General features: G+C 48.8%; 41 protein-coding genes (2 of these 41 cut by a window edge). 20 read left to right on the top strand and 21 right to left on the bottom strand.

Going from position 1 to position 57,671, the window contains the following annotated elements:
- The 3 genes from H6629_06380 to tsaE all read left to right on the top strand — a co-directional run.
- Window positions 1–780 carry the 3' end of a zinc-dependent metalloprotease gene (locus tag H6629_06380; GenBank protein MCB9067419.1) on the top strand. It extends 1,905 nt beyond the left edge of the window, so only the last 780 of its 2,685 coding nucleotides appear in the window; its start codon lies beyond the left edge, outside the window; the stop codon is at window positions 778–780.
- A 251-nt stretch (window positions 781–1,031) separates the two neighbouring features.
- Entirely contained in the window at window positions 1,032–2,591 is a 1,560-nt protein-coding gene (locus H6629_06375) for a response regulator (protein ID MCB9067418.1), read from the top strand.
- Between the two features lie 164 nt (window positions 2,592–2,755).
- Window positions 2,756–3,202 carry a tRNA (adenosine(37)-N6)-threonylcarbamoyltransferase complex ATPase subunit type 1 TsaE gene (gene tsaE, locus H6629_06370; protein MCB9067417.1) on the top strand — a complete coding sequence of 149 codons (447 nt, stop codon included), beginning with the start codon at window positions 2,756–2,758 and terminating at the stop codon, window positions 3,200–3,202.
- Between the two features lie 66 nt (window positions 3,203–3,268).
- Here the strand turns inward: tsaE and H6629_06365 are convergent, their stop codons facing one another.
- From H6629_06365 to H6629_06355, 3 genes are all read right to left on the bottom strand, one after another.
- Complete coding sequence (locus tag H6629_06365) at window positions 3,269–5,311, bottom strand: T9SS type A sorting domain-containing protein (protein MCB9067416.1); 2,043 nt, start codon at window positions 5,309–5,311, stop codon at window positions 3,269–3,271.
- A 114-nt stretch (window positions 5,312–5,425) separates the two neighbouring features.
- Window positions 5,426–6,772 (bottom strand): T9SS type A sorting domain-containing protein, encoded by a 1,347-nt coding sequence (locus H6629_06360; protein ID MCB9067415.1) that lies wholly within the window; start codon window positions 6,770–6,772, stop codon window positions 5,426–5,428.
- 34 nt (window positions 6,773–6,806) lie between these two features.
- The gene (locus tag H6629_06355) at window positions 6,807–8,147 is read right to left on the bottom strand and encodes a T9SS type A sorting domain-containing protein (GenBank protein MCB9067414.1); all 1,341 of its coding nucleotides are present in this window, start codon (window positions 8,145–8,147) and stop codon (window positions 6,807–6,809) included.
- A 122-nt stretch (window positions 8,148–8,269) separates the two neighbouring features.
- On the opposite strand from H6629_06355, the gene H6629_06350 reads away from it, so the two are divergent.
- The 5 genes from H6629_06350 to H6629_06330 all read left to right on the top strand — a co-directional run bounded on the left by H6629_06350 (window position 8,270) and on the right by H6629_06330 (window position 18,456).
- Entirely contained in the window at window positions 8,270–10,243 is a 1,974-nt protein-coding gene (locus tag H6629_06350; GenBank protein ID MCB9067413.1) for a hypothetical protein, read from the top strand.
- A 69-nt stretch (window positions 10,244–10,312) separates the two neighbouring features.
- Entirely contained in the window at window positions 10,313–12,862 is a 2,550-nt protein-coding gene (locus tag H6629_06345; GenBank protein MCB9067412.1) for a tetratricopeptide repeat protein, read from the top strand.
- 376 nt (window positions 12,863–13,238) lie between these two features.
- Complete coding sequence (locus H6629_06340) at window positions 13,239–17,012, top strand: tandem-95 repeat protein (GenBank protein MCB9067411.1); 3,774 nt, start codon at window positions 13,239–13,241, stop codon at window positions 17,010–17,012.
- A gap of 26 nt (window positions 17,013–17,038) precedes the next feature.
- Window positions 17,039–17,581: an RNA polymerase sigma factor SigZ gene (gene sigZ / locus H6629_06335; protein ID MCB9067410.1), complete on the top strand. Its 543-nt coding sequence runs from the start codon at window positions 17,039–17,041 to the stop codon at window positions 17,579–17,581.
- Between the two features lie 80 nt (window positions 17,582–17,661).
- On the top strand, window positions 17,662–18,456 hold the full coding sequence (locus H6629_06330) for an arsenite methyltransferase (GenBank protein ID MCB9067409.1): 795 nt from the start codon (window positions 17,662–17,664) through the stop codon (window positions 18,454–18,456).
- Window positions 18,457–18,555: 99 nt separating this feature from the next.
- Here the strand turns inward: H6629_06330 and H6629_06325 are convergent, their stop codons facing one another.
- The 7 genes from H6629_06325 to H6629_06295 all read right to left on the bottom strand — a co-directional run bounded on the left by H6629_06325 (window position 18,556) and on the right by H6629_06295 (window position 26,075).
- Window positions 18,556–19,407, bottom strand: a complete 852-nt coding sequence (locus tag H6629_06325) for a DUF3298 domain-containing protein (GenBank protein MCB9067408.1) — start codon at window positions 19,405–19,407, stop codon at window positions 18,556–18,558.
- A 24-nt stretch (window positions 19,408–19,431) separates the two neighbouring features.
- Window positions 19,432–21,507: a methionine--tRNA ligase gene (gene metG, locus H6629_06320; protein ID MCB9067407.1), complete on the bottom strand. Its 2,076-nt coding sequence runs from the start codon at window positions 21,505–21,507 to the stop codon at window positions 19,432–19,434.
- 279 nt (window positions 21,508–21,786) lie between these two features.
- Complete coding sequence (locus H6629_06315) at window positions 21,787–22,632, bottom strand: hypothetical protein (GenBank protein ID MCB9067406.1); 846 nt, start codon at window positions 22,630–22,632, stop codon at window positions 21,787–21,789.
- Between the two features lie 231 nt (window positions 22,633–22,863).
- On the bottom strand, window positions 22,864–23,967 hold the full coding sequence (locus tag H6629_06310; GenBank protein MCB9067405.1) for a DNA polymerase III subunit: 1,104 nt from the start codon (window positions 23,965–23,967) through the stop codon (window positions 22,864–22,866).
- Between the two features lie 28 nt (window positions 23,968–23,995).
- A complete protein-coding gene (locus H6629_06305; GenBank protein ID MCB9067404.1) occupies window positions 23,996–24,397 on the bottom strand; it encodes a biopolymer transporter ExbD in 402 nt (133 codons plus the stop codon).
- Between the two features lie 4 nt (window positions 24,398–24,401).
- A complete protein-coding gene (locus tag H6629_06300) occupies window positions 24,402–25,046 on the bottom strand; it encodes a MotA/TolQ/ExbB proton channel family protein (GenBank protein MCB9067403.1) in 645 nt (214 codons plus the stop codon).
- A gap of 39 nt (window positions 25,047–25,085) precedes the next feature.
- Complete coding sequence (locus tag H6629_06295) at window positions 25,086–26,075, bottom strand: hypothetical protein (protein MCB9067402.1); 990 nt, start codon at window positions 26,073–26,075, stop codon at window positions 25,086–25,088.
- Window positions 26,076–26,434: 359 nt separating this feature from the next.
- Between H6629_06295 and H6629_06290 the strand changes: the two genes are divergently transcribed.
- Together H6629_06290 and H6629_06285 are read left to right on the top strand one after the other, a co-directional pair.
- Window positions 26,435–28,771, top strand: a complete 2,337-nt coding sequence (locus tag H6629_06290) for a TonB-dependent receptor (protein MCB9067401.1) — start codon at window positions 26,435–26,437, stop codon at window positions 28,769–28,771.
- Between the two features lie 19 nt (window positions 28,772–28,790).
- Window positions 28,791–29,663 carry a DUF4249 domain-containing protein gene (locus H6629_06285; protein ID MCB9067400.1) on the top strand — a complete coding sequence of 291 codons (873 nt, stop codon included), beginning with the start codon at window positions 28,791–28,793 and terminating at the stop codon, window positions 29,661–29,663.
- A 101-nt stretch (window positions 29,664–29,764) separates the two neighbouring features.
- Here H6629_06285 and H6629_06280 read toward each other — a convergent pair whose 3' ends face one another.
- The 4 genes from H6629_06280 to secD all read right to left on the bottom strand — a co-directional run bounded on the left by H6629_06280 (window position 29,765) and on the right by secD (window position 34,454).
- Window positions 29,765–31,042, bottom strand: a complete 1,278-nt coding sequence (locus tag H6629_06280) for an adenylosuccinate synthase (protein MCB9067399.1) — start codon at window positions 31,040–31,042, stop codon at window positions 29,765–29,767.
- Window positions 31,043–31,265: 223 nt separating this feature from the next.
- Window positions 31,266–31,601, bottom strand: coding sequence for an STAS domain-containing protein (locus H6629_06275; GenBank protein ID MCB9067398.1), 336 nt, complete (start codon window positions 31,599–31,601; stop codon window positions 31,266–31,268).
- Between the two features lie 12 nt (window positions 31,602–31,613).
- Entirely contained in the window at window positions 31,614–32,555 is a 942-nt protein-coding gene (gene secF / locus H6629_06270) for a protein translocase subunit SecF (GenBank protein ID MCB9067397.1), read from the bottom strand.
- 15 nt (window positions 32,556–32,570) lie between these two features.
- On the bottom strand, window positions 32,571–34,454 hold the full coding sequence (gene secD / locus H6629_06265; protein ID MCB9067396.1) for a protein translocase subunit SecD: 1,884 nt from the start codon (window positions 34,452–34,454) through the stop codon (window positions 32,571–32,573).
- Window positions 34,455–34,852: 398 nt separating this feature from the next.
- Between secD and H6629_06260 the strand changes: the two genes are divergently transcribed.
- The gene (locus H6629_06260) at window positions 34,853–35,584 is read left to right on the top strand and encodes an RNA methyltransferase (GenBank protein MCB9067395.1); all 732 of its coding nucleotides are present in this window, start codon (window positions 34,853–34,855) and stop codon (window positions 35,582–35,584) included.
- Between the two features lie 62 nt (window positions 35,585–35,646).
- Here H6629_06260 and H6629_06255 read toward each other — a convergent pair whose 3' ends face one another.
- Both H6629_06255 and H6629_06250 read right to left on the bottom strand, forming a co-directional pair.
- The gene (locus H6629_06255) at window positions 35,647–37,428 is read right to left on the bottom strand and encodes a peptidase M14 (protein ID MCB9067394.1); all 1,782 of its coding nucleotides are present in this window, start codon (window positions 37,426–37,428) and stop codon (window positions 35,647–35,649) included.
- Window positions 37,429–37,592: 164 nt separating this feature from the next.
- A complete protein-coding gene (locus H6629_06250; GenBank protein MCB9067393.1) occupies window positions 37,593–38,678 on the bottom strand; it encodes a hypothetical protein in 1,086 nt (361 codons plus the stop codon).
- A 274-nt stretch (window positions 38,679–38,952) separates the two neighbouring features.
- On the opposite strand from H6629_06250, the gene H6629_06245 reads away from it, so the two are divergent.
- Window positions 38,953–40,863 carry a T9SS type A sorting domain-containing protein gene (locus H6629_06245; protein MCB9067392.1) on the top strand — a complete coding sequence of 637 codons (1,911 nt, stop codon included), beginning with the start codon at window positions 38,953–38,955 and terminating at the stop codon, window positions 40,861–40,863.
- 117 nt (window positions 40,864–40,980) lie between these two features.
- Complete coding sequence (locus tag H6629_06240; protein MCB9067391.1) at window positions 40,981–42,756, top strand: M2 family metallopeptidase; 1,776 nt, start codon at window positions 40,981–40,983, stop codon at window positions 42,754–42,756.
- Window positions 42,757–42,846: 90 nt separating this feature from the next.
- On the opposite strand, the gene H6629_06235 is transcribed toward H6629_06240, so the two are convergent.
- Window positions 42,847–44,307, bottom strand: a complete 1,461-nt coding sequence (locus H6629_06235) for a HAMP domain-containing protein (GenBank protein ID MCB9067390.1) — start codon at window positions 44,305–44,307, stop codon at window positions 42,847–42,849.
- Complete coding sequence (locus H6629_06230) at window positions 44,304–45,029, bottom strand: response regulator transcription factor (protein ID MCB9067389.1); 726 nt, start codon at window positions 45,027–45,029, stop codon at window positions 44,304–44,306. Before H6629_06230 ends, H6629_06235 begins: the two co-directional genes overlap by 4 nt.
- Before the next feature lie 610 nt (window positions 45,030–45,639).
- Between H6629_06230 and H6629_06225 the strand changes: the two genes are divergently transcribed.
- Together H6629_06225 and H6629_06220 are read left to right on the top strand one after the other, a co-directional pair.
- Window positions 45,640–46,704: a cyanophycin synthetase gene (locus tag H6629_06225; GenBank protein MCB9067388.1), complete on the top strand. Its 1,065-nt coding sequence runs from the start codon at window positions 45,640–45,642 to the stop codon at window positions 46,702–46,704.
- A 128-nt stretch (window positions 46,705–46,832) separates the two neighbouring features.
- Window positions 46,833–48,056 carry an ATP-grasp domain-containing protein gene (locus H6629_06220; protein ID MCB9067387.1) on the top strand — a complete coding sequence of 408 codons (1,224 nt, stop codon included), beginning with the start codon at window positions 46,833–46,835 and terminating at the stop codon, window positions 48,054–48,056.
- Between the two features lie 80 nt (window positions 48,057–48,136).
- Here H6629_06220 and H6629_06215 read toward each other — a convergent pair whose 3' ends face one another.
- Genes H6629_06215 through H6629_06205 form a run of 3 tightly spaced genes read right to left on the bottom strand, consistent with a single transcriptional unit; the run spans window position 48,137 to window position 49,671 of the window.
- Window positions 48,137–48,688, bottom strand: coding sequence for an HDIG domain-containing protein (locus tag H6629_06215; protein MCB9067386.1), 552 nt, complete (start codon window positions 48,686–48,688; stop codon window positions 48,137–48,139).
- A 16-nt stretch (window positions 48,689–48,704) separates the two neighbouring features.
- On the bottom strand, window positions 48,705–49,337 hold the full coding sequence (locus H6629_06210) for a DNA-3-methyladenine glycosylase 2 family protein (GenBank protein MCB9067385.1): 633 nt from the start codon (window positions 49,335–49,337) through the stop codon (window positions 48,705–48,707).
- Between the two features lie 16 nt (window positions 49,338–49,353).
- A complete protein-coding gene (locus H6629_06205; GenBank protein MCB9067384.1) occupies window positions 49,354–49,671 on the bottom strand; it encodes a cupin domain-containing protein in 318 nt (105 codons plus the stop codon).
- A gap of 302 nt (window positions 49,672–49,973) precedes the next feature.
- On the opposite strand from H6629_06205, the gene H6629_06200 reads away from it, so the two are divergent.
- The 5 genes from H6629_06200 to H6629_06180 all read left to right on the top strand — a co-directional run.
- A complete protein-coding gene (locus H6629_06200) occupies window positions 49,974–51,362 on the top strand; it encodes a sigma-54-dependent Fis family transcriptional regulator (GenBank protein ID MCB9067383.1) in 1,389 nt (462 codons plus the stop codon).
- A 46-nt stretch (window positions 51,363–51,408) separates the two neighbouring features.
- Window positions 51,409–52,050 (top strand): outer membrane beta-barrel protein, encoded by a 642-nt coding sequence (locus H6629_06195; GenBank protein ID MCB9067382.1) that lies wholly within the window; start codon window positions 51,409–51,411, stop codon window positions 52,048–52,050.
- A gap of 199 nt (window positions 52,051–52,249) precedes the next feature.
- A complete protein-coding gene (locus H6629_06190; GenBank protein ID MCB9067381.1) occupies window positions 52,250–53,161 on the top strand; it encodes an HDOD domain-containing protein in 912 nt (303 codons plus the stop codon).
- A 41-nt stretch (window positions 53,162–53,202) separates the two neighbouring features.
- Window positions 53,203–55,464, top strand: a complete 2,262-nt coding sequence (locus H6629_06185; GenBank protein MCB9067380.1) for a response regulator — start codon at window positions 53,203–53,205, stop codon at window positions 55,462–55,464.
- Window positions 55,465–55,846: 382 nt separating this feature from the next.
- Window positions 55,847–57,671 carry the 5' portion of a response regulator gene (locus H6629_06180; GenBank protein MCB9067379.1) on the top strand. 479 nt of this gene lie beyond the right edge of the window, so only the first 1,825 of its 2,304 coding nucleotides appear in the window; it begins with the start codon at window positions 55,847–55,849; the stop codon falls past the right edge of the window.

The following is a 57,671-nucleotide window of genomic DNA, read 5'->3' as shown; positions in this document are numbered from 1 at the left end:
GAGCTGTGGCAAAATATGGGCAAACATTTTGAGAAAGACGGCGAGCGCTACCCGAAATTGCGGCAGGTGTTTTTTCAGGGGATCAACGAATATGCGCTGGCGGGGCTGACGGCCAGCAAATTTATCGGCGGGATTTACCATCGCCGCGATCACATCGGCGATCCGGGCAATCGCCCGCCGTTCGAAGTTGTGCCGGCCAAAAAGCAACGCGAAGCGCTGGATTTTTTGGTGAAGACATTTTTCTCACCCAATTCGTTCGAATTTTCGCCGGAATTGCTCAACAAACTGGCGCCGGATCAGCAGTGGGATTTTGAAGGAACGCCATTTTTGCTCTACCGGCTGGATTTCCCGATTCATGGCTATGTTCAATTATTACAATCGCTTACGCTGTTCCGTTTATATGAACCGTTGGCACTCGTTCGCCTGCAGGATAACGAAGTAAAATTCACCAATGGCGAAACATTTACGATGGCGGAGCAATTCACCAACATCCGTGAGGCGATCTGGCAGGAACTCGCCAACGGGCAAAATGTCAACAGCTATCGCCGGGAATTGCAGCGCATCCATTTGTATGTGCTGGATGAAATTTTGATCAAGCTGCCCGTATTTTTTCCGCACGATGCGGTGACGCTGGCGCGATTTGATCTGACCGAAATCCGTAGCGATATCACCACAGCGCTATCCGCCAGCAATCTGGATGTTTACACCCGGGCGCATTTGCAGGAATCCGCTGCCAAAATTGACGCGCTGCTGAACGCGCAGATGGAACGACGGTTTTAGGGGAATAAGGGTAAAGGATAAAGGATGAAGGATAAATGGAGAAAGTTGAACTTTTTTGTGTAACACGGCATTAGAAAATCTGTGCGAATTTGGCTTTGCCGCAAAGACGCAAAGTTATCAAAGGGAAAAAAACTTCGCGAACGTTACGTCCTTGCGACAAAAAAGAAAAAATCCGCAACATCCGCGAAAACCCGCGGCAGAATCGCAACAAAATAAACGATGGAACGAATCCATAAACCCAGGGAAAACAAATGAATAAAGCCAAAATATTGTGGGTCGATGACGAAGTTGAATTTCTGCAACCCCACATCCTTTTTCTGCGCGACAAGGGATACGATGTTGAAACCGCCACCAACGCGGAAGACGGCATCGAGCTGATCCGCAATCAAAAAGTGGATTTGCTGCTGATCGACGAAATGATGCCCGGACTCGACGGGTTGACCGCTGTTTCGCAAATCAAACAGATCAACCCGGGTTTGCCGATCATCATGATCACCAAAAACGAAGAAGAAAGCCTGATGGAAGACGCCATCGGCGCGCAAATCACCGATTATCTCACCAAGCCGGTGAACCCGAGCCAGATTTTGCTGGCTGCCAAAAAAATCCTCGAATCGCGCAATATCTCGCAGAAAAAATTCACCCGCGATTACATGCAGGAACTCAACAAAATCAACCTGCGGTTGATGGACCGGCTGGAGCCGGAGGACTGGATCGACATTTTTTTGAAGCTATCGACCTGGGATGTGGAACTGGATGCCGTGCCGGACAAAAATCTGCGCGAAATTATCCAGAACCAGCGCCGCGAATGCAACGTGGAATTCGGGAAATACATCGAGCGAAATTACCTCGACTGGGTGAACGCGCCGCGCGATGAGCGACCGACGCTGTCGCACGATATCATCACCAAATATGTGTATCCGGAGCTGAAAGCAGGCAAAAAAGTGGCGTTTTTTGTGATCGATTGTTTGCGGCTGGATCAATGGCTATCGCTCGAACCTTATTTTTATGATTATTACAAAATCCAGAAAGATTACTATTACAGCATTTTGCCGACGGCGACGCCGTATGCCCGGAACGCAATTTTTAGCGGATTGCTGCCCAGCGATCTGGAAAAACGCTACCCGGAAATGTGGGCGCAGGGAGAAGATGATGACAGCAGCCGCAACCGTTACGAGAAGGAATTGCTCTACGATCATCTGCGGTTGTTGGGGCTGAAACTGGACGCTGAACCGCGATATCTGAAGATTATTTCCGCGGAAGAAGGCTACAATTTGGAAAAGAATTTGTCGTCGCACATGAACACGCCGCTGCTGAGCGTGGTGGTCAATTTTGTGGATATTCTGGCGCATAGCCGTTCGGATCTGCCAATCCTGAAACAGATCGCGCCGGACGAGCCGTCCTATCGTTCGCTCACCTGCTCGTGGTTCGAGCATTCGCCGATTTATTCCGTGTTCAAACAGCTGGCGGAGCAGGATGTCACTATTTTTGTCACCAGCGATCACGGGAGCATCCGCTGTATGCGCGGCACCAAAGTGCTCGGCGACCGGGAAACATCCACCAATTTGCGTTACAAATACGGGCGCAATTTGAAGGCAGACAACAAACACGCTTTTTTCATCCACGATCCCGAGGAAGGCAAGTTGCCCAAACGCAACATTAACATGAATTACATTGTGGCGAAGGAAGATTACTACTTCGTTTACCCGACCAACTACCACAAATATTTGTCCTACTACCGGGACAGCTTCCAGCACGGCGGTATTTCGCTGGAAGAAATGGTGCTGCCGGTAATCAAGCTGCAACCAAAGTGAAATGAATTAAAAAGGTAAAAGTAAAAGTTAAAAAAATTAGAAGTCTTTGTTGAAAAAATATTGATGAGATAACCTTAGCTTCAAAGCATTCGCAGTGGTGACAACCAGCAATCGGTTGTCATTCCTGCGAATGCAGGAATCTTCTACGTTCAACTGAACTTAAAATGAGCAAAACAATCCTCAAAAAAACCGTGAATTCCCCCGCGGAAACGGACGAACTGGCCGCTGCTTTTGCCGGACAACTGAAACCCGGCGATGTTGTCGCGCTGTATGGCAATCTCGGTGCGGGAAAAACCCATTTCGTGAAAGCCGTTTGCCGCAAATTGCAGGTGGAAAACGTGGCGACCAGCCCCACTTTTACCATCGTAAACGAATACCAGTGCGATGACGGGCAATTGGTCTATCACTTTGATTTTTATCGAATTGAGCACGTTGCAGAATTGGTGAATCTGGGGCTGGAAGATTATTTTTTCAGCGATAATATTTGCTTCATCGAATGGCCGGAAAAAATCGGTGATCGCCTGCCGAAACAGCGTTACGAAGTGTATTTGGACTTTGTCGAAAACCAGCCAACAACCCGGCTTATCCGGGTTGTTGCTGTTGCGAATTAAAAAATATTGTCTGAGAACCAGAATTCAAAATTCAGATGTATCTTACCGAAATACAATCATTTTTCCCTATTTCAAAATCATCATTTTGCGGGTGAGGCGCACGCTGTTTTCCGCCGTCAATCGATAGAAATACACGCCGGAAGCCAGATTTTTCGCATCGAAATTCAGCGAATAGTGGCCGGCGGCGTAATTTCCGGCGGCGATTGTCGCTACTTTGCGTCCGGTGATATCGAAAACACCCAACTCAATTTTTGCGGATTGCGGCAACTCAAACGCGATGGTCGTGCCCGGATTGAACGGATTCGGGTAATTTTGTGCCAGCGCAAAACTGCGCGCAACGCCGGTTCCCGGCTCAATTGCCAACGGTTCGGTGTATATTAAAACAACTGTATCGCTAATTGCCGGGGATAGCGGATTGCCTTCCGGATCGACCAATTCCAGTACCAGCTCGTTGTTGCCGACTTCGAGCGTATCCAGCCACAATGTATCGGTATTGACCACATTTGCCAGTGGGGAGCCGTTCAATAAAGCGCGAATATAGCCATCGCCATTGGTAGAATCGACCGTAAAATTGGCAACCGTAAATGTAACAGGAACAGGCAGTTGCGTCCACTCGCTGCTGTCCGACGGGCTGGTAATTGCAAAGCTCACCGGCAACGCCTGATAGCCGAGCGAGCCATCGGGATTCAGGTTTTGCGCGTAAATCGCTCCGCCGTCGTTGCGCTCATCGTCCCACGCGCTCATTAGCACATTGTGCGAACTTACCGCGCCAACCAGCGATCCTTTGGAACTGGCGGCATCGGACAACAGCACCGGTTCGTTGCCAACAACATTGCCGTTGCGATCGGTGATCATCGCATACAAATTCATCAAACTGAATGATCCGGACGGACGCCGCAGATAGGTCACATAAATTTCATCGCTGCCGGCGATTGGCGTAAGTCCCTGTATTTCGGGATCTGCAACAGCTAGAAACATTTTGCCGTCGTCCGGCCACAGCCGTTCTCCCTGCGCGGAAAATTTTTGCCCGTAAATCCCGAACACCGATTGCAGCCCGTTTTCCTCAATCCAATATGCGAACAGTTCACCGGTGGCGGGCATAAATGCCAGCGCCGGGGAAATATGGTGCATGCTGCCGAGCGTGCTCGCGCTGATGCCGTTTTCCGCAAATACCGCCGTGCCGGACGAATCGATGTGATGCACAAATGCCTCGAACAAATTGTTGCCGTCGCGATCCGCGTACCAGCTGTAAAACGCGCCGCCGTTGTGATCGCTGATAAGGTGTGGCCACTCGTATCCGGGCAATCCGCTCAAACCGGTGTAAACGCCAACATTGGCGGCATCCCATTTCGGGTTGCCGTCTGCGTCAAATTTTTGGGTAAAAATATCGTTGGTGATCGGGCTGAAAAACGGTCCGGTGTAATCGGTCCAGATGACGATCACATCATCGCCGAGCGCCGGAACTGCGTCGGGATAGGAGAGGTTGTGGCTGGCTGCGGGCTCGATGGTTTTCTCCGTTTCGCCCCACATTTTTTGCCCGTCATTGGACAATTTTTGCATCCCGATATGTTGCTGCGTATCCGAACCCGGCCACACAAACACGTAGTTGCCCGCATCTGTGACCGTCACTTTCGGCGATGCGTTAAAGTCCCCGATGGTGGACAGCTCAACACCGTCCGCGCTCCACACAAAATTCCCGTCGCTGTCGATTTTGTAGGCAAATACGTCCAGATCGGCGCCGTTGCGGACATCCGCAAACACCACGATGGCGTTGTCATCCGCGTCCACTGCCATGTCGTAATCGGTCACGAACGTCATCGACGGTTCATCGCTGACCAGCATGCCGTTGGCTTGCCATTGCGGTTCGCCTTTTTTGTTGATGCGCTGGAGGTAAATTTTATACATCCCGTTGCCGCCGCGCGAATCATACCAACTGATGAACGCGCCGCCATCGGAAGTTGCGCCGATTTTCGGCAGAATTTGTTCGCCCGCGGTATCCGCGATGGCGGTGTTACTGCCCGGCGTATTCACCCACTGCGCAAAACCCGGTAGCGAAAAAAGCAGTGTAATTCCAATAAATACAATTGCTTTGCTGAATGATTTTTTCATGACCTGAACCCGTTTAATTAGCGTAGCTGTTTCTGAAATTTGGCGAGTTTACGAAACCCGGATCAATTACCAAAATACAATTTCGGTGAATGCGCGATTTCACTAACTGCAAATTTATTGTAACAGCAGCATTTTTTGCGAGAGCCGCACGCCGTTTTCTGCGCGCAATTGATAGAAATACACACCGGAAGCCAAATGTGCCGCATCAAAATTCAGCGAATGCGAACCGGCGGCGTATTTCCCGGCGGCGACCGTTGCCACTTTTCGCCCGGCGATGTCGAAAATTGCCAGCTCGATTTCTGCGGATTTCGGCAAATCAAAGGCAATTGTGGTGGACGGATTAAAGGGATTCGGGTAATTCTGGTGCAGCGCAAATCCCTCCGCGACGCTCGCCGGCGGCTCGCCGATGCCCACCGCTTGCAAATCCCGCAATAAAACCGTATCGCCCGGCGCAATCTGGTATAGTTTGGTTGTGGTGGTGGCAAAATAAGTTTCACTATTGGGTAGCTTGTAAAAGCCTGTTACGGTTTCGGGAAAATGAACCAGTTCAGAAAATGTTTGAGCATAATCATCGCTATATTCAATAATATTGCTGTTTTTGGGTATGCGATACACCCTGCCCGATACAGTTGGGTCTGCAATAAATGAATAGTAAACCGGCAGCGGCGTCATAAACTCCCAGCTATCGCCAAAATCTGTGGAGCGAAGAAATTCATTCCGGCTTGGTGCGTCGTTTAAAGCAACGGCATAAAGATGTTGCTCATCTTTGTCAAATGCGATTCTCCGGAATTCCTTAGTTGCGTTGGTATCATTGATTGCGGTAAACGTAACGCCACCGTCTGTGGATTTTTGCAATCCATTATCCCAGTCAAAACCGAAAACAACCTGGTCGTTGAATGGGGAAATTTCTACCAGTGCTTTTTGAAAAGGATTGTTGTAATCGAAATCCCAGTGATGACCGCCGTCTGTGCTTTTCATAAAATTACCGCCGACACTGCCATAAACGAGATAGGGATTTTGCCGGGAAACGCGGATGATGTCTACATAACCGATCCAAAGAATCGGCACAATCGAATCTGGTAAAAACACAACCGGGCTTGGGCTTCGATCGTTTTCTGTGGCAAACCAGTAGGACAAATGACCTCCGGCAACATACTGTTGCGGATCATTGTTTCTGAAACCCAAACTGGTAACGCCTTTTCCCCGCGACCCCATAAACGGATCATCCGATGAATAATCCTCCAAAAACAAGCTGTCTGCACCGGTTGTCAAATTCCATAAATAAATGTGGTTGTAAGTGGCCGTTGCGTTTCCGCTGGAAAAATGTCGGTATTTCCGGTAAATCAAAACGGTGTCACCGACATTTGTTTGCAGACCGCTCAGTTCGGTAAAGGTATAGTTTTGTTGCCCGAAAACCGGCACCATCAACACCGCGAGAAAAACCAGTATCATCCGTTTCATGATACCCTCCTGTAAAATTTTGTGATAGGTTGGTTTACTTCAGCAGCAGCATTTTTCGGGCAATCTGCGTGCTGGATTTTGTCTGCAATCGATAAAAATATACTCCAGTGGATAGATTTTCAGCGTTGAATGTTACGGTGTGCGAACCGGCGGCGTATTTCCCGGCGGCGACCGTTGCCACTTTTCGCCCGGCGATGTCGAAAATTGCCAGCTCGATTTCTGCGGACTTCGGCAAATCAAAGGCAATTGTGGTGGACGGATTAAAGGGATTCGGGTAATTCTGGTGCAGCGCAAATCCCTCCGCGACGCTCGCCGGCGGCTCGCCGATGCCCACCGGATCGAGCATTTTCAGCACGGTCGTATCCGTCGGGGAGATTTCGTAAATTTTGGATGTGGTGGCCGCGTAAAGCAGGTCGCTGGCAGGTTTTTTGTACAGATTGAGAATTTCGCCGGAAAGCGTGCGATATGGCAAAAACGTTGTGCCGCCGTCCGTGCTGCTGTGAATGGAATCATCGCGCCAAGAATACAGCGTTTCCGGATTATCGGGATCGGGAATTACAAAAAATGGCGCGTTATTATGGTAAACAAACTGCCAGTTTTCACCCGCATCGGTCGATTTCCAAATACGCTCATAATATCCTGTTGCTGCGTACAGCACCAGGCTATCATTGGTAAAGATGACGTTAAGATTTCCGTCCAACCCAACAAAGAATGGTTTAACCACGTAATAACTATTTCCCCCATCGGTCGATTTTACCATATCGTCAAATTGCGACGGACCAGTAGCAGAACCGAACAGGATATTTTCATCGAACGGCGAAACGCGTAAATTGCTTATTTGGTTTATAATTTTCGGGTCGCCAAATGAATCCGATTCCCAACTGTAACCACCGTCATTGCTGCGGAAAAAGCCAAAGCCATACCATCCTTCGAGATAAACCCGCTGCGGATTTGCTGTTGATACCTCAACATTCTCACCCACACCAAGCCAAATCGAAAAAGTTGTATCCGGGAGAAAGACCTGTATAACCGGATCAATATCTGAAAAAGCGCCGGTGGCGATATAGTTTGACGGATCATTATTGATCCACTCAATATCTTCTAAAATAAGGGCCTCAAAATCACCGAACGTATTGATGCCATAATAACTTTCAAGAAACAGCGTATCGCTAGCGTTGGCTAAGTCCAGATGAAACATGTCGTTACGCTGGTAATCCCAGAAGCCGTCATCCACCTCCTCATACACCCGGTAAAACAAATGGGTGTTGCCGAGGCTGTCTTCCATGCCCCGGAGACCGGTGAAATAGCGACCGTTTTGTCCGGATGCGATTGAGAGCGCCCCGAAAATTATCAGGAAAATCGTTTGGCGAAGCATTATTCCGCTCCTAAATTTTTGCTTTACATTCTTTGATTGGGCAGATCTAAATTACGGTAGATTTTCGATGTGTTCAATAAATAAATCACAAATAAAGTTGAAAACGGTTCAGGGAGTTCGGGATGAATTTTTCAGATAAACAATTGAGCGAAATTGTTCAGCAATTGGTTGGGCAACACGGCGAGGAACAGCGGCAGCGCATCGAAACCGGTGTGCGACAGGCCGCGCAACGCTGGCGCGAGAGCGACGGCGATTTTCCGGCTTTCGCGGAATTTTGCGGGCAGCATTTTGTGTCCGACAGCGCATTGCTGGACGAGGTGTTCACCCGGTTCCAGCGCAATCTGGAATCGCTGATGGGCAATTTGCACAAAGCCTATCGCCAGTTCAACTGGCCACTGCATGTGGACACCGGCGACCTGCTGAAAGTGGATCAACTGTTCGCCAATTTCGACATGTTCGCGCATGTGGTTTCGGACATGTTCGCTACCAAACTGGCGTTTGTCGCGCTGCTCAATTTTCCGCTGGAAACGCTGGAAAACAAAAGCCGCGACGGCGAAAACTGGAGCCGCCGCAAATGGGCGGAAATCCGGCTGGCGGAGCTGTTCGCGGACCGCGTTCCGGGTGAAGTAAAGCAAAAACATACAACAGCTTACACCGCAGCGGAAGAGTATGTGTATCACTATAATATTTATGCCGGAAACTTACGCGATGCGGACGGAAAACCGCTGTTTCCGGAAACGCTGAAGCTGATCAGCCATTGGGGATTGCGCGACGAAATTAAAGGGCAATACGCCAATCCCGACGGGCTGGCGAAACAGGAATTGTTGCACACGGTGATGGAACGGATTATCGCGCAGGAAATTCCCCGGCAGGTGGTGGACAATCCCAAAGTGGTCTGGCATCCGCACAGCAACGCACTGTTCGATCCGCACGGGAAACAACTGGACGCCGCGCCGGAAGCCAACGCCCGATACGAAACGCTGCTGAAAACCTTTCACGCGGAACAATTGATCGATCCGTACACGCCGGATACGCCATCGCTGATCGACCGCAGATTTCAGCAAAACCGGGAAATTCTGGAAGACGAAGTGGAAGCGGTGCTCATCGAAGTGCTCTCTGCGCCGGTGCTCAAAAACATTGCACAATTGATTTCCCAACGATTGAAACGTGACCTGCAACCGTTCGATATCTGGTACACCGGACTGAAATCCGGCGGCGATATTCGCGAGGACGAACTGGACGAGCTGGTCAGCAAACGCTACCCGAATGTGGACGCGTTCCAGAAAAAAATGGACGGCGTGCTGGAATCGCTCGGATTTACGGCATCGCGGGCGAAATATCTGCAAAATTACATCGCGGTGGATGCATCGCGCGGTGCCGGACATGCGCTGGGCGCAAAAATGCGCTGGGATAAAGCGCACCTGCGCACCCGCGTTCCCCGCGGCGGGATGGATTACAAAGGATTCAACACCGCAATGCACGAACTCGGACACACCGTGGAGCAGGTGTTCACGTTGAACGATATCGATTTTTACACGCTGGAAGGCGTACCGAACACCGCATTTACCGAAGCGTTCGCATTTGTTTTTCAGGGTCGCGATCTGGATGTGTTGGGCAAAACCGCCGCATCTGCCAAAAGCGATACCGCCGTGTTGCACGAGTTGTGGCAAACCGCGGAAATTGCCGGTGTTTCGCTGCTGGATATGCGCATCTGGCGCTGGCTGTATGCCAATCCCGGTGCGGACGCGGCAGCGCTGAAAACTGCGGTGATCGAACTCGCCACAAATATCTGGAATGAATTTTTCGCCCCGAATTTCGGCGTAAAAGATAGTCCGCTGCTGGCGATTTATTCGCATATTTTTTATTGCGGCATGTATATTCCGGATTACGCGATCGGGCACATCATCGCGTATCAGATCAATCATTTTTTGCGCGATAAAAATCTGGCCATCGAAATGGAGCGGATGTGCAAACTCGGGCGCATCGCACCACAAGTGTGGATCCGTCAGGCGGTTGGCGAAGCCGTTTCCGCAAAACCGATGATCGCAGATGCCGAAACAGCGATAGCCGCACTGAAACAGCAAACAAACGCCTGACCGCGCAACAATTTTCGTTTTGCTGCGTTAATAAAATTTGTGGTTGGATAACAATTTCAAAGGAATTTTATGCACATTCGATGGCTACTGCTGAGCATCACCATTTTCGGTGCGTTCCTCGCCTGCAGCGACGGCGACGCCCGGAAAATTAAACTCGCGGATGTGGCGGATGGCGAATCTGCCGCAAATGCCCGTGCCAGCGTGGTGCGCCTCGCCGAAAATGAGCAGCGTGCCATTGCCATCGTCGCATTTCATAACAATTCCAAAGATCACTCGTTGAACTGGCTGTGTCGCGGACTGGCGGATATGCTCCGCACGGAACTCAGCCAATCGCCGTATCTCAGCGTTTTCCAGCTTGCCCAAACCGGGGAAAATCTTATTGCAACCAGCGATTCCGCCGCATCAATCGCCAGCGAATTGTTCGCTGCGCGGGAGGCACAGGCGGAAATTTTGCTCACCGGAAAATTCAGCCGCGAAGCCAACCGACTCATAATCCACACCGAAATGATTGATGTCCTTTCCGGACAAGTCGTTCGGCGTGTTGCCGTTCAGGGCGAAAGTTTGGAACGCATTTTTTCGATGGTCGATGAGCTTTCCCAAAAAGTGCACGGCGACCTGCGGGATGGCACCGGGGAATTCGCCGATTCCCGGTTGGAACTGGCAGATATGACCCGGTCGATCGAGGCGTTTCGCTGCTATTCCGAGGCATTGGCGAATCGCGATAAATTGCTGTTTGTGGAAGCGGAACAATGCCTGAAAGACGCCATTGCATATGATAGCACATTTGCGATGGCCTATTTGCGCATGGCGCAAATCAAACGCTCGCTGATGGATTCGGATGAGTTCAAATATTATTTCGGCAAAGTGAAGCAGTATTCGCACAAGCTCGGCGAATCGGATTTGGTGTTTGTTGAGTTACTGGAAGAATCTTTCAAACGGGATTATCGTGCCTATTCCCATACGCTGAAAAATGCTGTAAAACGCAATCCCTCAAACATCGAGCTGCGATTGGAACTGGCGCAATTTTATGCAAATATCGGCAATCTGAACGATGCACTGATGTCTTTCGAAACGGTTTTGGCAAAAGATCCCGGTCACGCGAACACCCTAAATTTGATGGGTTACCTGTTTGCTAAACGCGGCGATTTTACAACTGCGCTGCAATATATCGAAAAATACAAAGCCGCCCGCCCGGATGAACCGAATCCATTCGACAGCAAAGGCGAAATTTTGATGCGTGCCGGTCGGTTGGACGAAGCCGTTGAAGAATTTAACGTGGTGATGCGCCGCTGGCCGCAGTTTTTCTTCACTGCGCTGCGACTCGCCGAAATTGCTGTAGAAAAAGGCAATATGGCAGAAGCGCTGCACTATTCGGATTATTCAGTCGAACATGCACCCAGCACTCAGGTGAAACTGCATACCAAAGTCTATCGCGCGCTGATTTATTGGCGATTTGGTCAACCGGAGGTTGCTGCCCGCATCTTTAGCGAGGTGCTAAATGCACAGCCCACCGAAGTTTACCCGATGATGCTGGCGGCAGAGCTATACAAAAGCCTCGGCGATAGCCTGCAAGCGGAGCGATTGGAGCAAACCGCTTTCCGGCATTTTGAGGCAAAATTGCTCAACCAGCCACCCGATGTGGAGTTGATCAACAGTTTCCTGAGTTTCAGTTTTTCAACTCAAAGCATTCCGCCGGAAAAACTGGTAACGTTGCTGGAGCATATTGAGCCGAAAATGGCGGCTTCGGATCTTCAGACACTTTTACGTTTTTCTCTGGGATATAACTACCTCCGCGCCGGAAACCGCGACGCAGCGCACCGCCTTTTTGCCGATCACGGCGAAGTGCTGATCGATCTGTTCACCATGAAATACAACAACGGTTGGGGCAGCGGTTGGAAATACATCATCGAAACAATGGATTACGAAGCAACCGTGAAGCCGGAAAATAACCCGTTTATCCAGCGATTATTGGAAATTGCCCGCTCCACCGACCGGAAAGATTTACAATATTTGAGCAAATTGCTCCGCGCACGGATTTACGAGCAGCAGGAAAACATTCCCGCTGTGCAAAAAGAATTTCGCGATTTGGGCATGCCAATGGAATACCAATGGGATCTCGCCGGACCATTTTCAGGCAAAACGGAATCGCCATTCAATTACGCTTTTCCGCCGGAAATGCGCCAAAAAACCCAGTCCGATCATATTTTTAACGGAAAAGCGCACCCCTGGCAGCCCGCAAACGACGGCTATCTGGATGGATACGTCAATTTGCAGGCACAATTTCAGCCATACACCTGGGCGGTTGCCTACGCTTGGACTTATGTTTACGCATCTGAAGAACAGAAAGTGCAAATCCGTTTGGGCACAGATGAAACCTGCAAACTATGGCTGAATGACGATTTGATTTGGCAACATTATTTGAAAGAAGATGCCAAGCTGGATCGCGATTTAGTAACCGTTGTGCTACGTCCCGGGTACAATAAATTGCTGCTCAAAATCACGAATACAGATTTTGATTGGGGCTTTTATTTACGCATCACCGGCGAAAACGGTGACGGGTTACCGGGCATCAGCTTCCATTCGCCAGCGGATGTTCATCAAAATTTATCTGCAAATTGAATACCGACACGAGAATTACTGTTTTTCCCTCCACATTTCCTCGCAAAAGTGATCATTTTTTTTACACTTTTTGATAGTCTTCTTAAAGGGCTTCTCGAATGATTTCTAACGATTTGAAATTCAGACGCAAGTGATATCTTTATCAAACCAACTATTTAGGTGATACGACAAATTTATTATTGCCGATAATAGTATGTTGGTAGGATATTTGCTACAATCAAATTGGCTAAAATCTTTGATAACCTAAATGGAATCATTGCTTTGGCTGGATGGGTTTGGTATATTTTCCTTAATTCAACAAAGTACACAGGAGTGGTTGATGAAGGCATTGGGATATTGCTTAACATTAATTTTTATGATGACCGTTGCAGGAGGCATGACAAATAGTGTGTTTGCCCAAAAAGCAACGGCTGAGCGCATCGCTCAAATTACACCGCCACAGTCGGTTCTGGAATATAAGGACGGTGCCCGGCAAGTAACACTTTCGGGCGATTTGCTGTTTATCACCAATTTTTGGGCAGGATTACAAGTTGTTGATATTTCTGATATTAGAAATCCAAAACAACTCGCCGTTTTTCCGTCGGAAGATGAATCCTACGCAACATTTGTCCGCGATAACCGGGCATATGTTGCCAACCATTCATCGGGTGTGATCATCTATGATTATAGCGATGCCACACATATCCATCGGATTGCAGGCATCAAATTACCCGGAAACGCATATGATGCATTTGTTGAGGGGCAGCAGTTATATGCGGCAATGGGCGATTCCGGATTTGCAATCGTAGACATCGCCGATGTAACGGCGCCGGTCATCCGGCACATCAGAACACCGGGAAAATGGATTCAGCAAACCACCGTTCAGGACGGTAAACTGTATGCGGCAGCCAAAAACAACGGACTGCTGATTTTCGATTTGTCCGGTAGCGAACCCCAACAAATCGGTCAACTGCGCACCAATTTTAACACAATGATGGTTCAGGTTGAAAGCCCTTACGTATATATGGCAGAAGGACCCGGCGGACTCACCATCGCGGACATTTCCACGCCGGAATCCCCGGTGATCGTTAGTCAGTTTGGCAAAGGCGGCTTTGTTGGCAGCATTCACAAATCCGGCAGCTATGTCTATTTGGCAAATCGAAATTCCGGATTGCGAATTGTGAATGTTAACGATCTCGCCAAACCGTTCCTCGAAGGCCAGTTTTCGACCGAGGGTATCAGCTACGGCGTTTACAAACGGGATGTGTATGTGTTCCTCGCTGCCAACAATCACACAGAAATTTTACGGCACAACAACAGCCCGCGTCTGGCAGACCTCACCGATATGCAATTGAAAGAAAATGAACTGTTTACGATTCAATTGGATGCTACCGAACCGGATGGCGACGCGTTTGTGTATCAGGCATTTAATCTGCCGGAAGGTGCCACATTTGACGACCAAACCGGCACATTTTTGTGGACACCCACATTTGAGCAATCGGGAACATACAACGATCTCGTTTTCCGGATTGTTGAGCAAACCGAATCCGAATTGAGCGCCAGCGATACGATTGCGCTGAACGTTGCGCATGTCAATCGCAATCCGGATTTACCACGTCCCCCGGATGCCGGCATTGCGGAAAACCAGTTGCTTACTTTTACGTTGGAAGCCGGGAGCGATCCCGATGTGGAAGATCAGCAACGGCTCAACTATTATGCCGAAAATTTACCGGAGGGTGCAACGTTTGATCCGGCAACCCGCACTTTTTCGTGGACACCCACATTCGAGCAATCGGGCAGTTACGTCGTCGATTTTTTGATGGAAGACGGCGCAGGCGGCATCGATCGCGAAACCACAACGTTGCAAATTCAACATGTGGATCGTCCGCCGGTTTTGGATGCAATTGCCGCACAATCGATTCCCGAAAACGAGATGCTCGTTGTGCAAGTATCCGGCAACGAGCCGGATAGCGAAGACCAGAACGCCGTTGCTTTCCGGGCGGAAAATTTACCGGCCGGTGCAGCGTTCGATCCGGCAACTCGCACATTTTCGTGGACACCAACATTTGACCAATCCGGTAATTATGCGGACATCCGAATGATCATGACCGCCGGAAACCTCAGCGATACAACAAGTTTCGATATCGTGGTTACGCATGTAAACCGCACGCCGGTTCTCGATCAAATTATGGCACAGCAAGTTGATGAAAATCAATCGCTTACATTTTCTATCAGCGGCAGTGATCCCGATGTGGAAGATGACGGAAAGTTGACTCTCTCCGCCGAAAATTTGCCGGTCGGCGCAACATTTGATCCGGCAACCCGCACATTTTCGTGGACGCCCACATTCGAGCAATCCGGCAGCTACGATGTCCGGTTCGCGGTTACTGATCCGTCTGGGTTGGTTGCAGATCAGCAGGTGGCAGTGACGGTCAATCACGTCAATCGTGCACCGGTAATTGTGGAAGCCGCCGCACAGCAAATTGACGAAAACCAGCCGCTGCAGTTCAGCCTTTCCGCCAGTGATCCCGATACGGAAGACAGCGGGAAGCTGGTATTTTCCGCAATTTCGCTGCCCGAAGGTGCGACGTTGGATGCCACATCCGGCGCGTTTTCGTGGACACCCACATTTGACCAATCGGGTGAATATCCGGTAACTTTTGTTGTCAGCGATGGCGAATACAGCGATTCTACATCAACCGTTATTCAGGTGAAACATGTGAATCGCGTGCCGGAACTTGCGGCAATTTCTGCGCAGCAAGTTGATGAAAATCAGACACTTACATTTACAGTAACAGCCAGCGATCCCGACACGGAAGATGCCGGAAAATTGAAGCTATCGGCAAACAGTTTGCCTGTCGGCTCAACATTTGACGATGCAACCGGCACTTTCACCTGGCTGCCGACGTTCGAGCAATCGGGTGAATATTCCATCACATTTTCGGTGATCGATCCCGCCGGACTGAGCGCACAGCAAGTTGCCGCCGTTACAGTAAACCATGTGAACCGCATGCCGGCACTTGCCGCCGTTGCCGCCGCAACTGTTGATGAAAATCAGCCGTTGGGCATCGCGCTTTCCGGCAGTGATCCGGATACGGAGGACGCCGGGAAGCTGGTTTACAGCATCGCAAATTTACCCGCCGGTGCCCAGTTGGATGCCGCAACCGGACAATTCAATTGGACACCCTCGTTTGAGCAGTCCGGCTCGTATGCGCTCACTGCGGTTGTCAGCGATCCGGCAGGTGCCAGCGCTGAGCAGCCGGTGAATATCACTGTTAATCATGTGAATCGTGCCCCGGAATTTGCGGCGGTTTCGTCCGCATCCGGCGATGAAAACCAACCGCTGAATGTCACTTTCAGCGCCAGTGATCCTGATGCGGAAGATGCCGGAAAGCTGCGCTACAGCGCGGAAAATTTACCCGCCGGCGCAGTGCTCAATCCCGAAAACGGCGCACTGAGCTGGACGCCGACGTTTGAGCAAAGCGGTGAATATTCCATCACGATTTCTGTGAACGATCCGGTTGGCGCCAGCGATTCAGAAACTGCGACAATCAGCATCCGGCACGTCAATCGTCCGCCGGTTTTGGCTGAACCTGCCGCACAAACCGCAACAGAAGATGAATCGTGGAGCACCCAATTGCCGGAAGCCAGCGATCCCGATACGGAAGATGCCGGAAAATTGGCATATTCAATGTCTAATTTGCCTGCCGGTGCATCATTCGATGCGGCCAGCCGCACTGTTTCCTGGAAACCCGATTTCAACCAGAGCGGCAGTCATTCGCTTACTTACGCGGTTAGCGATGGCAGTGCCGAAGTAACTGTAAATGTTGCAGTTACGGTTGAGAATGTTAATCGCCAGCCGAGCCTGAACGCTCCCGGTGAACAACAAATTACTGAAGGTGAATCGCTGCAATTCCGTTTGGAAGGTAACGATCCCGATTCTGAAGACAACGGCAAATTGCAATACAGCGCAGCCACGATGCCGCCCGGTGCCAATCTTGATGCTAACTCCGGCGAATTCAGTTGGACACCCGGCGATGATCAGCAGGGCACCTATCGTATCGATTTTGTGGTGAAAGATGCCGCCGGGCTGCAGGCATCGCAAACGGTGACCATCGTTGTTGTGGACAAACCGGCGCCACCGGCACCGCCGCAATCTGGAAATGAATGATTGTATCAAAATAATTTGAGTGAATGATGATTGATTTTGAGAAAATCTGGCAGGAATATCACGATCAGCTGCACGGTTTTGTGCAAAAACGCGTTTCCGATGCCGCTGTTGCGGAGGATATCGTGCAGGATATTTTTCTGAAAATATTTGAGAAAACCGATTCGCTGAGTGATATAACACATTTAAAAAGCTGGATTTATCAGATCTCCCGAAATGCAATTATCGACCATTATCGAACCCGGAAAATTCCGGCAGAGTTGTCAGAACATCTGCCGGAACCGGATTCTGAAAAAAGTGATGCTGCCCGTCAGGAAATCGCTGAATGCCTCAAGCCGATGATGCTGATGTTGCCAAAAAACTACCGGGAACCGGTGTGGATGGCCGACCTGATGGGATTACCGCAAAAAGAAATTGCCCAAAAACTCAATCTTTCCCTCTCCGCAACCAAATCGCGCATTCTGCGTGGTCGCGAGTTATTGAAACAGATTTATCTCGCCTGCTGCCGCGTGATCGTCGATCCAACCGGCAATATTTACGATTACGAACGCAACGATTGCGAAAAATGCTGATTTTTCAAAAAATGTTGCGTCTTTTGGAAAGCTCTTTCGTCTTACGCAGTGAACAATAACCAAAAAAAGGAGCTTTACAGATGCAATTGAAAAATGATCAAATTCGCGAGGCAGTGCGGGAAAATTATGCGAAAATTGCCCGGTCCGAACAAACGGGCTGCGGTTCTTCCGGCTGTTGCGAACCCACCATACAAATTAATCCGGATCAAATTTCCCAACAATTGGGCTACTCAGCGGACGAACTCGGCAGTGTGCCAGATGGCGCAAATTTGGGTCTCGGTTGCGGAAATCCGCAGGCGATAGCTGCACTGAAAAGCGGCGAAACCGTGCTCGATTTGGGCAGCGGTGCCGGATTCGATTGTTTTCTGGCGGCACGCGCCGTTGGCGAAAGCGGTGCTGTTATCGGTGTGGACATGACGCCGGATATGATCAGCAAGGCACGCCAAAATGCTGAAAATGCTGGATTTACGAATGTTGAATTCCGGTTGGGCGAAATCGAACATTTGCCATTGGCAGACGCAACAGTTGATGTGATTATTTCCAACTGCGTGATCAATTTGTCACCGGAAAAAGAGCAGGTTTTTCGGGAATCGTTCCGGGTGCTGAAGCCCGGCGGAAGACTGGCGATTTCCGATGTGGTCGCAACGGCGACGCTGCCGGATCATATCAAAAATGATTTGGCGATGTATTCCGGTTGCGTTTCCGGCGCATCCACGGTCGATTCGCTGGAGAAAATGCTGGCAGCGGTTGGATTTGAAGATGTCCGGCTGCAACCGAAAGATGAGAGCCGCGAATTTATCCGCGAATGGGTGCCCGGTTCAGCAATTGATAATTATGTGCTTTCGTCAACCATCGAAGCGGTAAAGCCGTTGTAACAGCAAAATTTTTGAAATTTGAAAAAGATGTGATTGTAGGGGCGCGGCGTTGTCGCGCCCTTTTTTATTTTCAATAAAGTGGCGTGTAAGTATCTGTATTTATTGAAGATATTCAGATTTGCTCAACAGGTCGCCAATCTCTGAATAGGGCAATTCGAGGGTCATCGCGCCAAATGCGTATGGCGCAATTTCGTATGGATTGAACAGAAATTCCAGCCCGTTGTCGCCAATCCGGAAATTGTCATTCAGCTCAAAGCTGTTGTTTTCGAAGAAAAATCCCTTCTGCTCCCAGCTTTCTTTTTCGGGCATTTCCATTTGGGCGCGGAAACGTTTTTCCGCGATTGCCTGCAATTTTTCGAGTGCGCCGGATTTCAGCAGATCAGTCAACCGGATCTGTTGACCTGTTCGCGTATCAATATTAATGTATCGCGTGAATGAATTCGGGTGCGCACCGCCGGTGTAAGTCATTTCGCTGATTTCCAGCGACAGCAGCGGCGGCGCATTTCGCAACACGCGCATGTTGCGTTCCACTGTCCAGGCGGAGACATATCCGGGCGATTCCTGCTGCATTTTCTCGAATTCGGCAAAAAATTGATCTGCAAATCCATCGGCAGTTCGTGCCATTATGCCGCGCGCGTTGATTTCCTCGTCCGCGTAAACTGGCGCAAAAATATGCGATTGTGTTAATAGACGGAGCGAATCTGCAACGGCATTTCGCTGCGCAGATACGATCTCCGGAAAAGTTAGCTGAACCGTTGCGCAGCCGTTTCCACCACTGCAATCGCCGCTGCGCTTTTCGATGGAGCGCATGGTATAAACCAGCGAATCGGCGTTTTCCGCAGCCAGCGGCAGTGCTCTCGCCGAAACATCCGGTTTTTTTGGCGATTCCTGAGGTTTACCACATCCGGTAATCAACAGGATTGCAGCTAAAAGGATAAAAATATATCGCATAGGCTGTGCATCCTTTCTGCTAATTTATGAAACCCGTTTGCCCGGTTGCACCGGTTTTTCGGGAGTGAGGATCGCCAGTCCGTTTTCGCCTTCAACCGCCAGCAACATGCCTTGCGATTCGACGCCGCGAATGGTAGCAGGTTGCAGGTTTGCAAGCATAATTACGGTTTTCCCGACCAGTTCCTCCGGCTGGTAGTGTTCCGCCAGTCCGGCGACAAGCTGCCGTTTTTCTGTGCCGAGGTCAACTTGTAACTTCAATAATTTCCTGGCTTTGGGTACTGCTTCTGCTGCTAAAATTATTGCGGTTCGCAGCTCTATTTTTTGAAAATCGTCGATGCTGATCAACTGTTTCTCCTCCGCCGGTTGTGCAGTTTCGGCAGTATTGCCTGCCAGCGCCTGCGCTAATTTGTCCACTTCCGCCTGAATAACTTCGTCTTCAATTTTACGGAAAAGGATTTCCGCAGTACCTAATTTGTGCCCATCCGGTAGTTGCAGTTCAGCAATGGCATCCCAGTTTGCCTGCGCCGGTTTTCCATCCAACCGGATCATCCGCCAAATTTTTTCGGATGAAAAGGGGATGAACGGACTCATCAGCACCGCCAGCGAGCGGATCGTCTGTGCGCATAAATTAAGGGTTGTGGCGCATTGCTGCGGATCGGATTTCCGGGTGATCCACGGCGCTTTATCGTTAAAATATTTGTTCGCGAAACGCCCGAGATTCATCAATCGTTTGAGTGCTTCTTTAAACTGGAAATTGTCCAGTGCTTCGCCAACGCCATCGCGCGTCTGCGCGATATTTTCCAGCAATTCGAGATCCATCGCATCGAGAGCGGCGCGTTGCGGCAATTCATTTTCATAATATTTGCTGATAAATGTGAACGTGCGGTTTACAAAATTTCCCAAAATATCCGCAAGTTCGTTGTTGTGCCGCGATTGAAATTCGCTCCACGAAAAATCTGCGTCACGGGTTTCTGGCATGTTTGCGGTCAGCGTGTAGCGCAGCGAATCGGGATCAAATTTTTCGAGATATTCATTCAGCCAAACCGCATAATTGCGGCTGGTTGAAAATTTGTTGCCTTCCAGATTCAGAAATTCGTTGGCCGGCACGTTCATCGGCAGCACGTAATCGCCGTGTTCCATCAACATCGCCGGGAAAATCAGGCAGTGGAAAACGATATTATCTTTCCCGATGAAGTGCACCAATTTGCTGTCCGGGTGTTGCCAATATGGTTTCCAGGCATCCGGATTACCCTGCTGAATTGCCCATTCTTTGGATGCGGAAATGTAGCCGATCGGCGCATCGAACCAGACATACAGCTTTTTGCCGGACGGATCGACACCGGCTTTTTCCGCGACATCGGCGGGAATATTGACGCCCCAGGGTAAATCGCGGGTCATCGCACGGTCTTTCAATTCCTGATTGAACCAGCTTTTGATTTGTCCCATCACATTCGGGCGCCAGTTTTCGCGGGTGTTGATCCAGTCTTCCAACCGTTTCTGGAATTCCGCCAGCGGTAAATACCAGTGGGTGGTTTCCTTCATCACCGGTTTTGTATCGGTGATGGCGCTGCGCGGATTTATCAATTCTGTCGGGCTGAGCGAGGTGCCGCATTTTTCGCACTGATCACCGTAGGCATCCTCATATCCGCAGTTTGGGCAAGTGCCGCGCACAAACCTGTCCGCCAAAAAAATACCGGCTTCTTCGTCAAACAATTGTTCTTCGGATTTGAGGATGAACTTGTTTTTCTCCGCCAGTGTCCGGAAAAAATCCTGGCTGGTTTCGTGATGCACCGGAGAAGAGGTTCGCCCGTAGAAATCGAATGACATGCCCACTTTTTCGAAACTATCTTTGATAATTGCGTGATAGCGGTCCACAATATCCTGCGGCGAAACGCCTTCTGCGCGGGCGCGCAGCATAATCGGAACGCCGTGTTCATCGGAACCGCATATGTATAGCACATCACGCCCTTTCATGCGGCTGTATCGCGCAAAAATATCACCCGGTAAGTACGCGCCAGCCAAATGTCCGAGGTGAATGGGTCCGTTCGCGTATGGCAGTGCGCTGGTCAGCATGTATCGTTCTTTTTTCACTTTAAAAATCGCCTCCCCGAAGAAAAACAGGTTCAGTTGTTGCTGTATTCAATTGTTAATTTTGAAGTTGTAATTTAGCGTTATGCCGGAATTTTTTAAACCCTTTTTGCAAAAAATGCGTGTTTCCCAATTTAACAAAACTGTAAAACGCAGTTCAAATTGAGGTTTTGTAAAAAATTTGTTAAGCATTTGAACATCACTTAAAAAACAAATCGAAACCCGGGTCAAGTTGTTGGAATCACTTGACTTATCAGGTTTCGATTTTCTTTATCAAAATGAAGTTAAAGGTCAGTGACTCTCGATCAAATCACCTACGTTCATTCGAATAATATCATTTTCTTCGTTGCGAAAATAAATCACACTGTTGAAAATATCAACTTTTTCAACAATGCCGGCTCCGGATGGCGTGCTAATTTTTTCGCCGACAGTAGGATATTTTTCCAACTCTTCAAGATAGAAATCCCGTTCGTATGCCAGGCAGCATTTCAATCGACCGCAAATACCGGTGAGTCGCGAGGGGCTCATCGGAATAAGCTGATCTTTGATATATTGCGTGGTGATATTCTCGAATTTTCGTAAAAACAGCGTGCAGCAAAGCTGGCAACCACACGAGCCATAACCGCCGACATGACGTGCCGCATCGCGAACACCAATCTGACGCAATTCAATTCGGGTGCGATACTGGCTCGCCAGATCCCGAACCAACTTGCGGAAATCGACCCGTTGTTCCGCAGTAAAATAGAACGTGAGTTTGCTGTGATCCAGCTGATATTCTGCATCTACCAGATTCATGGAAAGCCGGTGTTCGATAATTTTTTCTTTACAATCACGAACAGCTTCGTCTTCCAACTCTCTGTTTTTATTAAACTTCAGCAAATCTTCTTCTGTGGCAACCCGCACAATCTTTTTTGCCTGATCATCCAGTGTGTGCTCCCCGTAGGTTGCACCTTTCATGATCACTTTGCCGATATCTATCCCTTTATCCGCCTCAACAACGACAAATTCTTCCGCCTGAACAGGCAGATTATCGCTGTTAATAAATATGCCAATCCTCCCGGCTTTGAACGCAACTTCGAGAAGTTTTATTGCTTGTCCATTTTCTACATTAACCGGTGAGCAGTTAAACGATGACATGTTAAACCCCCAATTTATTTTTATCCCGTCAAAAAAACGGGATAATTAAAACAAACCGTTCAGCCAAACACCTCTATTTGGCAGAACAGCTTACTTCATCTGTTGATTAAAAAAAACGAAAACCTGAGCCCCTTCAAACCTTATCGTCGTGTTCATTTTATCGAACACTTTTTAAAAGGTATTTAGCATAAATTTTGAAGTAAAGCAACTCTAATTTTCAATTCAGAGGCGTTAGGCTTTTTTGAGTAACGGATTTAAACGGATGGCGAGATGGGTGAGCAGCAACAGCGGATTCAGGTTTCGCGGGTCATCCAATTCGCGAATAGTTGCCTCAACTTCGCGAACGATGCCGTCGATTTCTGCGGTTGGTGTGAAAGCGATGAATTTTCGTAACGTGTCGGCTTTGTCCACATTGCGGATTTCCCGGTCGTTTTTTACACCTTTGTTGATGTGCAAAATATCCTGAAACCACAGCAGCAGAAACCAGAGCATTTGCCGCGCATCGTCGCGATCTTTTTTGGCGGTGAGCGGTTCCACCAGCGCCATTAATTCCTGCGATTTGTGGATAAGAATCGCTTTTCGCAGAAAATCGATCGCCAGATCGCGGTTTTGAAGCGCATTTTTATCGAGAAATTCGAAAGTGCGTTTCAGGTTAAAACCCGACAAACGGATGATTGCAGCCAGATCACGCTCATCCACTTTGGGCACAAATCGCCGGACAATCGCGGCAATCTGCGATTCGCCCATCGGCGAAAACCGCAGCATTTGGCAGCGCGATTTGATGGTTGGCAGCAGCTTGTGCAAATTTGCCGTCACCAAAATCAATTTCAGATTTTGGGGCGGCTCCTCCAATAATTTCAGCAACGCGTTGGCGGCTTCCGGGCGGAGTTCCTCTGCCTCGGCAATGATAAACACTTTTTTTTGCCCTTCGTACAGGCGATATCCGGCTTCTTTTTTCAACTCGCGAATCGTATCAATACCGATAAACGTATTTTTGCCGGTAAACGTCACCCGGCGATAGGGATTTTTGGCTTTCTCCTGCAGCGCGGCTTGCAATTCTTCCGGTTTGGCGTTGGATTGCGCCGGTGTCGGGAAAATAAATTGAACATCCGGATGCTGAAATTGTGCAATTTTCCGGAATACGCTCGATTCCCGGTCGATAACGCCGTTTTCATCCGCCGCGTTTAGCAACTGGGCAATGCCAATGGCAAATGCTTCCTTTCCGCAGCCTTCCGGTCCGTGCAATAACAGCGCATGCGGTATGCGGTTGGCTTGCCAGGCGTTCATCAATTTTTGCTGATTTTCGGGATGCCCGAGTGATTCGTCAAATAGCATGTTTTTTCGGTAATTAATTCGTTTTGGTTTATTCTTTCCGTTCTGTGGAAATCACCAGTTTTTGCACGCTGCTGCTTCGCGCGATATCCATCACTTGCACAACCAATCCGTGATGGACGCCTTTGTCCGCGCTGATGATCAGGCTTTTTTCGGCACGATTTTGCATCATCGCGCTTAATTTTCCGGAGAGATTTTCCAGTGTTGCCGGGTCATCGTTCAAAAATAATTCGGAGGCTGCGGAAATATACAAAACGGCGCGTTCCACCCGCTGCGTATCGCCGCTTTGGGCTTTGGGCAATTCCAGCTTGATGCCCGGCTGCTCCAAAAATGTGGACGACACCACAAAAAATATGATTAAAATAAACAACACGTCGATCAACGGGGTGATGTTCAGAATTGCTTTTGCCGGCTTTTTGTTGAGTAATTTCATGGGCTTACGATTTCAGGCTGATTTCGACCGGATCGGCGGCCGGTGTTTTTAACCGGATAATTTTATTGAGCAACAGCAGGGTATATTTTTCGATATCCAGTATCAGATTATCCGATCGCGATGTGACATAATTGTAAGCGATCAGTGCGGGAATACCCACAAACAACCCCACTGCGGTGGTTATCAACGCTTCCGAAATACCGCCGGAAAGCGCTTTCGCCTGCCCAACGCCCAATTCCTCGATAACGTCGAATACACTGATCATCCCCAAAACTGTGCCCAGCAAACCGAGTAGCGGTGCCACACCGGCGACAGTTTCCAGCACGGTCATCCCACGTTTTAGTGAGCGTACCTGTTGGCGGCCTTCGTCTTCGATGGTCAGCCGCAGTTCATCGGTCGGCAGGTCCGAATTGTTCAAACATGAAATAACGATTTGCGGAAACGGCCCGCCAGCTTTTTGGCAAACGGATCGCGCCAGCGGAAAATCTTTTTCATCCTTGATTTGTTCCAGCACTGCCACCACCTCGGGGATTAGCACTTTTTTGCGTTGCAGGCTCCACAATCGCTCTAAAAAAACCGCCAGTGCCGCCACAGAAGCCAGCAACAGCGGATACATCATAATTCCGCCTTTTTGAAAGAGTTCGAGCATAATACCTCATCAATTCAACATGAACATTTTTGTTATTCGCTACTGCGATTGCGCCTGTCGTTGTCTGGCAAAAAAATCTTTTAAATTGGGATAAATAACTCGTACCCGCAGTTCCAGAAATTCATCGGGAAATTCTTCCGGCAACGCTTTCCACGGTGCGGAGGAGAGAAACGCATTCAATGTGCTTTCCTTTAACGTGTTGTGTCCGGCGGTTTGGATGAGCCGGTGTTCCGCCAAAGTGCCATCGCGCCGGATTTTGAGATACACTTCGGTGTATCCCTCAATCAATCCCATGCTGTAGGCGCGCGGCACAAACAGATGTTGGTAAAAAGCATATTTGAGTTGCAGCACCCACGGTGCCCACGGCCATTCGTAAGTGCTCAAAGCAACGTCGCCAATCAGGTCCCCTTTGAAATCCTTCAACTCCGGCGGCACATCTTTGGAGGACGATTGGCTGAGATCGATCTGGGTTTCCTTTTGCTGCTCCGGTTCGTTGGTGAGCAGGTGCCGGGCAAATTCGCGGCTTTGGTAATAAATAACGTCGCCGTTTTTCTCTTCGAATGTTAACCCTTTGTCGGGAATTGCCGACTGATCTTCTTTGTTTTCCAGCTCTTTTATGGTTGGTTCGGGATTCTCTACCGGCGGTTTGATGGCTTCGTTTTGCACATCTAATTCCTTTGGCGAAGCCGAAACAGAGGATTGAGCCGCGAGAATATCCGCGTCTTCCGGTGTTTGCTCGTTGGCGTTGGGATTTTCTTCCAGCCGGAAATATTTTTCCGGGAGCTGTTGCTGCTCCTCTGCTGCGGCTTGTTCTTCTTCCAGTTGCGGTGGTTGTTGAACGGGTTGTTCCGGCTGCTGCGGTTGTTCCAACTCCAGCACAATGGGCGCGGTTTCCGGTAAAACCTCCGGTTTGCGAAGGATGTACGCCAGCAAATTTTGGGAGAACAACAGCCAGAAAAACACCACATGCACCAGCAGCGAAAATATCAGTGCAAAATAAAGGGGTTTTCTGTTCGGCTGGTTGTTCATCTTAATTTCTATCGAATAATTATTTATTGGCATATTGTCAACACAACATCTTACGCATGAATACCGAAACAGTTCATCACAAAAATGAACGATTTTAGAAACTTAATTTAGCAGATGCCCCATACTTATCAAAGTAATTTCGGGCAAATGTAAACTGCTGCAGCATATATTGGACAACCGGATTTCCCGATTATTTCACCGATGCCAAAAAATTTTCAAATACTGAAAATTCTGCAAACTAAACCATCCGACAGACGTTAGATTAGCGATGCATTTTTAAATTAGCCGCCAATTTTCCCATAGACAGCTTGTCCGATTGTCCTTAACTTTCTGATCATCAACTAAAAGAAGAATACTGTATGCGCACTGTTTTTCTCGCAATTTTAGTTTTCACCGGCATTTTCGTAACGCTTTCCGGACAAACCCGGACAAAATATACCATCAGCGGATTTGTGCAGGACGCCACTTCCGGCGAGCGGCTGATCGGCGCTAATGTGTTCGAACCAACCTTGCAGGAAGGCACCACCACCAACAGCTACGGTTTTTTCAGCCTCACGCTTCCGGCGGATTCCGTTTTGCTGGCAGTGGCATACATCGGCTATCAAAATGAATTTTTCCGGCTGAAATTGACAGATGATGTGGCATTAAACATCAATCTGCGCCCGTCGCCGGTTGCCGGCGATACCATTCAGGTGGTCGCGGATGCCATCGAGTTGATCGAAAACCAGACGCAGATGAGCCGCATTGATGTATCCGTTGCCCAAATCCGCTCGATGCCGGCACTGCTCGGCGAAACCGATATTCTCAAAGCGTTGCAACTGCTGCCCGGTGTTCAATCCGGCAGCGAAGGTGCCAGCGGTATTTACGTTCGCGGCGGCGGACCCGATCAAAACCTGATCATGCTGGACGGCGCACCGGTTTACAACGCATCGCACCTGTTCGGATTTTTTTCGGTGTTCAACGCCGATGCCATCAAAAATGTGAACCTCACCAAAGGCGGTTTTCCGGCGCGATTTGGCGGGCGATTGTCGTCCGTTTTGGAAATCAACATGAAAGAGGGCAACAACCAGAAATTTGAGGCAACCGGTGCGATAGGCGTGGTGGCATCGCGGTTAACGCTGGAAGGACCGCTCAAAAAAGGGGTTTCCTCGTTCATCGTTTCCATGCGGCGAACCTACATCGATATTCTGGCGCGCCCGTTTATGAACACGGACGAAGGCACCGGCGGCTACTATTTTTACGATGTGAACGCCAAAGCCAACTACGCTTTCTCGAATAACGACCGGATTTATTTGAGTTTTTACGGCGGCGACGATCAATTTTACGCCGAAGAAAATAACGATTTCGACAGCGAAACACCCGATTTTACAGCGGAAACCGGCTGGGGAAATTTGACCGGAACCTTTCGCTGGAATCACCTGTTCAGCAAAAAATTGTTCAGCAACACGATTGTCACGTTCAGCAAATACCGCTTCGATATTACGACTAAAGAGCGCAGCGGTGATGACTCGTATGTGGCCAATTACTTCTCCGGCATCCGCGACTGGAGCGCCCGGGTGGATTTCGATTACATCCCGAATACCCGGCACAGCATCCGATTCGGCACCGGAATTACCCATCACAATTTTAGTCCCGGCGCTTATCAATACAATGAGGACAGCGATTCTCCTGTTGACCTGCTGCTGAAACCATCCGCTGATGTCAACGCGCTGGAAGCTATTGTTTATATTGAAGATGATGTAAAAATATCCGACGATTTTTCCGCAAATATCGGCGTGCACGCATCCGGATTTCAGGTGAAAAACACCACGCACACATCGCTGCAACCCCGGGTTTCGCTCAATTATCGCCTGCCCGGCGGATACGCGCTGAAAAGCTCGTTCGCGAGTATGAATCAATATATCCATCTGCTCACCAACTCCGGCATCGGCTTGCCGACAGATTTGTGGGTGCCCGCAACCGATCGCGTGAAACCGCAGGAATCGTGGCAGGCGGCGGTTGGCATCGCCCGTTCGCTGGCAGACCGGCGATACGAATTCAGTTTCGAAATCTATTACAAAAAAATGAACGACCTCATCGAATACCGGGAGGGCGCCAACTACCTTGCGCTGGATACCGATTGGCAAAACAAGGTTCAGTCCGGTGAAGGCGAGGCATACGGCGCGGAATTTTTTCTGCAGAAAAAACGCGGGCGCACCACCGGATGGCTGGGCTACACGCTCTCGTGGAGCAATCGCCAGTTTGCTTCGCTGAACGATGGCAAAGCGTTTCCCTATCGATACGACCGGCGGCATGATTTATCCGCCGTTGTTGCACACGATATTTCGAAAAAATGGGAATTTTCAACCAATTTTGTGTTTGGCACCGGTGCGGCAATCACGCTGCCCATCGCGCAAATTCAGCTTAACCCGACCGGATACAACAACCCGTTTTTGGGATACACCGGCACGCAAAATATTTACGGTTCGCGCAACGGTTTCCGGATGGCCAATTACCATCGGCTGGATGTCAGTTTGCGATTTTTTCGCGGCAAAACCCGCGATGGCGGCATTTTCACATTCAGCGTTTACAATTTGTATAGCCGGAAAAATCCTTTTTTCATTTATCAGGATGAGGACGACAACGGCAACCGGGTGATGAAACAGGTCAGCCTGTTCCCGATTATCCCGGCGATCAGTTACAGTTTTAAATTTTGAGCAATTTGGAAGGTAAAATATGAAAAAATTTCTGTGCCTGATGGCGTTGCTGCTGAGCGGTTGCGAAACCATTGTGCAGATCGATTTGCCGGAGCACCAATCGCGATTGGTAGTGGACGGCATTTTTGAAGCGAACGAGCGCTGGCAGATCGGCGTGAGCCGCAGCGTGGGCATTTTGGGCAATGAATTTCCCGGTCCGGTGGAAAATGCCACAGTGGAAATCTGGCGTGACGGTCAATTGCTGACAGCGTTAAATCACGCAGATCAGGGTATTTACGTTTCCGCTAGCGAAATTGTGGAAATTGGAAAAACTTACGAACTCCGGATTGCAGCACCGGGATTCGATCCGGTCAGCGCAACGGCGGTTGCACCGGACCCGGTATCGTTGGACAGCATAACCTACACTGTCGAAAGTATTCCGTTTGGCGGTCAGCGTGTCAATTTTTCGGTTCAGTTTAACGACGATCCGGCCCAAAAAAATTATTACGAAATTTTCGTTTTGACACGCGATTTCGATGGCGGATGGTTCAATAATTATTTTTCCAGCACCGATCCGGCAATTGTCGAAACCAACACCAGCATCGAAATTGGCGAAGAACGGGAGTTCGCCGGTGAAATTGCGCTCTTCGATGACGCACTTTTTGATGGGGAAACATACGATCTGAGTCTGCGGTATTATCCCTGGTTTGGCTATCAGGAAGTTTTGGTGGTGCTGAATACCGTGACGGAAAATGTGTATTTGCACAACCGGGCGATGGAATTGCAGGAGGAAACGGATGACAACCCGTTTGCCGAACCGGTTCAGCATTACTCGAATATCGCAAATGGCTATGGTATCTTTGGTGGTGTGAATCCGGTTAGCCGGCGATTTGTGTTCAATTTTGGGAATTAGCCGTTTGAATATGCGCGCAGATAATCGGATGTTGGTTCTCGTAAAACAAAAAATCCCGGTTTTGGCCGGGATTTTTCAAAGGCTGTTGTCAATGCTTTCGTTTAAGAATTGCGAATGGTTTGGCTGCGTTTGGAGCCCACCGAGATAATTTTGATGTCCACTCCCATAAAATCTTTTAAATAATTCAGATAATCCTGGGCAACTTTGGGGAGATCGTCCCATGTGCGGCATTCGGTTGTCGGCTGCTGCCAGCCGGGCAAGGTTTCGTAAACCGGTTGGCAATCCTGCAGTACTTTCAGATTGGTGGGAAATTCTTTCATGAATTTTCCGTTGACCTGATAACCGGTGCACACCTTGATTTCTTTGAATTTATCGAGCACATCCAGCTTGGTGATTGCCAGTGAGGTGATACCGTTGATGCGGATGGCATAGCGTGCCACAACGCCATCGAACCAGCCGCAGCGTCGCGGGCGTCCGGTGGTTGCGCCAAATTCTGCGCCTTCTTTGCGGAGCAGTTCGCCTTCGGCATTCAGCAATTCCGTGGGGAACGGACCTTCGCCAACACGGGTGGTGTAGGCTTTCATCACACCCATCACCTCGTTGATGCGGGTGGGACCAATACCAACGCCAATGCCGGCACCGCCGCTGCTGGGATTGGACGATGTGACATACGGATAAGTGCCGTGATCGACATCCAGCAATGTGCCTTGCGCGCCTTCCAGCAAAATGGATTTGCCATCGGCAATTGCATTGTTGAGCAGCACGGAAACATCTTTAATATACGGATCGATCAGTTTGTCAAATTCCAGATATTCATCCACAATGGCTTCGATATCCAGCGGCAGCACGCCGTAAATTTTGTTGAGATATTCGTTTTTTTCTTCGAGATTGCGGCGGAGTTTCCGGGCAAAGCTTTCGCGGTCGAGCAGGTCAACAATGCGAATGCCTTTGCGATTCACTTTGTCCACATACGCCGGACCGATGCCTCGTTTGGTTGTGCCGATTTTGTCCGCGCCCTGTTTTTCTTCGCTGGCTGTGTCCAGCAATTTGTGATAAGGCATAATCAGGTGAGCGTTTTGGCTGATCCACAACCGTCCGTCAACGCTGATGCCCTGATCTTCCAGCAGCCGGATTTCTTCCATCAGTGCCACCGGATCAATAACCACGCCGTTGCCGATGACACATTCCACACCCGGTTGCAAAATGCCGCTGGGAATCAGGTGCAGCACATATTTTTTATCGTGAATTTTGACCGTATGTCCGGCATTTGCACCGCCCTGATACCGCGCCACAATATCAAAATCTGCGCTGAGCAGATCCACAATTTTGCCTTTACCTTCGTCGCCCCATTGGGCGCCAACTACCACAACAACGGACATGCCGCATCCTTTCCATTTATCTGATCATGCCGCAAAACAGGTGTCGATCTCTACTTTTTCAACGGTATCTGCATTAAAAAATTGCGGCAACATCATTTATTTGAACAAAGTGAAATATAATTTAACCCAGGCTATGACTCAACACCTTAATCAAACTATGCAAAAAAAAAACCAGCCGAATTGCAATTGGCTGGTTTTTTGATAAGTTCTGGTATCCATTCGTTTAAAAGCTGGCAACTGCGGCATCTACCGTGTCGTAGCTTTCAAACAGACTGTTCAGGCGGGTGATTTTCAGCAAATTTTGCACAATCGGAGTGGGCGATGCCAGTTTCAGGTCGCCGCCATTTTTTTTGAATGTAGACAGCGCGTTGATAAGAATTCCCAAACCGCTGCTGTTCATCCGTTGCACTTTCGCCAAATCGATCACGACTTTCAAGGTGCTGTTATCCAGCAACTGGTTAATTTCGTCATTGATCTGAACGGCTTCCGGGCCGCCCATTACGTCGCCTTGCAGGCGTAAAACTGTAACATCATTTTGCTGTTCTTTCAACAAACTCATAATCCGTTCGCCTTACTTTTTTTTAACGGAAACTGCTTCCGAGGCTTTTGCGCGTTCTTCCCATTCAACCAAAACCGGTGATGCGATAAAAATGGATGAATACGTTCCCACGCCGATACCGCAAATCAACGCCAGCGCAAAATCCTTGATCACTTCGCCACCAAAAATGTAAAGGACAATCACCACCATCAATGTGGTGCCGGATGTTACGATGGTACGGGACAGCGTTTCGTTGATGCTGCGGTTTACCAGGTTGGCAAAATCGCCGGTTTTCCGTTTGAAGGTTTTCATGTTTTCGCGAATGCGGTCATACACCACGATGGTATCGTTCAGCGAATAACCGATAATCGTCAGCAGCGCCGCGATAATCGGCACCGTTACCTCGATGTTGAACAGCGAAAACACACCCAGCGTAATGATGATATCGTGAAACAACGCCACAATTGCACCCACGCCAAAGCGGAATTCAAAGCGGAACATAATGTAAATCAGGATTAGCAACATGGAAAAGAGGATCGCGTATACCGCACTCAACACCAGTTCGCCACCGATTTTGGGACCTACGGTTTCGCGGCGACGTTCCTGAATGTCGTATTGCGGAAATGCTTTTTCCAGTTGTGATTTGATGTTTAACATCGTTGCATCGTCGGAGTTGTCCAATTGAATGGAAACATCCTGCGGTGTGCCGTAATTTTTGATTTCCGAGTTACCCAAACCAAGCTGAACAAACACGTTACGCACATCTTCGATGGGCACGGTGACCGGTGCTGCGGGATCATTCTTGTCCAGAAATCGCAGTTCGATAAATGTGCCGCCACGAAAATCGATACCAAAACGTGGTCCGCCATGCAGTATTTCGGAAATCAACGATGACAAAACCAGCACCCCGGAAATGATGAATGCTATTTTGCGAAAGTTCATAAAAGAATAGTTCGTATTACTAAAAAGTCGCATTTCGGGTTTATCTCCTTAAATACTGATTTCTTTAATGATTCGTTTGGATAACAGGAAATCGAAGATGGTGCGGGTCACGAAAATGGCTGTGAACATACTGGCGCCGATACCGATCATCAGTGTGGTTGCAAATCCGCGAACCGGTCCGGTTCCGAAGTTATACAGCACAACCGCAGCAATAAAAGTGGTAATGTTAGCATCCAAAATGGTCACAAAAGCGCGACCGTAGCCGGTATCCAGCGCGGCCCAGGTCGATTTTCCGCCATCCAGTTCTTCGCGAATACGCTCGAAAATCAGCACGTTTGCATCCACCGCCATACCAATTGTCAAAATGATACCGGCAATACCGGGCAACGTGAGCGTGGCATGCAAGCTGGACATAAATCCGAGCAGAATAAATACGTTTAAAATGAGTGCAACATTGGCTACTACGCCGGAGAATTTGTAATAAATAATCATAAAAAAGGCGACCAGCACAAGACCGAGAACCGTTGAGAGGGTTCCTTTTTCGATCGAGTCTTTACCGAGGGACGGGCCGACGGTACGTTCTTCAATAATATCCAGCGGCGTGGGTAACGAACCGGCTTTCAGCACGGAAGACAATACCCGCGCTTCATCGTTGGAATCCAGTCCGGTAATCCGGGCGCGTCCCTGACGAATTTTTTCCTGAATATTGGGTGCGGAGCGCACTTTGTCATCCAAAATAATGGCCATCCGTTTGCCTTCGTTTGCGCCGGTAACGGCAGCAAATGCCCGGGTGCCTTCTTTATTAAAGGTGATGCTGGCCTGATAGCGACCAAAGTTGGCTGCATCGTCCATCGGTGCCGGTTCGGATTTGGCATCGATGATGGTTTCGCCGGTCAACGCTGCGGTGTTGTTGACCAGGTATGTTTGCAAAATATCATTTTCATCGCCGGTGCGTAACCGGGAATCGCTCACCGTTTCCAGCAGGAAACGACCGTTTTGCGATTCGCGCTGAATGATTTGCTGAACTTTCGGATCTTTCAAAGCTTGTTCGAACCGCTGAATATCTTGCTGGCGAATGGCGATACCGCCGGCATACAGCAAAAACAGCGGATCGTTTTCGGAAGAAACAGCTTCGCCGGAATCGGCCGATGCACTGTCTGTATTTGCGCCAAACAGTTCTTCCGCGCTGACGGTTGTGCTGTCTTTGACTTCTTCCGCAACAGCTTCGCCGCCGGTTGTGTCGTTTGCGGCAGCTTGTCCCAACAAATATTCGTTGATTTTTGCTGCGGTTCGCTGAGCGACATCCAGATCTTTTACGATGCTGAATTCCAGCTTTGCGGTTTTCCCGACGAGGTTAATCGCCTGCTGGCGATCGGTAACGCCGGCCAATTCCACAATTATACGGTTATCGCCCTGCTTTTGGATGATCGGTTCGGAAACGCCGAACTCATCCACGCGGTTGCGGAGCACTTCCAGCGAACGGTCGATAGATTCGTCAACTTGTTGTTTCAAATAGGTGATGATTTCGTCACGCTCGCGCACTTCGCGGGTGCTGAAATATAACCCGATATTTCCGCCGGCTTCCCGAATTCTGGCATCGAGCTGATCAACCAGGTTTTTATCTGATTCTGCAGCAGCGGTGGCTGCAGCATCCAACGCTGCGGTAAAACGTGAATCTTTGTTCTGGGCTAATTTATTCAATAATTCTTTGGTGTCCACTTCCAATACCAATCGCATTCCACCCTGCAAATCCAATCCGAGTTTGATGGATTTTTTTGCCAATTCCCTGTAGCCTGCCGGATCTTCGCGTTCCATGGTTTTACGTTGTTCCAAAGACATGCTGTTGAATTGGATAGTCGGGTAGAGGAAATAGCCAAACAGGACAAAAACAAGAACTATTAAAATGCCTTTCCACAATATTTTAGGTGACATTCCCTTCGGTTCCTCCGATGAATGATTAAACAAAAAAATGAATGCACTTAAGCCATTGCTTAGCGCACGTTAGCAAGCTGAAAAATTTACCGGTCTAACCCTGAAAAGTCAATTGAAAATTCAAAATACAACAATTATAATTTCAACCCACGGTTTTGCTTACGCAAAATAACCGGCAAATATTTTTCCCTAACGTTGCCCCATTGCCTGCCATTAAACGATTTACCCGCAAAACAGCTTCGTGTAAATTTGCTTTTTAAACGGCTGATTACGCACTAACTTTGAACCGCAAAAATAGAAATTGACAAAAAGAAAATACAGAATCGAGGCATTAGATGGGATTAACCTGGCGAAATTACCTGCCGCTGAAAAAAAATAAGAGCAGACAAGAAATGCGGATGTGCATCGTTGAAGGAACGCGGCTTTGCCAGGAAGCATTGACTTCCGGATGGGAAATTGAAGCCGCATTTGCCACGGAAGCATTTGTTAAATCCGACCGCTGGACCAATTTTGAGGATACGTTTCAATACCAGAAAATTGAGTGGCGCACCCTCAGCGACGGCAATTTCAACAAATTGGCTGATACCGATACGCCGCAGGGCATTTTGATGGTGATGCGCATTCCCGAAACCCATTTTCGTCGCCCGAACTGGCAGCGATCCAAATTTGTGCTGGCGCTGGAAGGCATTCGCGATCCCGGGAATATGGGCACGCTCATCCGCAGCGCGGATTGGTACGGGGTTGATACCATTTTGCTTTCACCGGATTGTGTCGATGCCTACAATCCCAAAGTGCTGCGCGGATCGATGGGTTCTATTTTCCGGCTGCGGGTTTTTACCACAGAAAATTTTACCGAAACGCTTTCCGAAATGAAAACAGATAACTTTTGGCTGGTTGCCGGTTCGCTATCCGCAAAGAAAATTTTGCAGGACACCCATTTCCGCAAACCGGTGGCGCTTATTTTGGGCAACGAGGCGCACGGTATCAGCATGGAAACCCAGCGAATTGCGGATTTAACCGTGAAAATCTGGAAGTTCGGGCAGGCGGAATCGCTGAATGTGGGCACTGCCGGATCGGTATTTTTGCACCACATCGCCGGGGAGATTTTTGAGCGGAAAACGGGAAAATAAAGGCAAAGGTTGAGGCTAAGGCTAAGGAAATCAACAGTTTGTCTTAGTCTTAGCCTGAAAAATTACTCGGTAACCAGTGGCAATGCTGTTGCTTTCATTAATTTGCCCACCGGATAAATGCCCAAATCTTCAAAATACGGTGTTTTGGCGTAAAAATAATACAATCGTGACCAGCGATTGGCGGCCATTTCCGGATCGTTGGCCAACGCTTCCTCAAATTCATTTTTTAGTTCGGGATTTTGTGCAATCATTTCCCGCGCGATGGCTTCCAAAACGTAATCTTCGCCATATTCCTTCCGCTCGAAAATGGTGTTCCAGTATCCCCAACGAACAAACGAATCCGGCGCATGCGGTTCCAGTAACGCGGCAATCACGCGATTGGTGCGTTGGTTCATCAAAATTACCGCAGTTCCCGCCGGATAATCGCGGGTTTGGTTGATGGTTTCCGGTGTGAAACTGACCATCAAATGTCCCTCAAACGGGCGGGAACGCCACACCGGATTATTCAATCGATAGCTTTGCACCGACAATTGTTGCGGTTTTTGCAAATACTGCACAGCCACGCCGTGCGCTTTTAGCGTTTCAATTTGAAATTGCCATTCTTTGGGAATGAGGTAAGCAAAGGGCATTTCGGCGGATTCGCTCATATCGGAATGCTGGAATGAGGGGAGGCGCATCGTTCGCGGCTTTCCGTTGTATTTCACCCAATTGCTGCCGGAAATGTCGCTGGGCACCATATCGTAATCGATGCCCAAAAAATCCACCCACGTCGTATCGCGATAATTTACGACGTAATCCAGCGGCAGTGTTGTGCCGGAAAGTTGCCTTGCCGTGATATCATCGGTTTCGCGATTGATACTTTGTAACGTTGTTTTTTCTGAATTTAGCAATTCAAACAAATGTTGCATCAGCAGATAATTGCCGGTAACGCGGGTGCGATAATCTTTCAGTGCGTGGGTTTCCACCAGCAAAAATACGCGGTTTTGCACTGCGCCGTACCCGGTGGAATAGCGCGGGCTGTATGGCTCCATCACCACGCCGTTGATGATTTCCGGACGTTCTTTCATGGAAAAATAGCGCATCACCGGCTGTTTATCCGCCAGCATTTGCTGTTCTATTTTGGGCTGGAACACACCGGTTGTCCAGCGGCGCAGCGGTTCGGCAACGTTATCGTTGGTTTCCACGCCGTAGGTGAGCACATATTGGTGATCGGAGCCATCTGTTACGTGATTATCCACCAGAAAATCGGGCAGCCATTGGTTGAACAATTGCAGCCATGCGCGCATTTCCGGCGATTCTGCTTTCAGAAAATCGCGGTTGAGATTGAGATTTTGCGCAGTTGCGCGGAAGCCCATTTCCGCCGGTCCGTTTTGATTCAGCCGGTTGTATTCGCTGACGTTTTCGTGCCCGTCCACATTAAAAATGGGGATAAAAATGGCGGTCACGCCGTCCAGCAGATGCGCCAGTTTTTTGGTGATGACCATTTCGCGGATGAGCATCAGGCTGGCATCTTTCCCGTCGATTTCGCCGGAGTGAATGCCGTTTTGGATGAGCAGCACCAGATTGCCCGATTTGCGCACCGCCGCCGGATCGAAATTGCCGTTTTTATCCACGATGAGCAGCGGCAGATCGCGACCTTGTGGGCTTTTGCCGAAGCTGGCAAACTGCACCCAATCCGAAGCCGCAGCCAATCGCTGACAATAATCGATGGTTGCCGCATAGCGTGGCGTTTCCAGATATCCCGATTTCTCGTAATCGGTGCGCCAGTCCGGTTGTTCATCGGCGAACGCAACCAAAACAGCAACAGTCAGCACAATAAATAATTGAAGAAAACGGCTTTTCATTAGCTTCTCCGGTAATTTTTTTCCGTGTTTCGCAACAGTTTATTTTCAAATTCGCGGGGAAATTAGCAATTTTTATGCACATATCCCATTGCTTTGCGTCCGCAAAAGCCGTTGATTTTTGAAAAAGCCGTTTTCGCCAGGTGTTCGCGCAACAGCAGGAGTCGCTAATTTTTTTGTTTGCGTTCTTTGTATTTGCCGGGAATTTCGAACGGCTCGCTGCCCGTTTCGCCCGTGCGATATTCGAACACTTCGTTGGTCCATGCGAAAACCGGTTTTGGTCCGCTGTCTTCTTTTTTCTTTTTCCCGAAAACTTTCTTTTTCATGAAACCGCCGAGGGCACCTTTCACGTCGGTCGGATCACCCGATGATTCTTCCTCAGCTTGCTCGCTCTCGGTTTTTGGGCGAATCACGAAATATTTGCCATCCACCACAATCGGGTAGCCTTCCAGTTTTTGCAGTTCGTTCACCCATTCCGGCGAATCGGCAGTGGGTTTTTGGCTGCGTTCCTGATTGATTTGTCCGAGCAGTTGCAGCCAGTGCAAACCGAGCACGTTTTCCCGCTCGATTTCTTCCATATCAATGCCCATTGCGCCAAGTTCGGTCATGGCAAAATCGGACTGAATTTGTTGCGCTTTGCGCATGTCGTCGGTTTGCGGCGTTGTCCAAACGGCGGTGTGCAGGCTGTCTGTTCCGGTTTCGCCGGTGGATTTTACCCGCCATTCCATCACCCAAACCACATTGTACAGCTCGCAATCGAAGCCGTTAACAGATTTAGATTCGCCGGCTTTTTCAACGGAAAATTCGCTGCGGATGATCTCGAAATCACTTTCCTCGGCTTCCGCTTCGGGTGTTTCTTCTGATGGCTCTTCCATCGCTTCATCTGTTTCGTCCGGCATTTCGGTCATGTTTTTCAGGCTGTCGAGGTTGATTTGGGTAATATCATCCACCCAAAATTCCTTCTTTTTGTGATCCAGCCCGACAATGCGTTTTTGCAGCGGCTGCAAAATTTGCCCGGTTTCGCCGGAGCGCAGAAAAATTTTCGCCAGCGTGCCTTTGATGATGCCTTTGCCTTTGAATTCGGTTTTTTCATCGCTGCGCATTTGCTCGGCGGTTGTCCAGGTCGATTGTTCCACGCTGTAAAAACCGATGTCAGTAAAATCCACCGTGCTTTTGCTTTTGTAGATCACCTGGCTGTGCAAAAAGGTGCTGCTGACAATCAGAAAAATAAACATCCTGAATTTGCGACGCATAATATTTCCTCCGTCAAAAATTGACGATTCATTTAATGTAACTATTTGATTTTGTTGATGATTCAATCTGTTTCTTCTGAAAATTCCAAATCCGTTGCAGAATGAAATTTAGTACGATTTCCGATAAATTTACAATAGAATTTTCCGAATATTTAAATATATCGACAAATATAAATATGTATTTTTTAGCTTTGATTCGCCGAACATTTGACGAAAATTTAAACCAGATAAACGTGCTGTTCTAAAACTACCATCGAAAAGCGAGAGCCGCAAAATGACACAGAACCGATTTTACCTAAGCCTGTTAACAATCTTAATTTGGACACCGATTTTCGGGCAAAGTTTGCCGACGGATTCCTCAACAATTTTTAGCGGATCGGGCAATTGCGCCCTTTGCCACACGCCCGGCGAGCCAAATCTTAATGCGTTGGTGAGCCCCACCGGCGAAGATATTTCCCCGCCGACATTTTGGCGATCGACGATGATGGCAAACGCCGCAAAAGATCCGCTGTTCCGGGCGAAAGTGAGCGCAGAAGTGGCGGAAAATCCCGCGCTGCAAGCCGTCATCGAAGATAAGTGCACAACCTGCCACGCGCCGATGGGCCGCACCGAAGCGCATGCCAACGGCGCCGCATTTTATTCAATTGCGGAAATGGCTGCCGATCCGCTGGCGATGGACGGGGTGAGTTGCACCACCTGCCATCAAATAAAAGATGTCGGATTGGGCACAGACAGCAGTTTTTCCGGTCACTACGTTATCGAAAATGACCGGATAATTTACGGCCCGTATCACAATATGCTGGGCACGCCGATGCAAACAACGGTAAATTATTCACCGCAATTTGGTGCGCAAATGACTCGCTCGGAAATTTGCGCCACCTGCCACACGCTGTTCACGCCAACGCTGGATGATGGCGGGCAAATTATCGGCGAATTTCCCGAGCAAACGCCGTATCTGGAGTGGAAAAACAGCGTTTATCCCGCACAAAATGTCGAATGCCAAACCTGCCACATGCCCGCAACGGATTATCCGGTAACGATCTCCAACCGCCCGTTTTTTCTGGCGAATCAATCGCCGTTTTTTCTGCATTATTTTGTTGGCGGGAACACGTTTATGTTAAATATGCTGAAATCGCACGGCGCGGAAATTGGCGTAACGGCAACTGCAGATCAGTTTGACAGCACCATCGCCCGCACCCGCCGGATGCTCCAAAACCAGACCATCCGACTGAGCGCAGATTATCGCTGGACAGATGACGATTCGCTGCAAATTGCTGTTGCAATCGAAAATTTGGCGGGGCACAAATTTCCCACCGGATTCCCCAGTCGGCGGGCGTGGATTTACCTTTCTGTAACGGATGACAGCGAGGATGTGCTGTTCGAATCCGGCGCTTTCGATCCGCAAACCGGACAAATTGACGATCTCGAATCACCCTTTGAGCCGCATCATCAATTGATAACAGACGATGACCAGGTTCAGATTTATCAAAGCGTTATGGGCGACGTGAACGGCGACGTTACCCACATTTTGCTGCGCGGACATCAATATTTGAAAGACAACCGGCTGCCGCCGCAGGGTTTCACGGCGCAGGGCGCATATTTCGATACCACCGCAATTTTTGGCGCAGCGGCGAGCGATCCGAATTTCAACCGGAGCAGCGTTTCCGAGGGCACCGGCGCGGACAGTATTTTTTATCGCATCGGCGAATTGCAGCGCAGCGAAACCTATCAAATTGCCGTGAAAGTTTACTATCAAACCGCATCGCCGGAATTTGTGGCGCATTTGGGCAGCTACGCCACGCCGGAAGTGGCAACGTTTATGGGATATTACCATCAGGCATCCAAAGTGCCGGAAATGCTGGATTCGCTGGCGCTGATCACCACGCCCGCCAGTTTGCCGGACGATGATTTACTACCGCAAACTGTGGTGTTACGCGATGCGTATCCGAATCCCTTCAACCCGCAAACCACGATTGGATTCACTTTGGCGCAACCGATGCAAATTGAGTTGAGTGTGTTCAATATTTCCGGGCAGAAAGTGGCCACGCTCGCCAGCGGAAGGTTTACTGCCGGTGAGCATTCGGTGATATTTGTCGCGGAAAACCTAGCTTCCGGGGTTTATTTTTACCGGTTGCAAACGGAGACGGGCATCCATCTCGTTAAAAAAGCGTTGCTGCTGCGCTGATTCGTTATGGGCTACCCACTTTCCAACACAGCACTTGCGAAATCATCTGCGCACCGGTAAATTTATGACCCGTTAGCCGCCAAATAACGGAATAAACCCAATTACCGGAGGCCTTTCATGAAACGTATTGTTTTGCTTTTGGCTGGCTTGGTGCTCATCGGTTGCGCCGATGTGCCGCAGCAAGCCCAGCAATTTTTGGATAGCTATACAACGGAATTTCAAAAGCTGTATTACGCATCCGCGAAAGCGGAGTGGCATTCCAACATTTACATTGTCGAAGGTGACAACAGCGCAGAGGAAGCAACCAAAGCCGCAAACGAAGCGCTGGCAAATTTCACCGGAAGTAAAGAAAATATCGAAACTGCCCGCGAATTACTGAAAAGCAAAGATCAGCTAACTCCTATTCAAATCAAGCAGTTAGAAGCTGTGTTGTATGCCGCTGCAAACAATCCGCAAACAGTGCCGGATTTGGTCAAAGCCCGCATCGCTGCGGAAGCGGAGCAGAATAAAAACCTGTTCGGATTTGATTTTCAAATTCACGGCGAATCCGTTTCCACCAACGAAATTGACAATATTTTGAAAACGGAAACGAATGAATCCAAACGCCTCGCCGCGTGGGAAGCCAGCAAAGAAGTCGGCAAATCGCTGAAAGACGGTTTGGCGAATCTGCAAAAACTGCGCAACGAAACCGTTCAGGCGCTCGGATATGACGATTATTTTGCCTATCAGGTGTCATCGTACGGCATGACGACGCAGGAAATGGTTGACCTCAACAAACAGTTGATCGCCGATGTGATGCCGCTGTATCGCGAATTGCATACGTATGCACGATACGAATTTGCCAAAAAATATCGCATGAAAAATGTGCCGGATTATCTGCCGGCGCACTGGCTGCCCAACCGCTGGGGACAGGACTGGAACGCGATGGTCGAGGTTGAAGGACTAAATCTCGATAACGTTTTGGCGGAAAAAGGCGACAAATGGCTCATCGAGCAAGCTGAACGTTTTTACATCAGCATGGGATTTGAGGAATTGCCGGAAAGTTTTTGGGAGCTCTCCAGCCTGTATCCGTTGCCGGAAGGTTCGGATCATAAAAAGAACAATCACGCATCCGCGTGGCACATGGATTTGGAACATGACATTCGCTGTTTAATGAGCGTGGTTCCGAATACGGATTGGTACGAAACCACCCATCACGAACTCGGACACATATATTATTACGTAGCTTACACCAATCCGGACGTGCCGCCGCTGCTGCGCGAAGGCGCTAACCGCGCGTTTCACGAAGCCGTTGGCAGCCTGTTGGGATTGGCTGCGATGCAAAAGCCGTTCATGGCGCACCTCAATTTGATCGAGCCGGATCTGAAAACCGATGAAATGCAGCAGTTGCTCAAAGAAGCGCTGAATTACATTGTTTTTATCCCGTTTTCTGCCGGTGTGATGACCGGATTTGAGCACGAATTGTATTCCAATAATTTGCCGAAAGACCAGTACAACGCCAAATGGTGGGAGCTTAAAAAGCAGTATCAGGGCATCGTTCCGCCGGGCGAGCGCGGCGAGGAATATTGCGATGCGGCATCCAAAACGCACATCAGCAACGATGCGGCGCAATATTACGATTACGCGCTGTCGTATGTGCAGTTGTTCCAGTTGCACAACCACATCGCCACCAAAATATTGAAACAGGATCCGCGTGCCACCAATTATTACGGCAGCAAAGAAGTCGGCGAATTTTTGAACGGCATTTTGAAAAAAGGTGCCAGCGAAGATTGGCGAAAACTGATGCAGGAAGAACTCGGCGAAGAGCTGAGTGCCAAAGCCATGCTCAACTATTTCGCGCCGCTGATGGATTATTTGAAAGAAGTGAACAAGGGTCGGAAATATACGCTGTAAGCTGTTGAAAATATTGCAAATTAGAAAGTAGTGGCAATTCATGAATTGCCGCTACTTTCGCTTCAACATAACATTATTAATAATAAAACCTCAATACGTTGCCAAATCGAACGAAAACGTGGTGCCCACATTGCGTTGGCTGGAAACACGGATGGCGCTGTTGTGCAGTTCGATAATTTTTTTGGTGATCGCCAAACCCAATCCGGCGCCGCCGGTGGATCGTGCGCGGCTTTTTTCCACGCGATAAAAACGATCGAAAATCAGTGGCAAATCCTGTTCGTCGATGCCCACACCGGTATCGGAAACCTCTACACGCAGATGATTTTTGGCTTTCACTACCTCAATTTTTACAGTGCCGTTTTCCGGTGTGTAACGAATGGCATTGTCGATCAAATTGGACAGCGCGCGTTCGATCAGCCCGATATCCGCCATTACTTGCGGCAACCCGCCCGGCACATCGGCGCGTAGCCGGATGCCCTTTTTCTCCGCCGTCACGTTGAATTTCATGATCACATCCTGAACCAAATCGCCCAGCGCAAACGGCTCCAGTTCCGGCTGTACCTGCATGGCGTCCAGCCGCGACAGCTCGAACAATTGTTCCACCTGCTGGTTCAGCGAGCCGGTCACGTTCAATAAAATATTGAGGTATTTCTGCCGTTCTTCCGGATCAAGTTGCGCCTCTTTGATTTGCAACGTTTCGATGTAACCTTTGATCGACGCCAGCGGACTGCGCAAATCGTGCGACACGTTGGCGATCAAATCCCGGCGAAGCTGGTCGGTTTTTTTGAGCTCCGCGAGGTTGGCTTCGATGGTATTGGCCATTCGGTTGAACGAGATACCAAGTTGCCCGATTTCGTCGGATGCGGATTTTCCCACCCGCCGTTTCAGTTGCCCCTGCTCAAAATCCTGCACCACTTCGTTCATGTGGCGAATGCGCCGCGTGAGTAGCGCAAACAAAATCAAACCGATCACGCCGGTAACGAGGATGCTCAGCAACAATCCTTTGGCAATGGTCCGGGTAAGAAAATCGCCCCGCAAAACGGATGCCGTGGTATCAAATTGTTCGCTTTCGGTGATGATGTACAGATAGCCGGATTGCGCACCGATTTTCACCGGCGCAGCCGAAAACGGTTTCTGCCGGGAGGGATGTCGCGGGTCATCGCCGAGAACCAGATTGTTGCCGGACTGCCCCAAAAACTGCATCACCGGATCGAGGTTGACCGCGTTTTGCTGCACTTTTTTGTGCGGCTCGGCGAAAAACGCCAGAATGTTGCCCGTGCTATCCAATACATAAATTTCGATTTTGGGATTGAGCACCATAATGTAGTGGATCAAGTGCTCCATTTCCGCGAGATTCAGGCTGTCGGTCATTGCCGGGAGCAGTTCCGGCGCCATATTTTTCGCCAGATTTTTGTTGAGCTGCTGATCCGTCTGGCTCTGGAAATTCCGCGATGCGGAAATGGTAATGAACATCAGCGTCAGCCCCATCACAACCAGTAGCAGCAAAAAAATGCCGGAAAGTTTGCCGTAAAACGTTTGCCAAAATTTCATGATTCCAGCTCCGAAGCTTCGGAAAAGCGGTAACCCACACCCCACAGCGTTTTGATAAATCGTGGATTTGCCGGATCGCGCTCAATTTTATTGCGCAGCCGGTTGATGTGCGAGTTCACCGTGTGATCGTAACCATCGTATTGATACCCCCAAACCATGTCCAGCAGCGCATGGCGATTGTAGGTTTTGCCGGGATTTTTAGCGAACAGCGAGAGTAAATCGAATTCTTTCGCGGTCAGCTCGACTATTTGACCGGCTACGGTCACTTTTCGGCGATCGAGATCGATGCTTAACTCCGCGAAATCCAGTTGGGTGCGTTCGCCGTCCGCAACCATTTGTTTTTTATCGGCTTCGATGCGTCTGAAAATCGCTTTCACCCGTGCGATAAATTCGCGAATCCCGAATGGTTTCGTGATGTAATCATCCGCACCCACTTCCAGCCCGAGCACTTTGTCCAATTCTTCCGTGCGGGCGGTGAGCATCAGAATAGGGGTAAATTTGTTGTGATCACGAATGCCTTTGCACACCTCCAGCCCGCCAAGTTTTGGCAGCATTAAGTCCAGAATAATCAATGCGTAATCGTTTTCCAGCGCTTTTTGCAATCCGGCTTGCCCGTCGTATGCGCAGTGCAGATCGTAACCCAAATCTTTCAGGTGAATTTCGATCACGCTGGCGATGTTGGGATCATCTTCGATGATTAAAATTCGTTTCGAATTTTCCATAGTTTTCTTTTTGGTAAATATTTATTAATTCGTTATTTATAGGTAAAAATGTTCTTTTCAAAAATCGTAGGGAACGGTCGCGATGGTTCTGCCAATTACCAAAATCGCGGAGTACAATTGTTTGTTGGTTCGCCAATTTAAAAAACCACTGAATCATAAACCCTGTTCGAGAGAAAATCCTCACATAAACTTAACAAAATTGTATGTTTGAGCGGATAAATTGTCATTGCGATAAAAAATTGGTATCCACGGGTTTCATACGAGATTGGCAATCGGCGTGGCGTTCGGCTCCGCTGGAAATTCACGAATGTATAAAAGGCTAATGAAAATGCATATTTCTGTCGAAATATAGAGTCTAAATGCTGCTATCCCAACGTTTTTGTGGCTGTTTGGTGAACCGGATTTCGCTGATACGGGATTCGCTTTCCGCAATCCGGTGCGCCGAAAAGAACGCATGCAGCAGAGTGTGACCTTAATCAATGTCGAAACAGGGATTATCATTAATCTGCGGCATTGTAACTGATTAATTTAAAATGTGTTAGATCGCGCGAAAAACCGCGTTGCTCTGACGCGAAAACATACCGCGCGGCGGTTTTGGATAGAATAAACGATGAATCGATGGACAGGTGAACTTTCGGTCGGCTACTGGCGCGTGCGGCGCTACCTCAACGATCACCGGGTGGTGAACACGCCGCGATACGATGCGTTGCGCAACCAGTTTTACAACGAGCTGTGGCAGGATACCGCCGCCGCAATGGGCGCAATTATTGAAGATATTGGGTACGGTTACAGCCGCATTTCCATCGGCGATAAATACACTTTTGTGCAAGGCGGCAAAGTGCAACTGGACGATCACCTGATTTTGAAAATCGCCGGCAACAAACCACTGGTGTATTCGATGCTCACCGATCGCGGGTATCCGGTTCAGCCGTTTTTGGAATACAAGCTGCAATCGCTGGACAAAGCCTGGAAATTCATTCAGGAATCGCAGACGCCCTGTGTGGTGAAACCGGCGGCCGGCAGCGGTGCGGGAAACGGCATCACCACCAAAATCCGCACGATGGATCAGTTGAAACGCGCCTCGCTATGGGCGGGAACGTTTAGCCGCCAATTGCTGATTGAGCGGGAAATTGCCGGTGAATCGTTCCGGCTGCTGTATCTCGACGGTAAATTGATCGACGCGGTGCGCAGAAATCCGCCGCACGTCACCGGCGATGGCAAATCGGACATTCGCACGCTGATGCTCCGCGAAAATGAATCGCGATTGAGCGGGAAACCGATCACTGCGCTTTGCCCGCTGATTGTCGATTTCGAGAGCGAACTGCATCTCGGCAGCATCGGCAAAAAGCTCGGCGATGTGCTGCCGAAAGGCGAATCCGTTTCGGTGAAAACGGTGTCCAACCAGAATCGCAGCAGCGAAAACGAAACGGTTCGCGACATTATCCACCCGTCGATTGTAAAAACCGGCGCGGAAATTTCGCGAATTTTTAAATTGAAGCTGTCCGGTGTGGACGTGCTGACGCCGGACATTACCAAACCGCTGGCGGAAGTCGGCGGCGTGCTCGGCGAAGTGAACACGAATCCGGGACTGCACCACCACTATCTCATCAGCGAGCCGGACAAAGTGGCGCATGTGGCGCAGCAGATCATCGCGTATATTCTCAGTCAGTCGTAATCTATTGAAAAATATGCAATTACCGTAGGGAACGCATGTGAGCGTTCTGAAATTAATTTGATGTTCGAATTTTCTGATTCAAAAATCAGTGATAATCAAAACGGATTTTAACCCAAAAAGGAACAGAGATGTTTCTCAAACAATCGGATAAAACACCCGTCGTGGTTTTGGGCGGATCGTCGAATGCGCTGGCAGTTGCGCGAAATCTGGGTCGCCGGGGCATCCCGGTGTATCTGATGGTGCAGGCAGATAACTGCGCCACCTTTACGCGATTTGCCACCAAAGTTTTCCCGTTTTCCGACAAAAAAAGTGTGTCGGATAACTGGCGAGAACACTTGCTGGACAATCCTTTGCCGGAACTGACCGGCAGCGTGATTATGCCCTGCAACGACGATGGGCTGGAATTTCTCGCGAAATACAATCAGCAACTCGCCAAACGCTACATTTTAGACGATTCCATTCCCGATGTGCATTTAACAATGCTCAACAAACGCCGCACGATGGAAAAAGCCCGCGATATCGGTATTCCGGTGCCCAAATTTGCCGTGGTCGATTCGGAAGCGGACATCGCAAAAATTGATCCGCACGACATCATGTTCCCGACCATCGTTAAACCGCAGCACTCGCACCTGTTCCAAAAAGCGTTCAACGGCGAAAAGCTGTTTTTCGCGGATAATTGGGATGAATTGCGCATGCGGCTGGACCAGGCGCTTGCCAAACAGCAAAAAGTGATCGTCAGCGAAATGATTCCCGGACCGGACACGCAGCTTGCCAGCTATTACACCTATCTCGATAAAGATGATAACCCGCTGTTTCATTTCACCAAAGCGGTGATTCGCCGCTTCCCCAAAAACAACGGGCAGGGCTGCTACCACGTCACGCGCTGGGATCCCGAAGTCGCGAAAGTAGGGATGCAGTTTTTTCGGGGAATGGGGCTAAAAGGGCTTGGCAATGTGGAGTTCAAAAAAGATTTGCGCGATAACAAATGGAAACTCATCGAATGCAATCCGCGCATTACCGCCGCGCATGAATTGCTGGTGCAATGCGGCATGGAAACCGATTGGGTGATTTATTGCCACCTGACCGGATTGCAGGTGCCCAAAATTGAAAAATTTGAGGAAAATGTGACGCTCTGGTTTCCGCGCCGTGACTGGCTGGCCTATAAAGAACTGAAGGCGTTGAACGAAATTACATTGTTTGAATATCTGAAAAGCATTGCCAAACCGCAGGTGCTGCCGCATTTCCGGTTGGCAGATCCGATGCCGACCATCGCGCCGTTTCTCGATTCCGTGAAAGGGCGGCTGTTCGGAAAATCGCAACCTGCTGTTTCATCCAAAGTCGCGAAAATTTAGATTTGATCGTCACTATTTTTCGTCGTAGAGGCAATTCATGAATTGCCTCTACTGATGATGCATGAATTGCCTCTACTGTATTACAACCCAAGATCGTCCGAAATCCGCTGCAGCGCTTTGATCGTAAAATCGATGTGCGCATCCAAATCCACCCCCAATTCTTCCGTTCCCTGCTGAATATCTTCCCGGCTGACTGCAGCGGCGAACCGTTTGTCCTTCAGCTTCTTTTTCACGGATTTGACCGATACTTCCGCCAGACTGCGGCTCGGTCGCACATACGCCACGGCAGTGATAAACCCGCAAAGCTCGTCCACCGCGAACAGGGTTTTGGCCATCAGCGTATCGCGGGGAACGCCGCTGTATGAGGCGTGCCCGAGAATCGCGCGAACCCACGCCTCCGGGTAGCCTTTTTTGCGCAAAATTTCCGCACCGACAAACGGGTGCTCATCCTGCGTTGGGTGTTTTTCGTAATCAAAATCATGCAGCAACCCGACGATGCCCCAGGCTTCCACATCTTCGTCAAATTTTTCGGCATACGCCCGCATCGCGCCTTCAACGGACAGCGCGTGTTTGATCAGTGCATCTTTTTCGGTGTATTCGGTCAATAATTGGTAGGCTTCTGCTCTGTTCATTTGGTTTCACCTGCGGTTAATTTTTCGGTTCGCTGAGATAAAAATGCCACAACAACCGGGCAGCCACTGCCCGGAACGGTCGCCACTGCTCGCCGAACTCAGTCAACTGTGCGGCGTCGGGTAATTTTGGCAGATTTTTGAGTCGCTGCAACGCTTTTGCCAGCGCCAGATCGCCGACCGGCCAGGCATCCGGGCGCAGCAGCGCCATCAGCAAATACACGCTGGTTGTCCAGTTACCGATGCCCTTTATTTTCTGCAATTCCGTGTGCACAAATGCGTCGCTTTCACGGTGCAGCCTTGCCAAATCCAGCTCGCCGTTCAAAATCGATTCGGACAAATGGCGTAAATACCGCGCTTTCTGGCGACTGACGCCGACGGCTTTCATCGTTACGTCATCTAGCGGGAGCACGGTTTCCGGCTTCAGCGGTGCGGCGGTCGCAGACAATTTGTCGAATGCAGCTTTTGCGGATGCCAGCGAGACCTGCTGTTCCAGAATGATGTGCACCAGCGTGGCAAATCCCGGTTCGCGCGCCCACAACGGCGGCGTGCCGTGCCGTTCGATGATGCCTGCGAAATCCGCATCATTTTCCGCAAGTTTCAGCGCAGCGATTGCCAGCGTTTGTTCATTCAATGTTTTTTCTATAGTCATGATTTTATTAGGTTTATTAACTGTATGTGCGAACCGGGCTGAACATTTCGACAATTACGCAGGGCGTCAATGCCTTGCCGGAATGTCGCACATTTGATGGAATCGTTACCACAATTCCGGGTTTTAGCGTCTGGGTTTCGCCGTCCAGCGTCATCTCGAATGAGCCGTCCACCAACATGCTCATTTGCTCGTTTTCGTGCGAATGTTCGGGCAAAACGGCATCCTTTTCGATGTTCCAATACACAAACGTCATCCGCTCCCCATGCACCAGCCGTCCGTGAAATCCGGGGATGATTTCGCGCGGTTCAACATCCGATAACGGAATAAATGGCATTTTGTCCCTTTCTGCGTTTTGATTCGCATCGATAGCTGATTTTCAAAAGCTAAACATAGCAACTTTTTCGTGAATAATCAACCGGGCGATCGCCCAACCGTTTGTAAATTACGGAAATACCCCATTAGTGGAATTGATTTTGCTTATTTTTCGTTGTAGATTAAAACATTCGGCGAATGACCACGGGCAACCGGATCATTTCAGATGATTGGATTCAATCCAAATGATTGTTGTAAGTTGAATAAAAATATGGCTTTGTATAAATGGATGCAAACACGCTCACAGACGGATACCCACAACAAATGACACAAAAAATTTCTGTTAAAGAAAAAATTTTAGTTGTAGAAGACGACATCAATACTTTGAACGGTTTGGCGGAAATTCTGGAAGATGAAGGCTTTGACATCACCAAATCCAAAAACGCGCGGATGGCTCAAAGCGTGTTCAAAAAAGGCGAATTTCAGGTGGTGTTGATGGATTATTTGCTGCCGGATACGGATGGACTGGAGCTTTCCAAAATGTTGCTGGATCAGCGGCAGGATGTCAAAATTATTATGATGACCGCTTTCGGCACAGTGAAAAACGCCGTAAATGCAATGAAAATGGGCATTTACGATTATCTCACCAAGCCGATCAATCTGGATGAATTGCTGATCATTTTGCGGCGGGCTTTGGATGAACAGCGCCTGCAACAGGAAAATCAGGAGCTGAAATCCAAAATCACCAAAACATACCGTTTCGAAAATATTGTTGGTGTTAGCGGCAGAATGCAGCAGGTTTTCCAGAAAGTTGCCAAAGTGGCCAGCGCCAACGCAACGGTGCTGTTGCGCGGCGAAAGCGGCACCGGAAAAGAGCTGATTGCCCGGGCAATCCACTACCAAAGCAAGCGCAGCGAAGCCCAAATGGTGGAAATCAACTGCGCATCGATTCCCGAAAATTTGCTGGAAAGCGAACTGTTCGGGCACGAAAAAGGCGCGTTTACCGGCGCATATAAATTGAAACAGGGCAAATTTGAAATCGCCAACGGCGGAACGCTGTTTCTCGATGAAATTGGTGAACTGCCGCTATCGCTGCAGGCGAAATTGTTGCGTGTGCTGCAGGAACGCCGCTTTAACCGCGTTGGTGGCGTGGAAAATATCGAAGTGGATGTACGGTTAATTGCCGCGACAAACGCCGATCTGGAAAAGAAAATGAGCGAAGGATTGTTCCGCGAAGATTTGTATTATCGCCTGAACGTGATCCCGATTATGATTCCGCCGCTCCGCGAACGGCAGGAAGATGTAGGTCCGCTGACCGACCATTTTTTGAAAAAATATGCCGCAAAAGATCAACGGAAAATAGAATCCATTTCCGCGGATGCGCGTAAAATATTGATGGCGTACGAATGGCCGGGCAACGTTCGCGAACTGGAAAACGCCATCGAGAATGCGGTGGTGATGTGCGATAGCGGCAGCATCGAACCGGATGATTTGCCGCCATATCTGAAAGGCCGCCGGGCGATAAATTCGCCGCTGCTGCAAATTATTAACGATCGCAACGATCTGTCCTATCGCGATAAACTGGAGGCCTGTGAAAGGGAAATTATCCGCCAGGCGCTCGTGGAATGCGAAAATAACAAAACAAAAGCAGCCCAAAAACTCGGGTTTACGCTGCGAACGTTGCGCAATAAAGTCAATAAATACAGTCTGTAAGCTACCTTTATTTTGTAAAAAATATTCATCAAACCGAGAGGTGTATATGAAACGGCTAAATTTACTGATTGCCTTTTTGGCGCTGTTCAGTTTTGTTGCGTATGGGCAAGCCTCAAACGGATTTGCCAAAACCAAAGTGCATCAACCGAGCCAAATGAGCTGGCAAGATTTCGACCAGCAAAACGGGAAAGTGCAATTTGTTGCCGGCGCGGGCTATTTTGGTTCCACAATTTCCTATTTCCGGAAAGGCACCGGCCGGCTCATGTATGGGTTTAATATGGATATTTTGCCGATCTCGACCGGTGTAAATGCGGCAAACGATTATTTTGGCGCCGGGCTTCCCGGTATCAGCCAAACCAGTTTGCTGATGCCCTTTTGGTTTTCGATGAAAATGCGCCTGACCAATCGCCCGGCCAGCTCAATTTCGCCGTATGTGATTGCAGGATTGGGTCCGGCAATCGGCTTGAGAATGGAAAATCAACAGTCGTTTTGGGATTCCATTTCATCAATTAATGCGGATTTGGGCGGCGGTGGTTTCGCCGGAATCGGCGTTGATTATTTGTGGGCAGATGAATGGGCAATTTCTGCGGATGTCCGTTACATGGCGCTCGATTTCGATTCACCGCTGCGTTTTAGTGAAGATTACAGCGGTTTAACTTTTGCCCTCGGGTTCGTTCGCGCGTTTTAATGGCGAATGCAACTTCCCAACTTCCTGATAAAGTCAGTCCATAAAATTTCGATAGTTCAAAAGGTAACGGCAGCGAAAAATCAATCAATATTCGCAGCCGTTACCTTTTGTAATTCTGATCATTCAATCCGTTTTTTTGACGAATTATTACGCGTTGGCGGCGTCAACCGGAACTGCGGATTGAATATCAGGTGAATTTTTGCACAACAGGATTGGGAAGGTTTGGGAAGCCGTGAAACACGATCTGGAATCCATTGTAAAGCAGATCGAGCATTTGCCGATGCCGAAAGTTGCGGCATTGCAAGTGATACGCCTGTGTTCGGATGAGCATTCGAATGCGTCGCAAATTGCCACCGCCATTTCCGGCGATCAAACCCTCACCACAGAAGTGCTCCGCATTGCCAATTCCAGTTATTTTAATTACCCCCGGGAAATTGCGAATATCCAGCGTGCCATTGTTATTTTAGGCTTAAACCTCATCCGCGATATTGCGGTCAGTTTTGCATTCCGTCATTATTACAAACAATTTACGGGACGGTTGGCGATCGATTTCCAAACAGCGTGGGAACATGCGGTTTTAACTGGCGCTATTTGCCGGTCGCTTTCGGGAAAATTTTCGTTAAATATCGCAGATACATTGTTTGTCGGCGGGCTGATTCACGATATCGGAAAAGTGGCGCTGTCGGTTGCCATAGGGCAGGAATATCTGGAATTAGCCCGGTTCGCAGCAAAAAACAACACACATTTGTTTCTGTTAGAGCAAGAAAAATGGGGATTTAACCACGGTGATGTGGGCGGAATTTTAATTGATCGTTGGCAATTCCCGCAAATTCTTGTTAATATGATTACGTATCACCACTACCCTGCGGATTTTAGCGGCTCAGCAGATGTCTATCGCGGGATTCAGGTGATTTATATGAGCAACCTACTTGCCCATTGTCTGCGGCAGGAATCAATAAATTTGGAAGCCATCATCCGGTTAGATGCCAATTTCACCCAGCTTTTTCCTGTTAACGAACGCGAATTTGAAGAATTGGTGGGTGGTGTAAAACATGCACTTAAAAACGATCGCCAACTGGCGGCAATGGGAATGACGGCGTACGCCGGATAATAGAAGCAGATGTTTACCATTGAACCATCGGGTAGCAAATTATGAAGCAGCAAACGGACCACATGCAGTCGAATATTAATACACATTTTGACAATATTTTGAGCACGCTCGGAAACATCGAAAATGCGGCAGCCGTTATCAGCCGGCTCGGTAATTTATCCGAAGATGTGGGGGCGCTGAAAAAATCCGTCAAAGTGGCGCTGAATACATTGGACAACCATTTTCAGGCGTATCTGAAACAGATTCACGTGCTCTCCGAATTGATCGAATTTCAACAGGAAGTGATCCGGTTTGCATCGCCGGACGAAATGGTGGCATCTACATTTCGCTATCTGAAATCGCAGATAAATTACGACGGTGCATTTATTTACATCAAATCTGATGCTGAAGAAAAAAGCGACGATTTGCTAACCAGTGATGAAAAATCTCGCGAAATTTACGAATCATTTTTAACCGGTAAAAAAACGCTTTTCACCATTCGCAAAGCATTGGGCAAAAAAGAACGGGCGTTTTTCCTCGAAAAAGAATCGCGGCCGGAACTGCAAAATTTGCCCTGGAAAATGTTTGGCGCAAAATCCACGATCATCATTCCGCTGCGAATTCAGCGCAATTTGTATGGATTTGGCGTCATTTACAGCCAGCAGGAAGATGCGATAACCATCGAGCAGCTATCGTCCGTCAACGTAATTTTGGGGCTGCTTTCGCTGATGATTTTCCAGCATTATTATTTTTTCCACCTCAAACAGCGGTTTTTGTCGCAGGCGCGATTGCACAAGGTTTTTGAACCGGTCAAATTCGGCGATTTTTTTGATCGCGGACCGCTGCACATTTTTTCGTTAGATGAAAGCGGCGTTATTTTACACGCCAACAACACCGCGTTGCAAAACACGGCATTCGGGCATATCTCGCCGATCGGTGAAAAATTCACCCATTTTTTGCCGGAAGATCAGCAGGAATCGTTCGATAACGCCATTAACAACATTCACGATGGCGAGTTGCTGCCGTTTCACACGCCGCTGTTTATCCAAAACGGTGCGATGCATGTGTGGAATATTTTTTTCAGCCAGATGACGCTGCAGCAAAAATTTACGCTGAAAATGGTGATTGCGGTAGATGTTACCGCCCAACATTTCCGCGAACAGGTGAAAGCGCGCAACGAAATGCTGGATCAGGCTGCGGATTTTTCAACCGTGATCAGCCGCCACCTGAACAATTTGTTGGCGGTGATGGTACCAAACGTCAGCCTGATGCGCCAACAGTTGCCGCAGGATCACACGTTGCAAAAACATGTTTCGGCGATGGAAAACACGTTGGGCAAAACCGAACAGCTCACCCGTAAATTTCTGAATTACGATTTACCGGAAATTGAAACACCGCGTAAGTCTAGTTTAAACAAGTTGATAAAGCAGGTTGTCGATCATTTTCAGGAAAAACTCAGCGATCACGTTGTGTTCAAAATGGAACTTTCTGACGACGTGCCGGCGATGCAATTATACACCCGGCGACTTGCCCGGCTGATCAAAATTTTCACCCAAAACAGTTTGGAAGCGCTGAACGAACGGGAAAACCCGCAAATTCAATTGACCACACGAGTAGTAACCGTGGACAAAACCGGGTTGCTTCGCCCGGAAATGTATCCGTTAAATCCCGGCAGTTTTGTGGAAATGCGCTTCACCGATAATGGCAACGGCATCAAGCCGGAGTTGCTGCCGCATATTTTCAAACCGTTTTTTTCCACCAAAATCAAAAACGACGGTACGGCCGGAATGGGTCTTTTTGTTGCCTATAATATCGTTAAAGAGCTGAAGGGCGAGATTTTTGTGACCAGTGTTCCGGGACAATCGACGACGTTTTTGATTTACTTGCCACTGGTTGAGGCACCTGCCAAAAGCGCCGGGAAAAAAATCAGCGCCGCGCCGATGCAAAACGGCAAAGCCGCACCTTGCATTCTTGTTGTGGATGACGAATACAACATTCGCAGCGTATTGCAGGAAATTTTAGAGGCACACGGCTTTAAAGTACTCACCGCCGAAAACGGCAAAGAGGGTGTCGAGGTTTTTGATCAGAAAGCGGACGAAATTGATCTGGTAATTCTGGATATGCGCATGCCGGTAATGGGTGGAAAAGAAGCGTTTCTGGAGATCAAAAAACGCAAAAATGATCAAAAAGTGATTATTATCAGCGGATTTGCGAAGCGTGAGGAATTACAGGAAATTATGCGCAACGGTGCGTTGGGCTATCTCAGCAAACCTTTCCAGATCGAAGATATTTTGAAGCAGGTGAAGAGCACGCTGGTGCATTAATTTCCGCCGAGAAATATGCCGTTAGTTTGCCAAAATTTGTTCTGTGCGGTAAATTCAGTTTTACTGTCATTTGGCAAAAAATCATATTTCGATATTTTTTTGATGGCTGATCCCACCGAAACTTGCCAACCGAACGGCTGTACCAATAACAGCATCATGATTTTCTATGTTTCGCCATTGCGAGATAAATAGGCGATTCTCAAAAATTTGTATCAACAAAATGTTGAAGTTGCCGCTATTTTAACCGAAGATGTGTAATTGCAAGGTCAGGGAAGACGGAGCGGCGATCAGGGATTGTTTCGCCAAAATATTGAAAAAACTTCATTTAACGACTCTCCGTGTACTCCCTTTTGTGTTGTTTCAATGTTAATAGGTATTTTCGATGCAAAAGTGGAAACCAACATCCATTCGATACAAAACAATATCCATTTCAGTGATGGTTAGTGCGGCAGTGTTGGTTTTTAATGCTGTGTCATTCTTCCTGCTCGAAATATATTCATACAGAGAAACCGCGTTACCCCACGCTCAAAAACAAGCTGAATTTATAGCCAACGCTGTTGCAAAACCGATGTTATCGGCTGATCGGGCGGCGGCAAAACGGGTGTTGCAATCGCTGGAGGCAGAAAAAGAACTGGCTGTTGCGTTGCTTTTTTCGTCGGATGGCACAGTTTTTTGCGTCGTTGGAAAATCCGGTTTCGATGATGAACTTGTGACTTACGATAGCGATGCCGGCATCTTTTTTAGTGATCTGCGAGTGACACAACCAGTATTTGCCAACGGCAAATTTATTGGGAAATTGAGCCTGGTTTTCGATCACTCACAGCTGTATCAACGGCTGTCATGGTTCGCAATTGCTGCGATACTCATTTTAGCATCCGGAATTTTGCTGGCGTTTTTATTCTCGTCAAAACTGGAAGCCGTCGTTTTTACATCGCTGGTGCAGTTGCTAAAAGTAATTGAAAAAGTTAAGCTTAGCGGCGATTTTAGCATCCGTGCGAAACGAACCAGTCACGATGAGTTGGGCGATCTGACCGACGGATTTAACGCGATGCTCGATGAAATTCAGCAACGCGATCAGCAATTGGCGGAATTTCAGCACAGCCTGAACAAAAAAGTGGCGGAAAAAACCGCCGAGTTGAACGCCGCAAATCAGGCAAAAAGTGAATTTTTAGCCAATACCAGCCACGAACTGCGCACCCCGTTAAACGTTATTTTGGGTTTTGCCGGGTTGCTGAAAAACATGGTGACAGACAGCGATCAACAACGGTATTTGAACAATATTGCTGTCAGTGGCAAAAATTTGTTGAACTTGATCAACGATGTGCTGGATTTATCCAAAATAGAAGCGCAGCACATGTGCCTTAAAAATGAGCCGGTAGATGTAAAATCACTGTTAAAAGAAATTGCCGATATCCACAGTTTTCCTGCATCGCAAAAAGGGCTGCAATTTATTCTGGAAACCGATCCGCAATTGCCCGCCCGTTTTATGCTGGACGAAACGCGTTTCCGTCAGGTGCTTATCAATCTGGTTGGAAATGCGATCAAATTTACCCATCACGGTTTTGTCAAACTGGCTGCGAAATGCGAATTTTCGGCAACGGAAGCAGATTCTGTTTGTTTGACGGTGACAGTGCAGGATTCCGGCATCGGGATTCCGGAAGATCAGACCGAGCAGATTTTCCGGGCATTTGTTCAGCAAGACGGGCAGGACAACCACAAATACGGCGGCACCGGATTAGGATTGGCAATTTCGCAAAAATTAATTGAATTGATGAATGGAAAAATTAACGTTTGCAGCATCGTCGGCGAAGGCACAACTTTTAGTGTTGTGCTGAATGATGTGCCCGTTTCTAAATCCGTAATGAGTGAATCCGGCGCGGCTGATGCCCAAAATTGGGAACCCGATGACATTCGTTTTCACCGCTCCACCATTTTGTTGGTTGAGGATGACGAAGCCAACCGCACATTAATTCATGAATATATTGGCGGAACCCACCTGAATCTTATCGAAGCCAAAAATGGCGTGGATGCCCTCAACAAACTGAAGGTTGTTCGCCCGGATTTAATTTTGATGGATATGAAAATGCCCACAATGGACGGCGCCGAAGCAACCAAACGAATCAAACGGAATCCGTTGTTTTGCAATATCCCGGTAATTGCGGTATCGGCGAATGCGTTGTCGGAGGATCGTCGCGAGGCGCTGGAAT

This window comes from Calditrichia bacterium (assembly GCA_020634975.1).
Taxonomy (GTDB): Bacteria; Calditrichota; Calditrichia; order RBG-13-44-9; family J075; genus JACKAQ01.
The sequence above is the reverse complement of the archived record's forward strand: the minus strand, read 5'-3'. Positions and strand labels throughout refer to the sequence as shown.

Coding starts and splice junctions, on each gene's coding strand:
- H6629_06375 (MCB9067418.1), top strand. CDS start 1,032: ATGAATAAAGCCAAAATATTGTGGGTCGATGACGAAGTTGAATTTCTG.
- tsaE (MCB9067417.1), top strand. CDS start 2,756: ATGAGCAAAACAATCCTCAAAAAAACCGTGAATTCCCCCGCGGAAACG.
- H6629_06365 (MCB9067416.1), bottom strand. CDS start 5,311: ATGAAAAAATCATTCAGCAAAGCAATTGTATTTATTGGAATTACACTG.
- H6629_06360 (MCB9067415.1), bottom strand. CDS start 6,772: ATGAAACGGATGATACTGGTTTTTCTCGCGGTGTTGATGGTGCCGGTT.
- H6629_06355 (MCB9067414.1), bottom strand. CDS start 8,147: ATGCTTCGCCAAACGATTTTCCTGATAATTTTCGGGGCGCTCTCAATC.
- H6629_06350 (MCB9067413.1), top strand. CDS start 8,270: ATGAATTTTTCAGATAAACAATTGAGCGAAATTGTTCAGCAATTGGTT.
- H6629_06345 (MCB9067412.1), top strand. CDS start 10,313: ATGCACATTCGATGGCTACTGCTGAGCATCACCATTTTCGGTGCGTTC.
- H6629_06340 (MCB9067411.1), top strand. CDS start 13,239: ATGACAAATAGTGTGTTTGCCCAAAAAGCAACGGCTGAGCGCATCGCT.
- sigZ (MCB9067410.1), top strand. CDS start 17,039: ATGATTGATTTTGAGAAAATCTGGCAGGAATATCACGATCAGCTGCAC.
- H6629_06330 (MCB9067409.1), top strand. CDS start 17,662: ATGCAATTGAAAAATGATCAAATTCGCGAGGCAGTGCGGGAAAATTAT.
- H6629_06325 (MCB9067408.1), bottom strand. CDS start 19,407: ATGCGATATATTTTTATCCTTTTAGCTGCAATCCTGTTGATTACCGGA.
- H6629_06315 (MCB9067406.1), bottom strand. CDS start 22,632: ATGTCATCGTTTAACTGCTCACCGGTTAATGTAGAAAATGGACAAGCA.
- H6629_06310 (MCB9067405.1), bottom strand. CDS start 23,967: ATGCTATTTGACGAATCACTCGGGCATCCCGAAAATCAGCAAAAATTG.
- H6629_06305 (MCB9067404.1), bottom strand. CDS start 24,397: ATGAAATTACTCAACAAAAAGCCGGCAAAAGCAATTCTGAACATCACC.
- H6629_06300 (MCB9067403.1), bottom strand. CDS start 25,046: ATGCTCGAACTCTTTCAAAAAGGCGGAATTATGATGTATCCGCTGTTG.
- H6629_06295 (MCB9067402.1), bottom strand. CDS start 26,075: ATGAACAACCAGCCGAACAGAAAACCCCTTTATTTTGCACTGATATTT.
- H6629_06290 (MCB9067401.1), top strand. CDS start 26,435: ATGCGCACTGTTTTTCTCGCAATTTTAGTTTTCACCGGCATTTTCGTA.
- H6629_06285 (MCB9067400.1), top strand. CDS start 28,791: ATGAAAAAATTTCTGTGCCTGATGGCGTTGCTGCTGAGCGGTTGCGAA.
- H6629_06280 (MCB9067399.1), bottom strand. CDS start 31,042: ATGTCCGTTGTTGTGGTAGTTGGCGCCCAATGGGGCGACGAAGGTAAA.
- H6629_06275 (MCB9067398.1), bottom strand. CDS start 31,601: ATGAGTTTGTTGAAAGAACAGCAAAATGATGTTACAGTTTTACGCCTG.
- secF (MCB9067397.1), bottom strand. CDS start 32,555: ATGCGACTTTTTAGTAATACGAACTATTCTTTTATGAACTTTCGCAAA.
- secD (MCB9067396.1), bottom strand. CDS start 34,454: ATGTCACCTAAAATATTGTGGAAAGGCATTTTAATAGTTCTTGTTTTT.
- H6629_06260 (MCB9067395.1), top strand. CDS start 34,853: ATGTGCATCGTTGAAGGAACGCGGCTTTGCCAGGAAGCATTGACTTCC.
- H6629_06255 (MCB9067394.1), bottom strand. CDS start 37,428: ATGAAAAGCCGTTTTCTTCAATTATTTATTGTGCTGACTGTTGCTGTT.
- H6629_06250 (MCB9067393.1), bottom strand. CDS start 38,678: ATGCGTCGCAAATTCAGGATGTTTATTTTTCTGATTGTCAGCAGCACC.
- H6629_06245 (MCB9067392.1), top strand. CDS start 38,953: ATGACACAGAACCGATTTTACCTAAGCCTGTTAACAATCTTAATTTGG.
- H6629_06240 (MCB9067391.1), top strand. CDS start 40,981: ATGAAACGTATTGTTTTGCTTTTGGCTGGCTTGGTGCTCATCGGTTGC.
- H6629_06235 (MCB9067390.1), bottom strand. CDS start 44,307: ATGAAATTTTGGCAAACGTTTTACGGCAAACTTTCCGGCATTTTTTTG.
- H6629_06230 (MCB9067389.1), bottom strand. CDS start 45,029: ATGGAAAATTCGAAACGAATTTTAATCATCGAAGATGATCCCAACATC.
- H6629_06225 (MCB9067388.1), top strand. CDS start 45,640: ATGAATCGATGGACAGGTGAACTTTCGGTCGGCTACTGGCGCGTGCGG.
- H6629_06220 (MCB9067387.1), top strand. CDS start 46,833: ATGTTTCTCAAACAATCGGATAAAACACCCGTCGTGGTTTTGGGCGGA.
- H6629_06215 (MCB9067386.1), bottom strand. CDS start 48,688: ATGAACAGAGCAGAAGCCTACCAATTATTGACCGAATACACCGAAAAA.
- H6629_06210 (MCB9067385.1), bottom strand. CDS start 49,337: ATGACTATAGAAAAAACATTGAATGAACAAACGCTGGCAATCGCTGCG.
- H6629_06205 (MCB9067384.1), bottom strand. CDS start 49,671: ATGCCATTTATTCCGTTATCGGATGTTGAACCGCGCGAAATCATCCCC.
- H6629_06200 (MCB9067383.1), top strand. CDS start 49,974: ATGACACAAAAAATTTCTGTTAAAGAAAAAATTTTAGTTGTAGAAGAC.
- H6629_06195 (MCB9067382.1), top strand. CDS start 51,409: ATGAAACGGCTAAATTTACTGATTGCCTTTTTGGCGCTGTTCAGTTTT.
- H6629_06185 (MCB9067380.1), top strand. CDS start 53,203: ATGAAGCAGCAAACGGACCACATGCAGTCGAATATTAATACACATTTT.